Raw genomic sequence first — 57,671 nt, 5'->3', positions numbered from 1 at the left:
TGTCGAATCCTTCAGGAAGCTTGCCAGCCTTAAGACGCTCGTAAAGAGCAGCCTTATCTGGGTTTGCAGCAGCCCACTTTGCAAGAGCTTCATCCCAAGCCTTGTGAGCAGCCAAGCCGCGCTCTGCAACCTTGCGAGCATGAGCCAAAGCTTCTTCGTCGATTGGGAACGAAACTTCTGGATCGAAACCGCAAAGTTCCTTCAAGCCCTTAACAGCTTCTTCACCAAGCTTAGAGCCGTGGGAAGCTTCATTGTTGGTCTTGCCTGGGGTTGGCCAAGCAATCAAAGTGTTAACCTTAATGAAGTGAGGCTTATCGGTAACTTCCTGAGCCTTTTCAATAGCTGCAGCCAAAGCCTGAACGTCTTCCTTGTAGGAGCCGTCTGGCTGAATGAAGCTAACTTCATCGGTGTACCAACCGTATGCACGGTAACGAGCAAGAATATCCTCGGAGAAGGTGAGCTTAGTATCGCCTTCAATCTGAATGTGGTTTGCATCGAAGATTACGGTCAAATTGCCAAGCTTCTGGTTTCCAGCCAAGGAAGCAGCTTCAGAAGAAACGCCTTCCTCAACGTCGCCTTCGCCGCAGATAACCCAAACCTTGTGATCGAATGGGGAAGTGCCAGCTGGAGCTTCTGGATCAAGAAGACCACGCTCAAAACGCTGGCCATAAGCGAAACCAACAGCAGAAGCAAGACCCTGTCCAAGAGGACCAGTGGTCATTTCAATGCCTGGAGTCAAGCCATATTCTGGGTGACCTGGAGTACGCGTGTCTGCGCCGCCACGGAAATACTTGAGATCATCAAGAGTCAAGCCGTATCCAGAGAAGAACAGCTGCACATATTGCGTAAGCGAAGCGTGGCCGCCAGAAAGAATAAAACGATCGCGACCGGCCCACTTTGGGTCAGCTGGATCGTGCTTAATGAAGTGCTGGTACAAGGTGTACGCAATCGGTGCCAATGAAACAGGGGAGCCAGGATGTCCGTGTCCTGCTCGCTCAACAGCATCAGCCGAGAGAACCTTCGCCATCTTTACGGCGCGCTCGTCTAATGCAGACCAGTTGAATTCGGTCATGTGATCTACTTTCCTTCCAATAATTCGGGTTTTTTGCGCACAGCTTACGCTGGCCATCACCCTCACATTGCCATTTAATCCTATCTTTTATATCAGACGAATTTCTAACAAAGTGTGTCAAAACTTAACAAAAGTTTATATTTATAGTTAGTTGTTAAGATAACAAAAAATAGTTAATCACATATTATTCTGGAATATATAATAGTTGACAGTAAAAGTTACATTACCTAAATAAAAGGAGGATCAATGCAGTCACGTCGCATGATGATACTCCGTGCGGTTGTTGAAGATTATATTCGTTCACACGAGCCAGTTGGGTCAGCGTCTTTGGCTAAAAATCACAAATTAGGTGTTAGCTCTGCAACAATTCGCAACGATATGTCAATACTAGAAGAAGAAGGTTATTTAATTCAGCCACATACATCTGCTGGTCGAATTCCTACGGAAAAAGGATACAGATATTTCGTTGATGGAATGGCAGCGCTAATACCACTTTCTAATGCACAAAGAAGAGGAATACGCAGTTTCTTAAGTGGATCTGTAAGTTTGCAAGACACACTTCAACGTTCAGCTCGTCTTCTTGCAAGTATCACTGGGCAGGTTGCTCTTGTTGCGTCACCTGCATTATCTAGATCAAAAGTAAAAAGAATTGAGATTGTTCAAGTATCGTCATCAACTCTTCTTGTTGTAGTAATTACAGACGCTGGAGGAGTAGCGCAACATATGATTCAGGCTTCCAATGTGGATTCAGATGATTTGTTGCATTTAACAAATATGATTAATGAAGATTGCATTGGATTGTCGCTTTTGAATGCATCTAAAAAAGTGTGTGCATTGTCGGAACGTAAAGATCTAGTTTCCTCGCTACAAATAATTAAACAATTGTCTAATGCTATTGAAGATATGTACGATGGCGATCGAGCACACGAATTATACATGGCTGGAACCTCCCAGCTTGCACATAGACAAAATATTGGTGATTTTGCTGCTCTTTTTGATGCTTTAGAAGAGCAAGCTGTTATTATGCGTTTGATGACTTCGCTAAGTGAGGAGGCAAGTGATTGTGCAAGTGGAGTCAGTGTTGCAATAGGTTCAGAAACTCACACGCCTGGTCTTTTGAACGCTTCTGTTGTGACGAGTGCTTACGGATATAATTCCGATCCTGATTCCGCATTCATTGGTTCAATCGGACCTACTCATATGGATTATGCTGCAACAATGACTGCGGTTAAAGCAGTGGCTAAGTATCTTAATGCGTTTATATCCGAAAATTCATAAAAATATAACTGGCTGTGCCTTATGCAAGAATTATTTTATTAAGGTAAAAGGGGAGTTAAGTGACTGACTACTACAAAATTTTAGGTGTTGATTCTAACGCTAGCGATGATGAGATTCGTAAAGCATATAGAAAATTAAGTCGAAAGTACCATCCAGATATCGCAGGTCCTGAGTTTGAAGACAAATTCAAGGAAGTTAATGCTGCATACGACGTTTTGTCTAATCCAGAAAAACGCAAAATGGTAGATATGGGTGTTGACCCAAACAATCTATCGGCATCGGGTGCTGGTGCTGGCGCTGGCGGATATGCCAATATGAATATGGATATGGGAGATATTTTAAATCAGTTCTTCTCTGGATCATTTGGAACAAGTACGGGTTCTCCTATTCCGCGCGTGAATCGTGGTGAAGATTCACTCACAGAAGTTAAAGTTGATCTTAAAACAGTAATATTTGGTGGAAATGCTAAGGTTCATGTAGTGACTTTTGGCTTGTGTCAAGATTGTGCTGGAAAAGGCTCTGCAGATAAATCAGACCCTATAACTTGCCCGCAATGCAAGGGCGCTGGTTTTGTACAAAGGGTTACTCGAACAATGTTTGGTCAAATGATGTCATCTGAGCCATGTAGAGAATGCGAAGGTCACGGAACAATCATTAAGAATGTTTGCCCAAATTGTCATGGACATGGTCGAATTCGTACATCAAGAGAAATTGGGATTACTATTCCTGCTGGTATAAAAGACAATTCTCGATTGCGACTTGCTTCGCAAGGAGCAGTAGGAGAATGTGGTGGTCCTGCTGGTGACTTGTATGTTGATGTACATATTCGAGAAGATAAACAGTTTACTAGGAATCTAAACGATTTACATTGTTGGATTGACGTTCCAATGACTTGGGCTGTTTTGGGACATAGAGTTGATATAGATACTTTTGACGGCAAAAAGAGCGTGGAAATCCCTTCTGGTTCTCAAAGTGAAAATACTATTTCTGTACCTAATTTAGGTGTAACGGTTCTAGGCTCTAAAGAACGCGGAAATCTTGTTGTTCATATTCTTGTTAATATTCCAACAAAGCTGAGCGATGAAGAGCGTAAACTTATTGAAGAGTTTGAAAAATTGCATGATGGAAAAGATAGTGTTATTGTTCAACGTGCTATCCCAGATTCAACTACAAATCACAAAGGGTTCTTTAGCAAGTTAAAGGATGCTTTCTGCTAATTCGCTAATTCTTAGTATTTTCATGACTATTCTCGTTACTGTTCGATTGTTGAGAGTATATGATTTTTGAAGATGCTAGGAATAATGAAGATATTTTTTAAGGGGGTTTACGTATGGTGCTACCTATTTTATTTGCTGGAACACCAGAGGTTTCTGTTGCGCCATTGCGTGCTTTAGCTCAAGATAAAGAGCATTTTGATGTTCGTGCTGTTCTTACGAGACCTGATGCTCCGACAGGCAGAGGTAGGAAAATTGTTCCTAGCGCTGTTAAAAAAGCTGCGATTGAACTTGGAATTCCTGTTTTAGAGGTTAATCCCAGCAATGAGCAAGAGTGCGTGAGTGCCTTAAAGGCAACTGGCGCTAAACTTGCTGCCGTGGTTGCTTATGGAAAGATTCTTAGACAATCTGTTTTGGACGCTCTTCCTCTAGGATGGTACAACTTGCATTTCTCGCTTCTTCCACAGTGGCGAGGGGCAGCTCCTGTTCAGCGTGCAATTTGGGCTGGAGATGATATTACAGGTGCCACTGTTTTTAAGATTACGCGTGGAATGGATGAAGGACCTATTCTTGCACAAATGACTACCGAGATTGGTGCTCATGAAACAGCTGGCGACTTACTTATGAGACTAAGCAATGATGGTGCAAATCTTCTTTGCTCTGCTCTTATTGGGATGGAATCTGGTCAAATTATTCCTGTTGAGCAAGATCCTACACCTTGCCAAATCGCGCAAAAAATCACTGTTGAGGATGCTCATATTCGTTTTGATATTCCAGCATTCGCAATCGATAGACAGATTCGTGCTTGCACGCCAAATCCTGGAGCTTGGTGTAATCTTCACGCTTATTGCGAAGATTCACAAATCATTAGTTTGCATGTTCTTTCTTGTGCATTGGCAAAAGATGAAGATATTGCATTACATAATCTAAGCGAGCTTAAGCCTGGGCAGATTTTTGCAGGCAAGCGAAATGTTTGGGTTGGTTCTGCAAGTGGTGTTCTTGAGCTTTTAGAAGTTAAAGCGCAAGGTAAAAAGGCTATGAAGGCTGCAGATTGGGCAAGAGGAGCGCATTTAAGTCAAGAGTCCTATTTGGATTAAAGCGATAAGTGTAATCTTGAAAAACGCAAAGTAAAATTTGTATAAATTCAGTTAGTTAAGTTTAGTTTAGTAGATCTAAAACTAGGCTTAGGTCACGCGTATCTATGCTTTTTTTAGCTTGGGTTTTTAAAGATTGTTTTGCGCAAAATGCTATGCCTAATTCGGCTGTTTTAATCATATCTATATCGTTAGCGCCGTCTCCAATCGCAACGCTTTGACTAATGTCAATATTGTTTTTTCTCGCCCAATTAATCAATGCTTTTGCTTTATATTGACGATTTACTATAGGCTCAATAACTTTCCCACTTAGCTTAGAATCTACTACTTCTAGATTGTTTGCTACCCAAAAATCTATGTTTAGATTTGGCAGCAAATCATCTAAAACATTATTGAATCCTCCAGAAACTGCTCCTATTTTCCATCCAAAGGAATGTAATGTGTCTATAAGTTTTTTGGCTCCACTGGTTACGTGGATACTTTCAATAGCTTTTTTAAAACAAGTGCATTCGAGTCCTTTTAGCATTGAAACCCTTAGTTTTAGCGATGTGTCAAAGTCAATTTCTCCTTTCATTGCTTTAGAAGTTATATATGCTAAATTTGACCCGACTCCAGCAATATCTCCTAGTAAGTCAATCACTTCTTCTTCAATAAGAGTGGCGTCAACATCTAAAACAAGAAGTCCTGGTTTTCGCAATGAAGGAGCATTGATTAATCCTCGGTTTTTTAACTCTAGTATTTTAGTCATGTTACAATCTTCTAAGAGAGATGTTAGGTTATGAATTAATTTTAAGGCTGGTTTAAGAAATTTAAGGATTTGTTTGCTATACGTTTTGCGTTGTAAGACTTTTCTATAAAACTTATATCAAATGTGAAAGTTTATTGATTTTATTGGAATATTGCGTGTGGAAGTTTGGTTTAATTTAATTAGTTGAGTAGAATAGTTGCAGATTTTATGAGAACAAGATTAAAGAATTTGAAAACAACTGTATTAGACAGAGGGGTGAGAAGAATATGGCAGGTATGAATTTAAGGGATGTAGCTCTTGAAGTTGCTAGAATATTAGAAGATGTTGGTAAACATGCATATCAGGATCAGCTTAATCCTAGAGATATGGCAAGTATGATGGTTCTAGGTGATCCTAATCAATCTGATTCAGCTTTTGGAGATAAGCTAGTACGCTTTATTGAAAACCGTCTTACTTATATAAATACTTTTCAAGGATTCTGGAGAAATAGACCAGATGATTGCAAAACAGGTGATCGTTTTTGGTGTGTAGGCAATATTGACGGTGCTATTAACTTTAACCGCGACATGGCTGAATGGACCTTAACTGTTTCACTTTTTGAGTTTAACGATCAAGGCTCTGCTAGACCTGTTCTTGGTGTTGTTCATGCACCAGCTTTAGGGCTTACATATTTGGCTGCTAAGGGTCAGGGTGCTATTCGTATTCGTAAAACTCCTAACGGAGAGAAGCGAGAGAAAATCACGCCTTCTACAACATCAACATTGCATGGCTCTGTTGTTTGCTATGGAATGTCTTATATTCCAGGTGAATCTAAAAGAGCTTTAGACGTTGTTTCTTCGCTTGAGGAAGAATGTCCGGCAGATATTAAACGTATTGGTCCCGCTTCGCTTGACTTGTGCAAAGTGGCAGATGGTACTTACGACGCATATTTTGAGCCACATCTTCATAGGTGGGATATTCCAGGTGTTTCAGCTGGTGCCGTTGTTGTTAAAGAAGCACAGGGGCATGTTCGACAATGGAATGGTGACTCAATTCATTGGAGACGCGAAAATGACGTTATTGCTTCAAATGGTTTAATAAACAAAGAGCTTCAAAACTATTTGCGATAAATTAGAGTTAAAGATTTTAGCAATTGTTTGCATGATTTTTAATATTAAAGCTTTAATTTTGAGAAAAACATTTATGCAATCGTTATCATTAAATAGACAATATATAAGCGTGTCGCTTTAGCAATATTGTAGAATGAACATGATATCCCATTGTCCGACATTCAGAGGGGAGTGTTAACGATGATTGACACTGCACAAGCATTTGGCGTAGATATTGGTGGCTCTGGTATTAAGGCAGCACCAGTTAATTTGGAAAAAGGCGAGTTTGCAGAACCGCGATATAAGATTCTCACTCCAGCGGTTTCCACACCTCAAGCTGTTGCAGATATTGTTCGTCAGCAACTTGAGCATTTTGATGTTCCTGCAGATGTTCCTGTTGGAATCGCTTTTCCAGCTCCTATTAAGCCTGGAAAGAAGCTTGAGTTTATGGCGAATCTCGATCAGTCTTGGATTGGTGTGGATGTTACAGAAGTGTTCAGTGAAGCTTGCGGTCGTCCTGTTACCGTAGTGAATGATGCTGATGCTGCTGGTCTTGCCGAGCAACACTTTGGTGCTGCAAAAGATAAAGATGGCTTGGTTATTGCTACTACGCTAGGCACTGGAATTGGCACAGCATTGATTTATAACGGTACTCTTATTCCTAATACAGAGCTTGGTCATATTCAGCTTGAAAAGGGTAAGGGAGATGCAGAAAAGTATGCTGCTTCTTCTGTTCGCGAAAAGTTAGACATGGGTTATAAAAAGTGGGCTAAGCGTCTTACTAAGTATTATGGTTTGATGGAAAAGTACTTTAACCCAGACTTGTTCGTTGTTGGCGGCGGTGTTAGCCGTGTTAGCGAGAAGTTCTTGCCTCATATCGATATTAAGACGCCTATTGTGGTTGCGTCTTTGCATAATGAAGCTGGTATTATCGGTGCAGCTTATTATGCAATGCAGCAAAGAAACAATTAAGGATTTTTGATATTTTATTTGCGCTGGATGCTTTTGCGTTCAGCGCATTTTTTATATTTGCATATTTTTGTATTTTTATATATTTGGTTTATACAATGCGCTAGTGTAGTCGAGTGCGATTTTCTTCAAGAGTTGATGTGAGTGAGCCAAATCCAATTATTCTGGCTCAACGTGTTGCTATATCTAAAGGTATTAAACTTGCAAAACTTAACGATTCAAACCCAACAGTACATGGTCTTTCTCCAGAGTGCTTAAATGCAAAATATACTGCTGATCCTAGAGGACCTGTCGAAGTTAGGCGCATTCTTGCTAACTTTATAAATCATAGAGATAATCGCATAGATCAAAATATTGTAAATAAAAAGGGTAGTTCAGCTAAAGCTCTTAATCCAAATAATCTATACGTATTATCATCAACCTCTCAAGCATACGCATGGCTAATGATGCTAATGTGTGATTGCGGTGATTCCGTTTTAGCTCCGACTCCTGGATATCCTCTTATAGAATCGATTGCAAGACTCCAAGGCGTAAAATCTATACCTTATCCGCTTGTTTATGATGGCTCTTGGACTATTGATATTCCTAGGGTTAAAGAACTTTTAGAGAATACGGATAATCGTATTCGTGCACTTGTTTTAATAAACCCAAACAATCCAACAGGATCTTATATAAAACCTCAAGAAAGAGACGCATTATTGCAATTATGCAATAAAAATAATGTGGCAATTATAGCTGATGAAGTTTTTTATGATTATTGTCTAGAACCTTTTGATGGAAACTGTAGGTTAGCAGGTGAAGAATCTACGCTAGTTTTTGCTTTAGATGGATTCTCAAAGATGCTTGCAGCTCCGCATGCAAAAGTTGGATGGATTGAGGTTTCGGGTCCTAGTCAAGACGTACAGGATGCTATGAAACGCCTTGATGTTATTGCTGATGATTTTCTTCCAATTGGTGCAACTGTATCAGAAAGAATTCCAGAATTATTGCAATGTGCTAAAGAACAAACCGATCTTGTTCAAAACAGAGTGATGTCGAATCTTAAAACTCTTAGAACAATTCTCGCAAACTATTCAAATTGTTGTGTTAGTGCATTGCGCGCAGAAGGCGGATGGAATATTCTTATCCGTGTTCCATCATGTTTAGATGATGATGATTTAGCTTTAAGACTTATGCAAGATTATCATCTTGTCTCTCAGCCTGGCTATTACTTTGATATGCCGAATAATGGATATTTGGCATTATCTTTGCTGCCAGAAGAAAAACAATTTGTGTATGGTGTTAAAGCGTTGCTAGATACTGTTCATACAATGTTGGAAGAATTAAATTAATGAAAACAATTATATTAGTGTGAACCAGCATCTCACAGTATGCCACATTTGAGGATTAAAACGTAGTATTGAGTCTTCTCTACCTGGTACGAACCAGCTTAGAAAAGCTATTGCTATGGAGAAAAATAGAAGACCACAAATAACGAATCGCAGTAAATAGCATAATGTTTTCGTTTTCAAAGTGTCACATACTGTAATATCAGCATATTTTTGTAGCAAAGAGTTAATACCTATTATTGCGCTTAAAGCGAAAAGCCATGCAAAATCCGCAATATATCGCCATCCTATACCAGCTTTTAAGCTATCAAAAACAATAACAATTATGCCAGAAATTACAGATATTATAGCTAATCTTGCAGCGGTTTTACTCATGTTTCTAGCCATCGTGAAAACGCATATAATTCCTAGTAATGCCAGTGGAGATAATGTAAACATTCCACCAATCATCGGCTCGGCATATTGCCATTTTTCAAAAGCAATAGGCTGAATTGCTATCCAAGGGAAAGTTGATATAAAACGTATTGGCAAAGCTATATAACTTAGGATAGAAGGAATGATGTTCTGCGAAGGAAGACGCATTGTAGTCATATCTGTAATCGTAATCTGATATTCATTGCCAAAATTAAAAGGTGACCCAAATCTTAAAGCATTATATAATCCGATTGGTATTGCAACTATTATAAATGGAATAATTATGCAAAGAATTAGTTTTAATAAGTTTTTAAGATTTTCTATAGATTTTTTGTCACTAATAATCAAATTTTTAATATATGAATAAAAATGAGTATAAAATAGCGGAATTGCGAATAGAAAAGCGATTATAAAAGTTGGTCTACAACCAAGATTAAAAGCAATAAACAATGATCCTGCTGCAATATGCTTAAACGATATTATTGACGATGGTTTTAATTGTTCCACTATTTTGTGCGTTTTTGTAGTTTCTTCATCTTTAATAGACCCGAGATAAAACCATAATCCAAGTGAAGTGAAGAATAATGATGCGGCCATTGGAACTGAATAAAAGGATGTTCTAAACCACAAGTAAACGGTGTTTGAAGTAATAAAGAATAAGGTTAAACAAATTGATACACAGGCAAGAGTTGCCTGAGGATTAACGCGTTTAATTAGACGAATAACCAATAGTGAGCCAAAAATTAAAAATCCAATTAAGCATATGAAAGTGGCTATTGTTGTAGGGAGCATGGCTCCACCAGGAATCCACAAATTAGATATAATCTTATACGGTATAAAGAATAAAACAACTGGAATTACACCAAAATACGAATACCAATGACCCTTATAATACGCATGATCCCAATAAATATTGTGTACACAATCAGAAAGAAGATTATTTCTTTCAATTGGATCATACGGATTAGGTAATTTTTGCATTTGCGGTGGAACAGGTAAATCAAGATGCGTCTTACCTTTAAGTAGAGCGTCTGCTGTACGTGCGTATTGATCAAAATCGTAAGTGTAGTTTCCAGCAACATCAAAATGCATTGGAATACCGTTAAAAACATTCCAAAATATTGCAAAAATGGCAATAAAAAGGAAAGGTGTCCAGAATAAAGTGAGTAAAAGCCTTTGATTAATACTTTTTGTATTAAGTTTGATTTTCCATAATTTAGACCAAGGATTCCACAAAGAAATCAAAATTGAAACGACTATAAGAAGAAAAACGCGACCCCAATTCCAGCTAAAAGGTGCTCTAACATTTGCTTTAGCATCCTCAACGTCTACAACATCTCCTTTAGGATGTTGTATCCATAATCTAAGAGTGCTTTTAACTCCAATTGCTTGATCTGGAACTGGAAGCATAGCAAAACTAATGGCTCTAGGATTGGTGCTCAACGGCTTTCCAGCGATTTTATTAACATCAATTCGTACATGTACATCTGTTTTAACAGGATTTTTGCCAATTTTTTTCGGAGTAATTAGTGAAGGCTTAAGCTGAATATACGGTGAAGATCCGTCGGAATTAACTTCTAAATAAGATTCCGAAGGATCGGTAATTAAAAGTCCTCCAGAAGAAAGTCTTTCAATACCTGGACCAGTTGCATTGTGTGCAAACATACTATCTGTGCTGCCAGTAACACTATTCCAAAATGGAATATTCCCAACAGTGCATTCAAACAATGCTATTAACAGCAAGATTGCTAAAGGCGCGCGAAGAACATGGAAAATGTGTTGTAGCGTAAAATTAGCAAGTCTAGCTGTTGGTCTCATAGCAATCCTAAATCCTATTCTTCCGCAACCAAATCAAGATAATCATCACTCCACAAATCTTCGTCACCGTCTGGCATAAGAAGGACTCGTTCAGGGTTTAACGCAAGAACTGCTCCTTCATCGTGAGTAACCAATACAATAGCGCCTTCGTATTTTGCAATGGCTTTAAGAATTTCATCTCTAGAAGCTGGATCTAAATTGTTAGTAGGCTCATCGAGCAAAAGCACGTTTGCTTTTGAAGTTACAAGAGTTGCCAAGGCTAGACGAGTTTTTTCGCCTCCTGAAAGCACTTTAGCTGGCTTCATTGCGTCATCTCCAGAAAATAGGAAGCTTCCTAGCATAGATCTTGCTTGAGTGTCGTTTAAATCTGGAGCAACATGCTGAAGATTTTCTAATACTGTAGCATCTAAATCCAAAGTGTCGTGTTCCTGAGCAAAATAGCCAATCTTGCAGCCATGCCCATAGTTTACGCTGCCAGTATCTGCACTTTCTTCTCCGGCTAGAATACGCAAAGTGGTTGTTTTACCAGCACCGTTATATCCAAGAATAACAACTCTTGAACCTTTATCTATAGCCAAATTTATGCCAGCAAATACAATATTGGATCCATAAGCTTTTGAAATATCTTCAGCCATAATAGGTGTTCGTCCACAAGGAGCAGGTTCTGGAAAACGAATATCTGCTACTTTCTCGCGGCTTTGTGCTTCGCTTGTTTCATTCAACAGTCGTTCAGCCCTACGCATCATGTTTTGAGCTGCCACTGCTTTAGTTGCTTTTGCATGTAAACGAATACCTTGTTTCATAAGGCGTTCAGCCTTTTTTTCAGCCACTTCGCGTTCTCTGCGTCTTCGTTCTTCGTCTACAACGCGTTGATGTAAGTATGCTTTCCAACCCATTGAATACATGTCTATTTGAGCCAATTGTGCATCTAAATGCCAGACTTTATTTACAACCTCATCCAGCAATTCTGTTGAATGGGATATTACTAAGAATCCACCAGAGAATTTTTTCAAATAGTTTCTCAACCAAATTATAGAATCTGCATCTAAATGGTTAGTAGGCTCATCTAAAATCAGCGTGTCTGCATCGGAGAAAAGTATTCGTGCAAGTTCAATTCGTCTACGTTGACCGCCAGATAGAGTTCCAAGAGCTTGCTTCATAATTTCTTGTGGAAGCCCAAGGCTGTTTGCCATCGATATTGCTTCCGATTGCACAGCGTATCCACCAGCTTTTTCAAAGTCTTCAATGGCTTTGTCGTAGCGATTCATGGCTTTCGTCATAATATCTGGATCTGGATTCGTCATCTCTTTTTCTGCTTTTCGTATACGAGATACAATTGACGAAATGTCGCGAGCGCTCATGATTCTATCTAACGCGCTCTGTTCTGGATCTGCTGCATGAGTATCTTGTGGTAGATACCCCAAGCCACCACTTACTCGTACAGTTCCGCCAGCAGGGAGCATTTCTCCTGTTATTACTCGTGTAAGAGTTGTTTTTCCAGCTCCATTCCTTCCAACTAAGCCGATTTTGTCGCCTTTTGTTACGTGAAAGTCGGTAGGGTTTAATAGCGTACGCGCACCAATTTGTATAGTTAATCCTTGTGCGTCAATAGCCATTTGCACCCACTCCTTAAAATAATGCTTTAATCTGAATATCTTCAAAATGTGTTAGCCAAACTCACGATTATACAGTTAGGCTTGCATAGTTTTTACTAAAGGATTTTATCTTTTATTTTTCTATGTATTTCGACAACACGCAGAAAATTATCTACTTCGAACAAGTGTTCTATAATTAATCGTATTGTATAATTAATGCTCAATCAAGAATGGGTTTGGTGCAAAATCTTGATTCTTAAAATAGCTCTTAGGGAGGCAGAATGCAAAGCAAATCAGATTCTTCGCAAAACATGCAATTACCTTTATCCCAAGATGCAATTTTAGATAACAAAAACCGTGAATGTGCTAAAAAAGCTGACATCTTGCAATCTATGCTCGATTCTGCTCAGCCTGTAAAAAACAATGACAATTTAGTATATGATTTGTCTTCTGTTCCTTCAGATTTAAAGATAACCATACAAGGAGCTAGAGAACACAATTTAAAAAATGTTAGTTTACAATTGCCTAGAAATCGTATGATTGTTTTTACTGGATTATCAGGATCTGGTAAGTCTTCGCTTGCATTCGATACTCTTTTTGCAGAAGGTCAAAGAAGGTATGTTGAGTCATTAAGCGCATATGCTAGGCAATTCCTTGGAAGAATGGATAAACCAGATGTAGATTTTATTGAGGGATTAAGCCCAGCTGTATCTATTGATCAAAAAACTACTAATCGTAACCCTCGTTCTACTGTTGGAACAATCACAGAAGTTTATGATTATTTAAGGCTTCTTTTTGCTAGAGTTGGAATTCCTCATTGCCCTAAATGTGGTGAGCTTGTCAGTGCTCAAACACCACAACAAATGGCTAATTCTATACTTTCTTTACCAGAAAGAACAAGATTGCAGATATTAGCACCTGTTGTTAATGGCAGAAAAGGCGAATTCAAAGATACAATTACTCTTCTTAGATCAGATGGTTATTCGAGAGCACTTATAGATGGCCAGATGAAAGAACTTTCTGAAGATATTACTTTAGAAAAACAGAAGAAACATACAATCGAAGTTGTAATAGATAGATTAATTATAAAAGATGGCATACGTACTCGTTTGACTGATTCTATAGAAACGGCTCTGAAACTTTCTAAAGGAGTTGTTATAGCTGATTTTGTAGATGAATCTGTTGATTCTAAAAACAGGCGCCGAAGTTTTTCTGAGCACAGAGCTTGTCCTAACAATCACCAGCTTAATTTATCAGAAATAGAGCCTAGAACATTCTCATTCAACGCTCCTTATGGAGCGTGCCCTGATTGCTCAGGAATAGGATATAACTTAGAAATTGACCCTAATCTTGTTGTGCCGAATGTAGAAAAATCACTTAATGAAGGCGCTATAGAACCTTGGGCACTAAATAAATCTGCAGGAGAATACTATAGGCATGTGCTACAAGGGCTAAGTGTTGAACTTGGTTTTAGTATGGATACACCATGGTGTGAATTGTCGAAAGATACGCAAAATTCAATACTTTATGGGCATGATTTTGAAGTAAAAGTATCTTATAAAAATCGATGGGGAAGACAGAGGGAATATTCAACAGGATTCGAAGGCGTAGTGCGCACTCTTATGCGCAAGCATGATGAAACAGACTCAGATCAAATGCGCCAATACTACGAGTCGTACATGCGAGAAGTTCCATGCTTAACATGTAACGGTAAACGATTGCGTCCAGAAGTCTTAGCAGTAACAATAAACTCATACTCAATTGCAGATGTATGTGATATGCCAATAGAAAAAAGTCTTGAATGGATTAATTCTTTAAAACTAGAAGGATCAAGCAAGATAATTGCTAAAGAAATTGTAAAAGAAATCAAGGCAAGATTAGGATTCTTAAATGATGTTGGCTTAAATTATTTAACTCTTTCTAGAGCCGCAAAAACACTTTCAGGTGGAGAGGCACAAAGAATAAGACTGGCGACTCAAATTGGATCTGGACTAGTTGGAGTCATGTACGTTCTTGACGAGCCTTCAATAGGATTACATCAAAGAGACAATGAGAAACTCATATCAACATTGCACAATCTTCGCGACTTAGGTAACACGCTTATAGTTGTTGAACATGATGAAGATACAATTCGACAATCCGACTGGTTAGTAGATATTGGACCCGAAGCTGGAGAAAACGGTGGAGAAGTAGTATATTGCGGACCAGCAAATCACATAAAAGATGCAAAACGTTCAATAACAGGAGACTATATTGCAAAAAGAAAATGCATAGAAGTTCCTAAAAATCGTCGAAAAATAAATAAAAATCGTTTACTAACTATTGTTGGAGCAAAAGAACACAACCTTAAAAATATAGATGTACAAATACCTTTAGGCGTATTTACTTGCATAACAGGAGTATCTGGATCTGGAAAATCTAGTCTTATAAACTCGATACTCTACCCAGTTTTAGCAGATAAACTAAACGGCGCTCGCATTGTTCCAGGGCTTCATAAACGAGTTGATGGTATTGAAAATTGTGACAAGGTTGTTCACGTAGACCAAAATCCTATCGGTAGAACGCCAAGATCAAATCCTGCGACTTACACTGGTGTCTGGGACAAAATACGTACACTCTTTGCTCAAACACCAGAGGCAAAAGTTAGAGGTTATGGTCCTGGAAGATTCTCGTTTAATGTAAAAGGAGGAAGATGCGAAGCTTGCAGCGGAGACGGAACGCTGAAAATTGAAATGAATTTTTTGCCAGATGTATACGTACAATGTGAAGAATGTCATGGGAAAAGGTACAACAGAGATACTCTAGACGTAACGTATAACGGTAAAACCGTTTCAGACGTGCTGAATATGCCAATTGCTGAAGCTGCTGTATTCTTTAAAGCATATCCATCCATTTCAAGATATTTGGATACTCTTGTACAAGTTGGTCTTGGATATATTAAACTCGGACAAAGTGCTCCAACATTATCTGGTGGAGAATCACAAAGAGTAAAGCTTGCTACAGAGTTGCAAAAACGTTCAACTGGCAAAACTGTTTATATTCTTGATGAGCCTACAACTGGATTGCACTTTGAAGATGTTCGTAAACTTTTAAGCGTTCTTCAATCTTTGGTAGATAAAGGCAATACTGTAATAGTTATTGAACACAATCTTGATGTTGTAAAATGCGCGGATTGGATTATTGATTTAGGACCAGAGGGAGGAGACAAAGGCGGCGAAATAGTAATCACTGGCACTCCAGAAGAAGTTGCAAAATCGAAAGAAAGTTGGACGGGCAAATTCTTAAAGCCTATGCTCAAATCTTAAAGGAATATAGTTAAATAGTATTTTTATGAAAGGAGGTGAACAGAATGGAAATTGTGAATAATAACATAGATATCAAAGAAGATGTTATAAGCAGTCAAGGCAAATGGAAGAAAACTCACCTATCTAATTGTGATATAAGTACTACTGACATTTTGAACAATTCAGTTAAAAATAATTTTGGAGCATCACTTTTAGGCGACACGAGAGACTTATTTAGACCAAAAACTTCCGATATTCCAAATCAACCGGGAGTATACAAGTGGAGAGATGAGAAGGGGAAAGTAATATACGTTGGAAAAGCAAAAAGTTTAAGAAATAGGTTGTCTAATTATTTTCAACCGTTAAATCAGCTTCATCCTAGAACTCAGTCGATGGTTTTAACAGCTCGAAGCCTAGAATGGACCGTCGTAAACACTGAGCTTGAAGCTTTAACACTAGAATACACGTGGATTAAGGAGTTTAATCCACGTTTTAATGTCGTTTTTAAAGATGATAAAACATATCCATATCTTGCCGTATCTGTGAATGATGATTTTCCAAGAGTCTGGATCACAAGAAATAGGAATTCTAAATCAACTAGATACTTCGGTCCATATGCGAAAGTGTGGCAGCTAAGGCACAGCCTAGATTCTTTACTTAAGACTTTTCCTGTAAGAACGTGTAGACAATCCGTTTTTGTCAAAGCTCATAAAACTGGTAGACCTTGTCTTCTTGCAGCTATTGGAAAATGCTCTGCACCTTGCATTGCAAAAGTGGATCGTAAAACTCACAGACATAATGTTGAACAATTAGTAGGTGTACTAACTGGTTCTATAGGTGATTCTTACATTAACGATTTAACAAGAGAAATGAAAGAATCCAGCGATAATCTTGATTTTGAGAATGCTGCAAAAATAAGAGATAAAATAAACATTTTTAAAACTGTTATGCAACAAAATTCTGTTGTTTTTGACGAGAATGTTGAAGCAGATGTTTTTGGTTTTAGTGGAGATTCTCTAGAGGCATGCGTTCACGCATTCTTTGTTCGCGAAGGCTTATTGCGAGGAGAGAAAAATTGGCAGGTTGAAAGAAGCGAGGATATTAGCGATGCAGATATAATAGCTAATTTGCTTATGCGAGTTTATTCAGAATATGAATCAAATAATAATTTGCAATATGAAGACTCTTTGAAAATAGAGCAATCAAGAAATGCATTGCAGATTGACTTGGAGAATACCAAGAGTAAATATATTGACTCAGCGTATCGTGCAAAAACCACAAAAGAGCGTAAAAAAAGGCAGGAATCAACAGGAAGGGGAGATTTGCTAGACCCAATTACCCCAATCCCTAGAGAAATAATCATTCCTTTTGGGATATCACAGAATCAATGTGAAAATTTGGAAAATTGGTTAAGCAAATTGCGTGGATCTAAAGTTAGCATTAAGGTTCCTGAACGTGGCGATAAACGAAATCTTATGAATCAAGCAAATGATAATGCTAAACAATCATTAATGAGACTGAAATCCAGCAGAATCAGCAGTTTAGAGGCAAGAAGTAGCGCCATGAACGAGGTGGCCGATGCTCTTGGAATGAGCGAATCTCCTTTGCGTATTGAATGTTATGATATTTCCAATACGGTAAATGGAGAATATCAGGTTGCATCAATGGTTGTATTTGAAGATGGTATTGCTAAACCTAGCGAGTACAGAAGATTCTCCATAAAAGGGTCTGATGGCAACGGAAAACTTGATGATTTGAGCGCATTGTATGAAACTATTTCTAGGCGTTTTAAGCACACAAATAGTGGCGATGTAGATGATGATTACGGAGAAAATCTTGAAAAATCAAAATATAAAAAATTCGCTTATACGCCTAATCTTATAGTTGTTGACGGGGGTAGAGAACAAGCCAGAGCAGCCCAAAAAGCTATGATAGATTGTGGCATAAAAAATATAGTCATATGCGGTTTGGCTAAAAAGCTTGAAGAAGTTTGGCTTCCTGATAATGAATACCCAATTATTCTTAAACGAAGCTCCCAAGGATTATATTTGCTACAGAGAGCTAGAGACGAATCGCATCGTTTTGCTATAACTTATCATAGGCAAAAACGAAGAAGAGCCATGCTAAATTCGTTGCTAGACTCGATTCCTGGTATTGGAGAGTTTTACAAAAAACGTCTTCTTTCCGTATTTGGTAGTGTTAAGAAATTAAAAGATGCGAGTATTGACGATTTGCAAAAGGTCTCTGGCATAGGTAAAGCTAAAGCTAAATCTATTTACGAATCATTGCATAAGTAACATTGATATTCAATAGAATTATCTTATAAATTAGTTAAATAATTTTCGGCATGTTGATTCGTCATGATAAGACACTAGCCTTGTAAGTATGTCTCAGGAAATTGAAATAGGATTGGGCAAAAAAGCCCGAGTCGCTTACTCACTTGACGATATTGCTATACTACCTTCGCGTCGTTCTCGCGACCCGCAGGCTGTTTCTACGTCCTGGCAAGTCGATGCTTATAGTTTTGACGTACCAGTGATTGCTGCGCCAATGGATTCTGTTACTAGCCCAGATACGGCTATTGCAATGGGTCAGATGGGCGCCTTGGGTGTACTTGATTTGGAAGGTTTATGGACTCGTTACGATGATCCAGAACCACTTCTAAAGGAAATTTCGGAGCTTCCAAACGAAATTGCTACGAAGCGTATACAAGAAATTTATTCTGAACCAATTAAGCCTGAACTTATTGTTAAACGTTTGCGCACTATTCGTGATTCTGGAGTTACTGTTGCAGGTGCTCTTTCCCCTCAGCGCACTCAGGAATTCTACTCTACTGTGTTAGAAGCTGGAGTAGATCTTTTTGTTATCCGTGGAACAGCTGTTAGTGCAGAACATGTTTCTAAAGATCATGAACCACTTAATCTAAAGAAATTTATTTATGATCTTGATGTTCCAGTTATTGTGGGAGGCTGTGCTGATTACACTTCAGCTTTGCATTTAATGAGAACTGGTGCAGCTGGAATTCTCGTAGGTTTCGGTGGAGGTGCAGTTTCTGCAACTATGAATACTCTTGGTGTTCAAGCTCCTATGGCGACTGCAATCTCAGATGTTGCCGAAGCTCGTCGTGATTATATGGATGAATCTGGCGGAAGGTATGTTCAGATTATAGCTGATGGAGGAATGGGAACCTCTGGCAACTTTATTAAGGCTTTGGCTATGGGAGCAGATGCAGTTATGCTTGGAACTCCTTTAGCGCGAGCGACCGAGGCTCCAGGCCGCGGAATGCATTGGGGTGCAGAGGCTCGCCATCCATCTTTGCCACGCGGAATGCGTACGAATGTTGGAACTGTTGCTCCGCTGGAGAATATTTTGTTTGGTCCAAGTCATATGGCAGACGGAAAAACAAATTATGTTGGCGCGTTAAGGCGCACAATGGCATCCACTGGGTATGTTGATGTTAAGAGTTTCCAGCGTTGTAGTGTTGTATTTAACCCATTCCATCAGGATGTTCGGTAATTTTTAATATTATTTGTTTACTTCCTTGTGAGCTTAAAACTAAAAATTTAAGTGCACAAGGAAGTAAAAACTATAATGTGCATAACTTAACACTAAATAATCCTTGATTTTTCAACAAAAATCGAGGATTTAATTTTATTTATGCACACTTAGAAATAATGCTTTGAATTTTTGAAATAAGTTGTATGCTTTATTTAAACCTTTGCTAGACATTGGTTTTAAATTAAAAATACAAAAAAATAAAATAAGGAATTTAAAAATAGAAAATGGGATAAGTAACAAATTTTAACGGGAAAGAGCAGGAAAATGAATAATACTCTTGGTACCATAGTCAGCGATAACTATGACGAAAATGATGCATTCTGGGAAGTTGTAAAAAACGACTTTGCTGCAAATGATGATCATCCTACGTTCAAGTGGAATGATCGCAAGCCATTGCCAGTATACGAAGGTTCATTCCCAGTGGGTTCTTCGCATTTTATGGCAACATATCATGTATCATCATGCTTTAATAATTCGGCAGATGAGGAATTGTACTTGGACCTCGCTTTAAGAGCGTGCAAAGTAGCATGTATTGCTAGTGACATTTCTAGAGGAAGACCGATATCGTCACAAATGCGTAAGGCTCTTAGTGAGGAATGTATTTTTAAGCTTGAAAACATGTGGTATCTAATATCTCAATGTTTCTCAGACAAACACGATGAATATACAAGTTGGCAACTACGTTGCAAACCGACTATGCCAAGAATGATAAATGGAATGCTAATTAGTCCAACTCGTTTTGAGGCAGTTGTTTTATTGTCTATTGGAAGCTTAAATTATTGTGCGTCTTTGGCATTCAAATCTCAAAACGGGAGTTGGATATGTACATTAGTTGACTTGGGATGATTGGTAGAAAATGTACTAGCCTTTAAATTCCATTGTCAATTAAATAATAGTTAAATATAAAAATATGACTCTTCTGGTTTAGGTAATCATTATTAGTTTGTTTCTAATTATCTAACCAGAAGAGTTTATTTGTAAAAACCACCAATTTTAGGTTGACATTTTTGTACGACTTTCGTTTGTGTCGTGTTAGATATACCGTACAATTAAGACTATGCTGCGAGAATTTGCTGTAGAGGTCATTCACCCAACAAATGACGGTGACACAATTTATTCACTGCTTGCCAATAGGGCAATGCGAGATCCACAAGGCGTAATAGCCCAATGGCAAGACGATGATACTCGTCAATGGCATGATGTTACTGCATCGGAAATGCTATTAAAAGTTCGTGCAACAGCTAAGGGGTTGATTGCTCTTGGCGTTGAACGAGGAAGCAAAGTTGTTATTTATTCCCCAACCTGTTATGAGTGGGGTGTTACGGATTTTGCTTGCGCGTGCATTGGTGCTGTAAGCATTCCAATTTATGAAACAGATTCAGCAATTCAAGCTGCTGAAATTATTTCTGAAGTAAAGCCTGTTATAGCTTTTGCAGGTGATGATGAACATGCGCAGTGTTTAGAGCGAGTTCGCCAAGACAATAAGCGTATGTCTTTAAAGACTATTTTTAACTTTAAAGCTGCTGGAATAGACGCAGTGATTGATTTTGGAAAATCAATCAGCGACGACGAGCTTAATAGAAGCATAGGTCAAGTAAAAGCTGATGATTTAGCGACTATTGTATACACCTCTGGTTCAACTGGAAAACCAAAGGGTGCAATGCTTTCTAATAGGAATTTTACGCATATTGTGTATGCGGCTTATGACGTTTTAAATGATATGCTTTATAAGCCAAGTAGACTATTGCTGTTCCTTCCATTAGCTCATTGCTTTGCCAGATACATACAATATGTGGCAATAGGTTCTCACGGCGTTATTGGATATGTGCCAAATGCGAAGCATTTATTAGCAGATTTGCGTAGTTTTAAACCTACATATTTGCTTGGAGTTCCAAGAGTGTTTGAAAAGGTTTATAACGCTGCGTCTCAAAAAGCTGGAGCAGGTATACGCGGTAGGATTTTTGCGAAGGCTGTACAACATTTTATTGAGTGGTCTAAAGATGAAGTTGAAGGCAGAGCACATTCAATTTATGCAAAACTTCAGCATGACTTCTATATGAAAACTGTTGGATCTTCTATAAGGTCTGCTTTGGGACCTAATCTATCGTGGTTAGCTTGCGGCGGAGCTCCAATAAATGCTGAACTTGCTCATTTCTTTAACGGATTGGATGGAATAACCTTTATTCAAGGTTATGGAATGACTGAAACAGCAGCTCCTTGTGTTGTTAATTTTGAACATGCTAATCAAGTTGGTTCTGTGGGTCGCCCTGGTCCTGGAATTACTATCCGTATTGCAGATGATGGGGAAGTCCTTGTAAAAGGTCCTAACGTTTTTATCGGATATTATGATAAGCCAGATCTTACTGCGGATGTTATTGACGAAGATGGATGGCTCCATTCTGGAGATTTAGGCGAGATAGACGATGAAGGATTCTTGTCTATTACTGGTAGAAAGAAAGATATTATTATCACTGCTGGTGGAAAAAATATAAGTCCAGCGCCTTTGGAAAGTATTATCTCTAAGTGTCCTCTCGTATCTCACGCAGTAGTTGTAGGAGACGGTAAGCCATTTGTTTCCGCTTTGATTGAGGTTGAGCCAGATATGGTTCGTTCTTGGCTTAAGAGTCAGGGAATGGATGAAAATCTTTCTATGAGTGCTGTTGCGGAAAACGATGCTATTCGTTCTGTTGTACAACAGTTTATTGATCAGGCAAATAGCACTGTTTCTAGAGCTGAGTCTATTCGTAAATTTATTATTTTGGATGAAGAATTTTCACAAGATGCTGGCACTTTGACTCCAAGCATGAAAGTTGTGCGTCCTAAGGTTTTGAAGAGGTATTGTGATCTTATAGAGAATCAGCTTTATGCTCCAAAACCAAACAGTAGACCATTACCTGCTACAGTTAAGATTTTAGATAAGACAACTGAGACTGTTAAGCAAGCGCAAGAAACTGTTAAACAGGCTCAAGAAGCGGTTACTCCTAGAGTTAAACAAGCAATAGATCAGGCTGCTACTCATCTGAAACGTTTTGGTGAGGATTTGCCTACACAGGTTAATGTAAAAGATCAGCATACTGAATATGCTGATAAGAATAATAATTCTAACGACAAAGAATAGTTATTCGAAATTAAATTAGCTATAAAACGTTAAATAGGCTGATTAAAATTGCAATTTTAATTACACTAAGTCTTGTATAATTGCATTGCATTTTTAATTAGCCTTTTAGAATTTTTAAGGAAGTACTGTGACTATTAGACAGATTCGCATTGTTCCAGATCCTGTTCTTAGAACACCATGTGACCCAATTCGTGAGATTACTCCAGCAGTTAGAAGTCTCGTAGAAGATTTATTAGAAACTGTAAACGATCCAGGTAGAGCTGGGCTCAGTGCAAATCAAATAGGTATTAGCCTTAGAGCGTTTTCATACAATATTGAAGGTCATATTGGATATATTCTCAATCCTGTTATTGAAGAATTGAGTGGTGAACAATATGGGGATGAAGGTTGCTTGTCTGTTCCAAGATTATGGTATAAGACTCGCAGGGCGGATTATGCTAGGGCTAAAGGCATTGATTTAGACGGTAAAACTATTGTTCTAGAAGGCAAGGGCTTAATGGCTCGCATGATTCAGCATGAGTGTGATCATTTAGATGGACACGTTTATTTGGATCGTTTAGAGAAAGATGTTAGAAAACAAGCTTTACGCCAACTTCGTAATGGATTAGCTAAATAATATCTAAATAAGAAATATCAACAACTATAGTATTAGTTCGTAATATTTATTTAGTATTAAGCGTCTGATATGATTAATCTTTGCGTGTCCATTGAGCATGAATATTGTCGCGTTATATGATTGCTCGTTTTTTATTGTCTACTCGGATGCGCGAATACGCGCCATGTACGCGTCCGTTCGTGTCGGTCGGCTTGGATTTAGACATATGTTAGCCAAGTTGCATGCGAACAGGCATGGCCAGGCAGGAACCGACAAGAAAGGTATATAGATATGGCACAGATTACCATGAGTGAAATGCTGAAGGCAGGTTTGCACTTCGGACATCAGACTCGTCGCTGGAATCCAAAGATGAAGCAATTTATTCTAACCCAGCGCAATGGTATTCATATCATCAATTTGTTCAAGTCGCTCGACATGATCGACAAGGCTTATGACTTCATTAAGCAGACTGTTGCTCACAACGGTACTGTTTTGTTCGTGGGTACCAAGAAGCAGGCTCAAGAGGCTGTGCAGAATCAGGCTACTCGTGTGAACATGCCTTACGTGAGCGAGCGTTGGCTCGGCGGTATGCTGACGAACTTCCAGACTGTTTCCACTCGCGTAAAGCGTCTCAAGGAACTTGAGGAAATGGACTTCACTGATGTTCGTGGATCTGGTTTGACTAAGAAGGAGCTTTTGCTTCTTGAGCGCGAAAAGGACAAGCTTTCCAAGCAGCTCGGCGGTATTCGCAACATGAACCGTACTCCTTCGGCAATGTTCGTTGTTGATATTAACAAGGAAGCTTTGGCCGTTGAAGAAGCTCACAAGCTTGGTATTCCAGTTGTGGCAATCGTTGACACCAACACCGATCCAGACTCTGTTGAGTATCCAATCCCAGCAAATGATGATGCAATTCGTGGTGTCGAGCTTCTTACTAGCTTGATGGCTGACGCTGTTGCAGAAGGTTTGCTTGAACGTGCTGGAAAGGGCGCAAAGTCTGAAGGCTCTGACGCTCAGCCAATGGCAGCATGGGAAAAGGAACTACTCACTAAGGAAACTGAACAGTCTGAAGACGAAGCCAAGGCTGAATAAGTCTGTTGGCGGTTAATGAGGAGAACAAAATGGCAGCAATTACTGCAGCGTTGATTAAGCAGGTGCGCGAAGAAACTGGCGCTGGCATGATGGACGTTAAGAAGGCTCTTACCGAAGCCGAAGGCGATGTAGCTCGCGCTAAGGAAATTATCCGTGCTAAAGGCATTCAGGCCGCTGGCAAGCGTGAAGGTCGCAAGGCTCAGGAAGGAACCGTTGCTTCTAAGGTTGTTAAAACTGCAGAAGGTGAAACTGGCTATGCAGTTGAATTGAATTCCGAAACCGACTTTGTTGCTAAGACTCCAAAGTTCGTTGAATTCTCTGAAACCGTGTTAAGCAATGCTATTGAAGCTGACGCTTCCAGCGCAGAAGAGCTTCTTGCCGCTAAGGCTGGAGATGCTACTGTTAAGGAAGAAGTAGAAGAAGCAGCAGCTTTGTTTGGTGAGCACGTTAAGGTTGGTCAGATTGCCAAGATCAGCGGTCCTCATGTAGAGATTTATGCTCACAAGAAGTCCGTTGAATTGCCTCCAAGCATTGTTTCTATGATTGCTACTGATGAGGCTGGTGCTAAGGTCGCTCATGAAGCTGCTTTGCAGATTTCCGCTATGGGCGCTCAGTGGCTTCGCCGCGAAGACGTTCCAGCTGATGTATTGGAGTCTGAGCGTCGCGTTGCTACAGAGAAGTCTTTGGCTGAAGGCAAGCCAGAGAAGATTGTTCCAAAGATTGTTGAAGGTCGTTTGAATGCCTTCTTCAAGGAAACCGTTCTCCTTGAGCAGTCCTACGTCAAGGATCCATCTAAGACTATTGGAGATTTGTTCAAGGAAGTCGGCGGTTCTGCTTTGGCTTTCGCTCGTGTTGAGGTTGGCAAAGGCTCTGCTGAATGATTTTTAAGCGAAAGCTTATTAAAAATTCATAAAACAAGAATGGGTTTGCGTGATAAGTCATGCAAGCCCATTCTTTTAATTTATACATTATAAAATCGTGTTTTGCTGTGTCGTCATTGAAAGATATCATGGCAAAGATATGCTTGCGTTCGCCGTTATGACTGGAGGAAAGTTTTATGACTATCGCACAAGCGGGGGAAAGCAAGTCTCGTAGAGTTTTATTGAAGCTCTCGGGAGAAGCATTTGGCGGTGGCGCCGTTGGTATTGATACTCATGTTATTCGTAGAATTGCTGGAGAAATTGTAAAAGCAGTGCATGAAGGCGTGCAAGTTGCAATTGTTGTTGGCGGTGGTAATTTCTTCCGCGGAGCAGAGCTTCAGCAGGCTGGAATTGATCGTAGTCGTGGTGACTATATGGGTATGCTCGGTACTGTTATGAATTGCTTGGCTCTGCAAGATTTTCTTGAACAAGCTGGTCAGGCAACTCGTGTACAAACTGCTATAACAATGGGCCAAGTTGCAGAACCTTATATTCCACTTAAAGCAATTCGACACCTTGAAAAGGGTCGTGTAGTTATTTTTGGCGCTGGTGCTGGAATGCCATATTTTTCAACTGACACTGTATCTATTCAGCGATCTTTGGAAATACATTGCGATGAGGTTTTGATGGGCAAGAATGGTGTAGATGGTGTTTATAGCGCTGATCCACGGAAAGATAAGAACGCGAAGAAATTTGTAACGTTAAATTATCAACGTGCTCTTGTCGATGGTCTTGCTGTTATGGATGCTTCTGCACTATCTATGGCTAGAGACAACAAGCAGAAGATTCGCGTATTCGGATTAGAGGGCGAAGGAAACGTCACTAGAGCACTGGTTGGTGAGGAAATCGGAACTTTAGTTTCGGATGCTGAGCCTGCATTTGCTTAAATATGCGAATATTCATAATTTGAATATTTAAAATTGAATAAACATGAAAATAGTTAAATAATAAATTTTAAAATTGGCACATACCGATAAAGGAGATTACATGCCAGCGATTATCGATCAGGCTCTTGAACAGATGAACAAGTCTGTGGAAGCTACTAAAGAGAATTTCATGGGCATTAGAACTGGACGTGCTAATCCTGCTCTTCTTAATGGCATTATGGTTGACTATTATGGTGCTCCAACACCTATTAAGGCTGTTGCTTCTATTGGTGTTCCAGAGCCTCGCACTCTTTCTGTAACTCCTTTTGATGCTTCGCAAGCTAATGCTGTAGAAAAGGCTATTCGCGACTCAGATTTAGGAGTAAGCCCTAATAGAGATGGCAATGTAATTCGTGTTACAATGCCAGAACTTACAGAAGATCGTCGTAAAGAATACGTAAAGCTTGCTAAGACAAAAGCTGAAGAAGGTAAGGTTGCTGTTAGAAATATTCGCCGTAAAACCAAGGAGAATATTGATAAGTCTGTAAAAGATGGTGAAATCGGCGAAGATGAAGGAGAGCGTTTACAGAAAGAGCTTGATAAAGTTACGAAGCAAGTAACTGATTCCTTAGACGCTTTGCTTGATGGCAAGCAGAAGGAAATAATGGAGGTCTGATTCTTCAGAAACTTTTAGGCTGAATGGGTGTCGTATGAATCAAGAAAATCTTGAAGAATTGTCTAACAAAGCTGATTTGTTAACTAATAACAATTTACTCGGTAATAATAAGTCAGCAAAATCTGATTCTTCACATGAAAAGACTATTAACGGCACCCATGATGCTTTAGGCGATATAAATCGTCGTACTGGCAGAAATATGCCTCAAGCTATAGCAACTGCAGTTTTATTGGTTGCTGTGATTATCGCTTGTCTTGTAATTAGCATCGATGCTTTTGTTATTCTTTTAACTATTTTTATGGTCCTCGCGTTGTGGGAGTTGCATGTAGATTTTGCTACCGCAGGTTTTAGGATCCCATTTCTGGTATTGTCTATTTGTTCTGTAATCACTATTCTTTCTGCTTTTTATGCAAGATGGCATGCTGTTGCTATGGCAAGTGGCATAACAGCGTCATTGCTTTTAACTGTTGTTTTTGCTACATTGAATAGCACTGTTTCTCAAAGGACTTTGCGCGCTGTAGAAAAAAAGCTTCAGCATCCTACATTATCTAAAAGTGCAAAGGCAAATACTTTCACTAATACGGCAGTCTCATTATTTGTTGTATTGTATATTCCTTTGCTTGCCTCGTGCATTGTTTTGTCTTTAACAAATACTAAGTATGCTATAGCGCATGCGTTGCTGCTTGTGTTTCTACCAGCTTTAAGCGACACTGGTGGTTTGTTTGCTGGTGCGTGGCTTGGTAAGCATAAGCTCTCTCCCCGTATTTCTCCTAAGAAATCAATAGAGGGTCTTTTAGGGTCAATGCTTTTTGCTTTGATAGGTGCTTACGCTATCATATCCGGCTTCTATGGATCTTCTTGGATAAAATTCTGGTGGATGCCAGCAATAATGGGTGTTGCATCAGGCATGGTCGGTACCTTTGGTGATTTATGTGCTTCAATGCTTAAAAGGGATATTGGTATTAAGGATATGGGGCATTTGCTTAAAGGTCACGGTGGCGTTTTAGATAGAGTGGATTCTATTTTGCTTTGTGCGCCTGTTCTTATGGCGTTGATTAAGGTTGTAGGGTTCTAATTTATAGGTAATATTTTAGATATTAATCGTTTGTTTTGTCATAAAACCATTACAAGTAACCGTCATGGTTTTCTACTAACATGAGGATTTATGACGATTTGTTCTATTCCTAGTCCTAGTATTTCTCAGATTACATTAGGACCTATCACGTTAAGATTTTATGCTTTATCAATTCTTGCAGGTGCACTTGTTGCAATGTGGATTACCACTCGCAGATGGAAAAGAGAAGGCGGAGATTTTAATCAGATATTAGATGTTGCACTGGTTAGTCTTCCGTCAGGAATAGTTGGAGCACGTCTTTATCATGTTATTACCACTCCCGAAAAGTTCTTTGGACCTAAGGGAGATTTGTTGGAGATATTTAGGATTTGGAATGGTGGCTTAGGAATCTGGGGAGGAGTAATCCTAGGATCTATTGCTGCAAGCGCACTGTGCGCCTATAAAAAATATCCAATAAGCTTGCTTGCAGATGCCGCTGCACCTAGCTTGCTTATTGCACAAGGTATAGGGCGGTTAGGTAATTGGTTTAACCAAGAGCTTTATGGTGCTCCAACTACTTTGCCATGGGGCCTAAAACTTAATTATTCTGCTGCAAATGCTATAGGACACAGTGAAAGTTGCTACGATGGTCTCACATGTCCAGAGGGTACTCTGTTTCACCCTACTTTCTTATATGAAATGATTTGGAATTTTGTTGGAGCAGCCTTGCTTATTTCTTTCGGCAAAGTTCTTAAGCAAAAACTTAAATCTGGATCTGAGTTTGTTCTTTACGTAATGTGGTATACAGCAGGAAGAATGTGGATTGAGTCTTTAAGGATCGATTTTTCACATACTTTCCTTGGAGTAAGAATTAACGTATGGGTTTCTATAGTTATATTTATTATTTCAATTATTGTTTTTATGATTTTGCAGAATAGCCACAGGTCAAGAACAGATCTTGTGAATCGTCTTATTGATATAACTGCAGATGAACGTGAGCGCGAATCTCAATCTAATTCAAATATTAAAACAAAAAGATTATCCTAAAATATTCTTAAATATATAGTTATTTTGTTTTTCTAGTCGCTTGCTTTTCTTAGAATGGAACACATGAATATACAAATAGCACCTAGCATTCTTTCTGCAGATTTTTGCAATCTTGAAAGAGATCTTGTAGCAATTTCAAATGCTGATCTTGTTCACGTTGATGTTATGGATCATCATTTTGTACCGAATTTAACTTTAGGGGAGCCTATTGTTAAACGTATTTGCGAGGTAACCGATCTTCCTGTAGATGTTCATTTGATGATTGAAGATCCTGATCGTTGGGCTCCAGAGTATGCAAAACTTGGTGCTGATTCTGTGAGCTTCCATATGGGTGCCACTCATGCGCCTGTTCGTCTTGCTCGTCAGCTTCGAGACATGGGTTGCAAAGCTTGTTTTGCAGTTCGCCCAGCTGAGCCAGTTGAACCTATTTTCGATATTCTTGATGAATTCGATATGGTTCTTATTATGACTGTTGAGCCTGGTTTTGGTGGACAGAAGTTCTTGAGCAATCAAATGGGTAAGGTTCGTCGTTTACGTGATGAAATTACTCGTCGTGGATTGGATACTCATATTCAGGTTGATGGTGGAGTAAGCCCTTCTACAGCTGCTATAGTCGCAGAAGCTGGTGCTGATGTGCTGGTTGCAGGATCTGCTGTTTATGGTGCTGAAAATCCATCAGCAGCTATTGATTCTATTCGTAATATTGCGCAAGAGGCTTGGCGAGCATGAAACTTTTATTGGGGCATTTTAGAATAATGCCCCAATATTTTATTTATGCAAAATAGAATACAATTAGTAAATCTTTTAAATTGTTTTAAGGAAATTGGTATGGTTAAGTTCGTTTCTAATCAGGAGTACAGTCCTGAAGCACTTGATCGAGTTTTTACTGTACCTAATGTGATTAGTTTTCTGCGTATATGTTCAATACCATATCTTGCCATTTTAATTGCGCAAAATAAAATGTGGTTTGCTCTAATTATTCTTGCTATATCTGCTTTTTCAGATTGCGTTGATGGTTATATTGCTAGAACTTTTAATCAGGTTAGTAAATTAGGGCAGATTTTAGATCCTGTTGCGGATAGGCTTTTAATAGCATGCAGCATTTTAGCTTTAGCGTTTGCCAAGATTATACCTTGGTGGGCGTTGGCTCTTGTTGTTTTGCGAGACATAATAATGGCTATTTTGATTGTTATTCTTGCGCAATATGATTATGGACCTTTACCAGTGAACTTCATGGGTAAAACTGGAACAGCATTATTGATGGTTACTATCGTATTATTTATGATTGTTTATGCTGTTGCGACTGAACCAATGCTTATTTTGTATGCTGCAGCAATAGCTTGTGCAATTTGGGGAATAACGCTTTACTGGTTTGCTGGAGTGTTGTATTGCATTCAAGCTTATAAGTTATTAATAAAAAAGTTTAAATAAGGATTGTACGTATTATAAACTGGTTTGAATAACGGACATATTTATGGTGCAAAAGACTTCTAATCTAAATCATGATGTGAATAACACTGATCATAGTGTTATTCCAGAGTCTTTTCCTGCTCCAACCGTTATCTTATTTTCAAAACGCAGAGCAGTTTTTTCCAAATCAGTGTTTGCTCTTGGTCCTCATCATGTGACTACTTCAAGTTATAACTTTTCTAACCACAATGAAAAAAGACGTCGTATTGAAGACTATTCATTACGCTTAATCGATGATTTGAGCAATAGACCAGTGGATCCTCTTTTTATGGATTCCCGTCTTAATAAGCAGAATGTTAGTAAGATTAATATTTGGATTACTAGAATAATTGTTTTTATTATTTGTGTTGCTCTTGGCACTGTGGGAAGTCAATTTGTGCAAAAATTGCATACGGATTCTCGTAAAGCCATACGTTTATCGCTAGCTAACGAGCTTACTTCTCGCACGAGTCGTTTTGACAATCTTGTTAAAGATGTGACTAGATTGCGTACGAGTGTAGATCGTGAGTCAAAAAGGATTAATACTCCTTATGAAAATCAAGTTGATAAATCTGACAATATGACGAATGGCACACATGGCGTTATAGGGTCTGGAATTGTTTTAACTATTGCTAATCCTATTTCTACAAACAATGACGTTTCTAGCGGTAATATTCCTAGAGAAATGGCTAAGGGAGCAAGAATTAGGGTTGTTACCGATAGAGATATTCAGATTTTTGTTTCTATTCTTTGGGATGCAGGTGCAGAAGCAATATCAATAAACGGTCATAGAATTGGCGCTCAAACGTCGATCCGTACTGCTGGGTCAACTATTCTTATAGGTGTTAATCAGACTCAAAGCCCTTATACGATTGAGGCTATTGGAGATAGTTCTAGTCTTATCGAAAAGTTAAATTCTCAAAAGCGCTCTCCGTGGTTTGTTTCTCTTAGCGATGCAGGTATTAATCCGCAAATTTCTAAGTCAAATGCGCTTAGACTTTCCGCTGCTGGAACTGGTGAAATTAATTTTGCAAAAGAATTATTGAGTAGGAGATAGGAAAATAGGTTATGACAGCTGTTCTTGGATTGATTTTAGGTGCTCTTATTGGGATTGTTGTACATCCTGATATTCCAGTAGTTATTCAACCTTATCTGCCGATTATGGTTCTTGCAGCTTTGGACGCTCTGCTTGGAGCTGCAAGAGCTTATTTTGAGCGTAGTTTCTCTGATAAGGTGTTTGTTATTTCATTCTTTTCGAATGTTATTGCTGCTACTCTTTTAGTTTTACTCGGAAATCAACTTGGAGTTGGAGCACAATTGCAAACTGCTGTTATTGTTGTATTAGGAATACGAATCTTCTCTAACGTTTCTGCAATACGTCGTTTTATATTTAGAGGTTGATATGCGTCATCCATTTTCTAATGCATCAAAAAATAGCATAAAGAACGACAATTTAGACGATACTTTTGATAAAAATGTTGACAAAAATATTGATAAAAATATTGACAATATCGTCAGAAAATTGCATCGTCAGCATGCTAAAGATCGCGAAAGTGACCGTACACAAACAGGTTCTTTCCCGATTGTTAAACGAAAAAATAAGCCTTCATTGCAAGGTCATATTACGCGTACGCGTATTTTAACTGGCTTACTTGTTATGCTTCTTTGCGCATTGCTTGGATTTGCTTATATGATTCAAGTTAATAGAAGTACACTTGTGTATCAGACGATGAGTGAGGATGAGCTTACTCGTTTAATTACAGAAACTAATTCGCAAATACAAAATCTAGAGCAGCGAAAGTTTGAGTTAACTAGCCAGCTTAATTCTTTAAAAGCGTCTGTTAACAAACAGGAGGAAGCTGCTAGAATTGCTAAGCAGAATTCTCAGACGAGTGGTTTAATATCTGGTCGTCTTCCAGCTGTTGGTAAGGGAGTAATTATTCACATTACTGCTGGAGAAAAAGAGCGTGTGGATGCTGCTACAATGTTTCAACTGCTCGAAGAGCTTCGTAATGCTGGAGTTGAGGTTATGTCTGTTAACGACATACGTATAGTGACTTCTAGCTATATTTCTGACACTAAGCATGGGTTATTGTGTGATGCAATTGAGATTAATCCTCCATACGTTGTTAAAGCTATTGGCGAACCACAGAACTTGCAAAACGCCGTAAACATTGCTGGGGGAGTTGGATCTAGATTAAAAGTTAAATTCGGTGCTTCCGTATATGTTTCAACGCCTGAAGAGGTCGAAATTCGCTCGACACGCGAACCAAAACAGTATCAATATGCAAAACCAGTCGAATAAGAAGGTAAAATAGCAATTATGACTGAACCGATTCCTACTGCTGGCGAAACAACCATTATTGGTATGCCAGCTATTACCATTCCAATAAACTCTAATGCAGATCGTCCTCTTAGGCAGGATGATTTAGATACTATAGCAAAGCTGCTTCCTGGTACTGCCTTGCTTATTTCTACACGTGGAGCAGTTTCTGGATCGCGTTATTTACTAGATGAGGACGTCGTGTCTGTTGGACGAGATTCTAGAGCTGATATTATGCTAGACGATTCTACTGTTTCTAGAGCTCATGCTGTTTTTCGTAGAAATGGTACTGTTTTTAGCATTGCTGATGCTGGAAGTCTAAATGGAACGTATGTTAATCGTAACCGTGTTGATGAAGCTATTCTTCATAATGGTGACGAAATTATGATTGGCAAGTTCCGATTAATGTTCTTTACGTGTGACGCTGTTACTAAACGATAATGACTTTTGAAAACTCTCCTGAAGATAGTGCGTTGGCTGATTCTTTAAAACATGATCATCAACCAACGCAGGGGGAGCTGTTTTCATTTTCGGATGATGAAGAGTATTCCACAGGATACCGTGGAAGTGTTGCTATGAATATCGCTGGTATTACATATAGGCAACTTGATTATTGGGCGCGTAAACACATAATTGAACCTTCTATTAATCCGTCTCATGGTTCTGGATCTCGTCGTTTATATTCCTTTAAAGACATTGCAATTATGGCTGTTTCTAAGCGACTTTTAGACGCTGGAGTAAATCTTACTAATGTGACTACTGCTATAGTGTTTTTAAATTGTTTTAGCGTAAAGCATCTCGAAAATATGACTATAATTTGCGATGGCCAATCTGTTGTTGAATGCGATAGTAATCAGGAAAATATGCGAGATATGCTTGAATGTGGTACAGCTGTTTTTGCTATCGCTGTTGGTCGTATTGTTAAACAGGTTAAAGCTGATTTAAACTCTGAATTATCTAAATAAATTTCTTAATATATTTGTATCTTTTATTCCTAAAATATATCTAATCTGACATAACGTACATTATCGGGTAAATACTCATATATGTTCTAGCAAGAAAAAACAAATAATATTTCAAAATTATTCAAAATACTCGTTAATGACATTATTCAAATCAGAAACACTGTCGATAATACGATAAGCTCCGTGAGCTTTAAGCTCACCAGGCTCGGCATAACCCCAAGAGCAACCCAAACAATCAATATTGCATGCTAAAGCGCCATCAACGTCCGTCCAACGGTCGCCAACCATTAAAGCACGGTCTCGTAAAGGATCGAATCCAATATTTTCAAAAACATAGCTAATAACTTGATCTTTATTAATCCTAGACATATCTTTGCTAGCACCATAAATACCATCAATCAAGTTTGTCAATCCAAAATGATCACAAATTGGTTTAACTTGATATTCTGGCTTGCAAGATGCAGTAGCAAGATAATAACCAGACTTTCGTAGCAACTTTAGCTGCTCAGGAATGCCATCATAAACTTTGTTCAAAAAATTCCCAGTAATCATATCACCATTTGGATTATCAGGATCTATAAAAGTTGCAACTTCGGAATAATATTTCCTGTACAATTTAACGCCTTCAGATTGCAATTCTTTAGGCATATGATTCCTCTGAAAAGATTCAAGTATAGACGGTCCAACAAAACGCAACATTTCAGTATCATCAGGTATTTGCATACCAAGATCAGACATCGCTTTTTTAGCGCACGCAATAATACCAGCATGCGATTGTGTTAAAGTACCATCTAAATCAAGAAGAACAACTTTCATGACAGCTTATTTCCCTTAGAAGTGTTTTGTTTGTAAAAATAATTCTCACTCGTAATCAGGAATCCAACCCTCATGATGCATCTTTAAACGCTTATCAAGTAAAGCTTTAAGCTCTTCTTCACTTCTACGCTCTAAAAGCATATCCCAATGCGTACGTGCTGGCTTATTAAAATCATCATCTGGCCTGTCTGCATCGCCTTCCTTATGCGCTAATGCACCACAACGGCATTCCCACTCTTCAGGAATTTCAGCACCTTGAGCAAATGGAAGAATCGTTCTGTGACCTTTAGGACACACATATGCAACATCGTTACGAGCAGCGAAATCAACATTATCGTCGGATTCCAATGATTTAGCTCCAATGCTCATTCCACGTAAACTGCGCTCTGCCATAATATATTATTCTCCTTTTTGTTTTCATTATAAAGCTAGCGAATTGCACGGACGATACACAAATGTATACCATGATATATCAATAACATATCAAACATCACAATAAGCAACTACCCCGCGATTAATAAGTTTAGCTGCTTCATAAGCATTGTGAGCTAAAGAATCATCTACGTTAGGCAATATTTTCAAATATTCGCTAGCAACAGCAAGTTGATTAAGTAAGTCAATAAGTCTTTTTGCAAATCTGACAAAATCACCACCAGTTATGTCAGTATTCTGCAATATGTCAAGTAAATCAGCACCCTGAGCCCAATCATAAATCATATCAATTGCACCAAAATCAAGAGGTCTTAAAGCATCAAGATGATTATTCAAGCACATATCACTTATACGAATAAATAATTCTTTCATCCTTAAAACTGTATTGAATACAGGCGCATTTAATCCTCCAGGATACCTACGCGGCTCTCCCCCAACAGGACCTCTAGACTCGTACACTAATGCAGATAAACAAGACAATAATTGAATAGGTGTTAGATTATTAAAAATTCCTTCACAAATTGATTGAGCAAAAACAACATCAAGCTCGTTGTAAAGTCTACGAAGCAACTGACCCTTGTCTGTTAACACTAAAGCATCGTTCGTATTTTTTAAATAGTCTAATCTACAAAGGACTTCACAAATACTATCGAAACATCTTGCAACTGAGCCAGTGCGAGAATTATAGCGATCCTTAACCTGATTTAGTTCACGCATTTCTCGAGCCCAATAATAACCCCAGTGTAAATGACCTTGAATATCTGGGCATCCTGCACAAGGATGGTTACGCTCCTCGTTGCGTAAAGTATCGATAGTTTTATCTAATTCTTTAAAAGCTTTAGTACGCTCAGTTTCACTAGCAAATATTGTATGCTTAAGTTTTCTACGCTGATCATGCTGAGCATCTTTAAGACGCATTCTAAGAGTCATAAACTCAGCAAAATCACCTTGAGTGCAATGAAATGCTTGTTCGTAACCGCTAATAGCTTCTTTAAGATCCTCAATACGACTTAAAAGCCTTTGAGCAGAAGCATTGGCTTCCCATTGAGCAAAAGAACTACTTAGAGTTATGCGAGCAGTTTTAACATCACTATTATTTAGGAGATTAACAGCCATGTTGAATGTAGGAACAAAGCTAGAATGAAGAGGATACACACGTTTACTAGACAATGATGCAGCCTTAGAAGGATCAAAATCAGGATTGTCAATTAACACTGCATGACCAATATCATCTATGCCACGTCTGCCAGCGCGACCAGTAAGTTGTGTAAATTCACCAGGAGTTAATGGAACGTGACCTGTACCATCAAATTTAACGAGTTTTTCAACAACAACACTTCTCGCAGGCATATTTAAACCTAAAGCAAGAGTTTCTGTAGCAAAAATAACTTTAATAAGACCGCGTTCAAAAAGCGTTTCGACAATATGACGAAAAATAGCAATCATACCAGCGTGATGAGCTGCAAAACCTTGTTCAAGAGCATACCTAAAACGCTCAAATCTAAGTGCCTTTAAATCGCTTTTGCTTAGCTTATTTTCCGCAATCATAGAATCAACTATTCTGCGGATTTCATACATTTCTTCATCGCTAGTAAGAGATAATCCAGCGTTTAAACATTGTTGAACAGCCTGATCGCATCCAGAACGAGAAAAAATAAAATATATTCCTGGGAGCATATCAAGGTAATCAAGCTCATCTATAACAGCCCACCTTTTAGGTGTGTGTCTAACAGCAACTTCTCCCCTATTACTTTTAGATGAATTATCATATTTGTTAGAAAACTTGCCTTTTCTAAAACGTTTATTCGTATTACGATAAGATGCTTTACGGCGTAAAGAAGCATTCTCCCATTGAGTGATTTTTCTTGTTAAGGCAAGATTCACATGATTAGTACTATTACCGTTTTTATCAACATCATATAAGTTAAGTAGTTCAGGCTCTGTGCGTCCATCCTTTTGGATAATAACATGTCTTTCGAGTGGAACAGGACGATGCTCATCTACAACCAAATGCGTTTCTCCGCGCACAGAAGAAATCCATGCACTAAAATCTTCCACATTAGAAACGGTTGCAGAAAGACCAATAATCTTAACGCTCTGAGGAAGATGAATAATAACTTCTTCCCACACAGCACCCCTGAATTTATCTGCAAGATAATGAACCTCATCTAAAACAACAAATCCAAGAGATTTAAGAGTAATTGAACGTTCGTAAAGCATATTGCGTAAAACTTCTGTAGTCATAACAACAATATCAGCTTCTGGATTAACCGAAGTATCTCCAGTTAAAAGTCCAACTCTATCTATTCCATAAACTTCACAGAAATCATGATACTTTTGATTACTTAAAGCCTTAATAGGAGTTGTGTAAAATGTTTTAACTCCACGATTTACGCCTAGGAAAACGGCAAAATCAGCAACAACAGTTTTACCTGCTCCAGTAGGAGCTGCCACAAGAACATTATCTCCATTTTCAAGAGCATCAATGGCTTCAACTTGAAAATCATCTAAATCAAAACTTAAAGATTGTTCAAATTTTGCAGCCATAGATCGAGAGTGCTTAATAGTTTTCTTAAATGAATTAAAGCGCTCAGCTGGAGATAAAGGAATTTCAGAATCATTCTTGCAATCGTTTGAATCAACAAGAATATCATTTTTCTTTTTCTTGCGATATGACGTCTTAGACATAAAAAAGTTTAGTTCTTTCTTCTTAAATCAGAATAATTTTAAGTTCGCAATTCACTAAGATTCTTTTGACTCTTTAAAAATAGGATTATCAATATCTTCTTGACGCAACGACTTTGTATTCCAATTTTGCCAAATGGACTTATGCGTTTCTCTTATACGATTATGACGCTCATTAACCTTAATTCGAGTATGCTCGTATCTACGCGCTGCATCCTTTATAGGACGAGTGAATAGCGGACTTGTATCATTAGCTAAAGAATCATTATTGTCTTGAAGTCTTTCAAAGCAAGAAGAAACTTTTTCAAGAAAACTTGAAGAATTCTCAAAAATACTAAAAGCATTTCTAATAGCGAAAACAGTTCCGCAAGCAATCATACAAAGCATGAAAAGCGTAATAATAATCCAAATCCACCACGGCATTTTAATTCTCCACAATAGGAGAATCGCTATGATCAACACTCAATTCACGTTGAGCACGAGCAATAATCATAGTCCGCAAAGTTTCTGGAGAAACGGCTTTGATATGACGGGCATGAGCAATACAGAAAGCAACAAACCAAGAATCTGAGCAAACAGTCAAATGAACTTTAACGCCACTCCCACAAGGCTCAACCGTAGCACCCGAAAGACTCTTTAAGAAGTTTAAATCAGGTTCATCAGTGATAAAGCATGTTTGCGTACCATTGTCAAAACTCCACTTACGAAGTTCGCTAATAGGAACATCCGGAATTTCTACAGGGCAAACAGGCGTAATTACCTCTGCGTGCTCAATGCGAGCAACGCGAAGGACTTGCCAAATTCTAGGCAAACCATTTGCCTTATTGATAGAAGTATCCTTCGCAACGAGACTACGTTTATCTTCTGGAGCCTGATTTTCGACATCAGTCCAAACTGCAACGTAATAGACACCTTCATCAACAAAAATCTTAGAAGGTGCAACAACTTTCCTACGAGTTCTGCCCGCTCCGTCTGTATACTCCATGTCAATTAGAGCACCAGCATTAATAGCGCTACGAACTATAGAACAGTTTCTAGGCTCTACTTCATAACCAGTAAGGCTCAGCCAAGGAGTTTCACCTGGACGCACATGCCTACGCAAACGCATATACAAAGCCTTAGCCTGGTCTCTCTGTTCAACAGGAAGAAGCGGTGAATGAGCAAGATAATTAACTGATGCGGTCAACATGCTCATATACTGCTGAGAAACGCCAGCCAATCGCTCAAGCCCTAATGAATTTGTTGCAGAAACAATTCCTTCAGCTTCTAGCAAAGACCAATCAATATCGAAGAACTGACTACCAGCCATCTCTCCATCATCGGATACAGTCGTAAGAGTGTTGATATCTTTGTGCAAAATAGCAACAAATCTACGAAGTTCATCTTCACTCTTTGGCTTGCCTATAAATCTAACAGCAAGCTCATCCAATGGGAACTCTTCACCAAGATGCGCAGAAAGGAAGAGCATTAATCGAAGTCTGCGATCAACCTCACTTCCAGTTTGGAAAGATGCTTTCTTTTGGCGTGATTTGTCTGGCTCAGAGTCAGACAAATCTTGATTATCGTCAGAGCTATTTTGCGATAAATCGTCTTGCTCAACATAATCTTCATCGCAAGACACAAATTCCGTTGCAGCATTAAGTCTACGATGGAATGCATCTACTGCTTCTTGTGGGCTTACAACACAAGAACCTGGATGTTCAAGCACAAACATCGCTAAATCATCCGAATCGGTATAAGCAACATTCAAATGCTCGCCATCAACATCAACTGTTGCAGCAAATCTACGCGAATCAATAACCTTAACTAACGCATCTGGGATTGTCTGAGTGCCTAGACCCGGAGCAATAGAATCAAGACCTAATCCAGGTATAGGAGTTTGAGGAACCCTCGGAGCTGTACGAGATGCAGAAGAATGCTGTTGCTCAACTTTACGAGATTCAGAAGAAGAAATAGACATAGACCTAGCCAAATAATTGGCAGCAGCCAAAACAGGAAGTTCTTCTTGCTCGAAACGTATACGAACTCTTGGCTCATCGCCGAGCTGCAATCTATAAGATGCGAAATCTTGCCCTTCGGATTTGGAAGAATATTCTGGCTGTCTTGACTCAATTGCAATTCCCATAGCCGCAAGTTTTGCACGATCCCTTTGGAACTGCTTAGCAAAAGCTGCCTTAGCAGCCTGATCTGCAAGTTCCCCATATGAATCAGCATAAGCTTTAACTCGTTGTGCAATCTGACGCGAAGTCAGCCATTGTGGAAATGCGGAAGACAACACCGCGAGCACGTCTAGCTCATGTTTGCCCCACTTATCGGAAAAACGACGTCTTCCGTTACTTCCTTCTGCCATTGGTCCTCACGTATCGTTTCTTTTGTAGTTTCCTTCCATGCATAGAGAATCTGCGATTAATGTAAGACGCTAAATCCTCCACACACACTTTATCTATTTTAATGGTGTTTTGCTATACGTGTGGACATTTTTAAAAAAACTCATGATTTTTCTTATTTTATTATTATGAAGGGTAAGAAAACCCTTGAAAACAAGCCATTTCACACGCGACACGCCATAAATATTTTTTAATTCCCAAATTTCACACGCTATTTACACCCATTCATCTGGTTCAATACCCTGAGGTCCAACAAATTCCCCATTTGGAACGTAGCTCGGCTCTCCGGTATCTTCTAAAACAGCATCAGAGAACATAGAAACCTGATTTCCAAATGTCCAATCACCACGAATAGTAACTGACTTTGCAGCAGCTAAAGCAGGTACTGAGTAAGGGAATCTTTCATTGAAATCATTGATATTTCGATAATAACGAGGATCAAGATCAATATCTGGGAATATGTAGTTGCCATCCTCCATCTCATAAGAATCGGTAAGATGGAATCTGTCTGAACGCATTATAAACAAATCATTGGTTGTCTTAACGGGTAAGAATCTCATTCTATCTACTTCTACACAAATAGCATCATTAAAAAGCGAGATTGCAGCGCCCATCGCAGTTTCCAGCTGAATAACTTTCTCGCTGTTTTCATTTGTAGGATCAATAGTTTTTCTATTGCAAATCACAGGAAGAGGAAGAACTCCATTGTATTCTTCCAACTTTTTTTGCAATGCGTCAACGCGAACCCAAATATTATTTGTATTAAAATAGGGATGTTTTTTAATACTTTGAGCACTTCTTCGATCTTCTGGATGAACTTGAGTCATTTCTCGAAGCATCATTCTTCCGGTTTCGAGATCTCTAACAATATGACCACCCTTACGATCTGCTTGAGTACGCTTAGCAACCTCAATCATTATTGAAGCACCAGTGTTTTCAAAATGCTGCGCAAGAGTACGAGAAGGTCTAGCGCCTAAATTATCCGAATTTGAAATAAATAAATACTCAATACCATTTTTCTTCAAAACGTTTAACAATCCTGATTCCCAAATTGTTGAGAAAATATCTCCATGACCTGGAGGACACCACTCTAACTCAGGATCTTCTGGATAAGAAACTGGCTCACAAGTTTCCTCTAGTAATTTGGGTTCTTGATGCTGAATAATTTCAACAGGAATATTTTTTTGAGAAAATTTACGATTACGCTTCAGCACTTGTAATGTATCTTTAGATGTGCGGAAAGAGTTCATAAAAATAAGAGGTAAATCAACACCTAAGCGTTGACGTGCTGTAAGAACCTGACCGATTATTATATCTATAAATCGCATTTGTCGAGCTTTGTGCCTACGGACAGGTAACAAAGATTTTGCGCATGACAATCCCATAGACGTTCCCAAACCACCATTAAGCTTAATAAACGCTGTTTTTGCGAAGGCGTTTACAGCCTTATCGTGATCAATAGTCTCATAAATTTCGTGAAAATTAGGAACACTCTTAATAGGCTCTACAGTATTTTCGCGAATAAATTCACCAGACTTATCATTAATCCACGAGTCATAAAGATGCGCAAATTGATTAATCGCAATCTCACTCATACCTTGTTCGCGCATCTTTGCAGCGGACAATTCAAAAGTGTCGCCCATTTAAGACAGCCTCCTTGTATGCATTATGTTTAATAGTTTATCTATTCAATCTATATGTTGCAAACAAGGTGAATTGATTTTATTACTAAACATTATTACTAAACATCAAAAAAATAGCGCAACAGGCGGAATCAAACCCATTGCGCTATTACTCATAATTAATCTAAAAATTAGGATTAATCATGCTTTTTATTATTTTTATCTTGGTTAGTATTTTGACTATCATCTAAATTCTCGTCACCAGTTTCTAGATGATGCTCATCATAGCCTTGCAAGTAACGAGTACGACGCCAATGGTGAATAGAAGCGTTTGTACCGCGATGATGCACGTGGTACTTTCTAGGAGTTCCACCGTACGGAAGCTCTTTAACTTCCTTAGCAACAGCAATCTGATTCACGTTAGAAGGATCCATAATTGCGATTGGCGCAACAGGTTCTGGCTCAGTCGGAGCTGCCGTTCTGCCACTAAGCTTTGATGGGAGCCATTCAGCAAACCAAGAAAGCGCCCAGCAAATCAAGAAGTACACAACTGCAGCAACAGTCAAAGTTTGCAAAATATTAAAGTACATTGATCCAAGTCGTCTAGATTCTTGGAGCAAATCAGTGTACATAATGATGGAACCTAATGCAGTATCTTTTAACACAACAACAAGCTGAGTCACAGCTGCTGGGAGCATTGCGATGATAGCTTGTGGCATTTCGATTTGTGTTAAAGACTGATATTGAGATAGTCCAAGTGCCAAAGACGCTTCACGTTGACCGTTAGGAAGATTTCCAACGCCAGATCGAACTAGCTCTGCAACAACGGAACCGTTGTACAAGATCAAAGACAAAACAACAGCCCAATAAGACGCGCCATTTATTCCTGCAAACGCAAATCCTCGCCAAAGGAAGATCATAAGCAAAAGCACTGGCACAGCGCGGCAAAACTCAACAACAACGGCAGAAATGCTGCGAAGAAACAGGTTAGGCAATAGTCTTAAAAGACCAAATAAAAGTCCAAAAACTATCGATCCCACAACGGCAAGAAGAGAAGCTTTAAGAGTCATCCACAATCCTGGAAGATAAAAATCAGTCCATGCCTCTGCTTCTACAGCAGGATTCCACAAAAACCACGAAAGCTGGTTTTCACCTTCTGGAGGATTGCTAAGTCTTAAAAGCAAAGCAATAACAATAAGCGCAAACACAGCGCACGCGACAATATTTGCAATGCGAATCTTCTTTAAAGCCTTAGGTCCAGGCGCATCAAATAACAGAGATTTTTCTTGTTTTTTTGCCATTTTTATCACCTTCTAACCGCAAGCTTATTAGACAAATAAGTTGTGAAAATACCGATTGGAATAATCAACACAATATATCCGCACGCAAAAATCAAAAAGATTGGAACAATCAAATCTGCGTGCCTTTCAATCATCTCACTCATAAGAGTAGATGTTTCAGTTGCTACGGATGCAGCTGCGGCAACAGTAGAATTTTTAAGCAACGCAATAAAAGTGTTTCCAAGAGGTGCTACAGATCCGCAAAATGTTTGAGGCAAAATCACATTAAAAGCTGATTGGAAGAAGTTAAGTCCAAGCGCTCTACATGCTTCTGCCTGACCCAAAGGTACAGTATTTAAGCCAGATCTTAAAGATTCACAAACAAATGCTGCAGTATAGAAACTCAAACCAGCTATAGCAAGCCAGAAGAAGTTTATGCTGAAAACAGTTGAGAAACCGAGCTTTAATTGTGCATACACGCCAAGAACCATAAACACCATGATTATAGTTAGAGGCATATTCTTAAAGAACTCAACATATGCGCTTGCAATAATGCGAAGCGAATGAATTGGACAAATCCTCATCATAACTAAAATCACACCAAGAATCGTGGAAAATAGCACACTCCATAATGTGATTTCAATATTTACCAAGAATGCTCCTGGAATATTGTACGAAGTAAATAATTGCACAAAGTCTTGCATTTTACTCCTCCCCCTCATTTGGTACTGGCGGATTATACTTTGCGTTTGGCTTAAAACCAGTTCCGCGCATGTTATCGTCTAAAGCCCTTTTCCATGAACCATTTTTAATCATGTCTTTAAGAGCATTATTAATGCGCTTAGCTAGCTTCGTGTTTCCTTTTTTAATGCCAATGCCGTAGTGTTCTTCAGTAAATGGCTTACTAACAAGTTTTAGTCTGCCTCTAGAAGCTGTAGCAAGACCGGCAAGAATAATATCGTCTGTTGTAACAGCGTCTACGATTCCAGAGAATAATGCCGTTGCACACTCCGCATAGCCAGGCTGTTGCATAAGTTGTACTTTTGAAGAGTATTTCTCTTTAATAACTATTGCAGACGTAGAACCAGTTACTGAGCATAAACGCTTTCCGTCTAAATCATCTGGACCGCTTACTTTATGCTCATCTTTACGAACTAATAAATCTTGACCTGCAACAAAATATGGTCCAGCAAAAGAAACAGTGTTTTTTCTAGCATCTGTTATGGAATATGTTGCAACAATCATATCAACATCGCCATTTTGAAGCATTGCTTCGCGCTGTTTTGAAGGCGATTCCTTCCAAACAATCCTATCTTCGGAGTAACCCAACTTTTTGGCAACGTACTTTGCAACGTCTACATCAAAGCCAACGTAGGTTCCAGACTTTTTAAAGCCAAGACCAGGCTGATCAAACTTAATGCCAATTCGTATTACATCGTTGCGACTATTTCTACTGCAAGCAGTAAGAGGGAAAATGCAGCACATTACGCAAAGCATAGATAAAATTACACGATACGTGTGCCTTAATCCCAGTCTGCAACGCTTACACTTAAGCGCAATATTGTGTAAATATTTCATAACTACCTCTTAAAGATTTAAAAAATCGATACTAATGATTTAAATTAATGAGTCAAAATCTTTGAAAGGAAGTCTTTTGCTCTGTCTGTCTTTGGATTTTCAAAGAACTCTTCTGGCGTATTTTGTTCAAGAATTCGACCATCTGCCATAAACACGATTTTATCTGCTGCTTTACGAGCAAAGCCCATTTCGTGAGTAACGCAAATCATTGTCATGCCTTCTTTTGCAAGCTCAACCATAACATCAAGAACTTCGTTAACCATTTCTGGATCAAGTGCAGATGTAGGTTCGTCGAAAAGCATCACCTTTGGGTGCATTGCAAGTGCGCGCGCAATTGCAACTCGCTGCTGCTGACCACCAGAAAGCTGAGAAGGCATTTTGTTAGCTTGATTATCAACGCCAACTCTAGCAAGAAGATCCATTGCCAAACTTTCTGCTTCTTGCTGCTCCATATGACGAACCTTAATAGGAGCAAGAGTAACATTTTCTAGAATCGTCTTGTTTGCAAAAAGATTAAAAGACTGGAACACCATTCCTACTTCTGCACGCAATGCAGCAAGCTCTTTTCCTTCTTGAGGAAGAGGCTTACCATCAATGCGAATATCTCCAGAGTCAATAGTTTCAAGACGATTAATCGTCCTGCACATTGTTGACTTGCCAGAGCCAGACGGTCCAATAATTACAAGCACTTCGCCTTTATTAACTGTCAAGTTAATATCTTTTAAAACGTGAAGCTTACCATAGTGTTTTTCAACGTGGCTAAGTTCCACCAACGGCTGTGCTAATTTTTTTGTGTTGTTTAATTTAGTATCCATAGAAAGGATTCTAATGTTCTTGTGTTACATGCGTTTATCGTAATAGTTACTTTTAAACGCTTATAAAGTTACGAAAAACAATAAAAATGATACAAAAATGTTAATTTTAGTTTAAAAATGCCGTTAAGTGCGGATTTCCTAATACAATCACACAACTTAACGGCATTATTAGCAATATTTAAATTGTAAATTATTGCATTCTATTATATTTACGATTACTCGTCTTCTTCTGGATCGTAATCAACGCCAGTTTCAGCACGCTGTTCGTCAGAAATTGGAGCAGGAGCGCCAGTTAGAGGGTCGCGTCCGCCGCCAGCCTTAGGGAAGGCGATTACGTCGCGAATCGAGCTTGCGCCTGCAAGAATTGCAGCAGTACGATCCCAGCCCAAAGCAATACCAGCGTGAGGTGGAGCACCATACTTAAATGCTTCGAGCAAGAAGCCGAACTTTTCGTCAGCTTCAGCCTTATCGATTCCAAGAACGTTAAGAACGCGATCCTGAATATCGTCGCGGTGAATACGAACGGAGCCACCGCCCATTTCGTTACCGTTGCACACGATATCATAAGAATCGCTCATAGCATGCTCTGGATCTTTATCGAACTTATCAATCCAATCAGCAGATGGCATTGTAAACGGATGGTGCATAGAAGTCCACTTGGAGTGGCCGACTGCAACATCGTCATCGTCTGGATCATCCGTGCGCTTGAACAGTGGGAAGTCAACAACCCAAGTGAAAGCAAACTCATCTGGGTGAAGCAATCCTGCGCGGCTAGCAAGTTCTACACGAACAGCACCGAGCAAAAGCTGCGAAGACTCGCGGCTTCCTGCAGCGAAGAACACTGCATCGCCATCTTGCGCTCCAACAGCTTCCTTAAGACCTGCACGCTCTTCTTCACTAAGATTCTTAGCAACAGGGCCCTTCAACTCGCCATCTTCACCAAATACAACGTAAGCCAATCCTTTAGCTCCACGCTGCTTAGCCCAATCCTGCCAAGCGTCAAACTGACGACGAGGAGTTTCAGCACCGCCCTTAAATAGCACAGCACCAACGTAAGTAGCTTGGAACACGCGGAATGGAGTGTTCTTAAAGAAGTCAGTCAACTCAATAAGTGGGTTTCCAAAACGCAAATCTGGCTTGTCGGAACCATACTTATCCATAGCTTCCTGCCAAGTAATACGAGGCAAAGGAAGAGTGATTTCGTGACCTGCTTCCTTCCAAATAGCAGCAATAACGCGCTCTGCCATAGCCATAACATCTTCTTGGCTTGCAAAGCTCATTTCCATATCGAGCTGAGTAAACTCAGGCTGACGGTCTGCACGGAAGTCTTCATCGCGATAGCAGCGAGCAAGCTGATAGTAGCGTTCAACGCCAGAAACCATAAGCAACTGCTTTAAAAGCTGAGGAGACTGTGGAAGCGCGTACCAAGATCCTGGAACCAAACGTGCCGGAACAACAAAGTCGCGCGCGCCTTCTGGAGTGGACTTAATAAATGTTGGTGTTTCAACTTCCGTAAAGTCCATATCTTCCAAAGCGTGACGAGCAGCTTTAGCCATATCAGAGCGAAGCTTCAAATTGCGCTGCATTGATGGGCGGCGCAAATCAAGATAACGATACTTCAAACGAACATCTTCGCTTGGAAGCTTGTTTTCGGACTCGTTTTCCAAAGCTGTAGAAACCTGGAATGGCAACGCGTCGGACTTAGCGAGAATTGTTACTTTATTTGCAACAATTTCGATTTTTCCTGTTGCTAAATGATCATTTTCATTTCCATCTGGACGCAGGCGAACCTCACCAGTAACCTGAACAACAAATTCACTACGCAATGGTCGCGCAGTTTCCTCATCGTAAATAACAACCTGCACTAAGCCTGTGTTGTCACGAACATCTACGAAAGCGACGCCACCGTGATCACGGCGACGATCAACCCAACCAGCAATGGTTACGTTCTGTCCGACCAAGGTCTCAGTCACTTCAACGGCATGGTGTGTGCGATACGCCGTCTGGCTCATAAGTCCACTTCCTTGTTTAAATAATTTTGTTAATTTTTGTTTTGACTTTAATAGTTTACCGCATGAATCGCGCGTTCAAATATTGCAAAATATATTCTTAAAATATAAAGCAAATTATTGAGCGCAAGAAACAGTCTGCCGGGCATAAACAGTATCTGGTTGCCAAGACGTGACGTCTGCAGAAACTTGTTCCCCAGTAATAATATTCTTCACTTCATCATGGATAGATTCAGAATCTGCACTATCAGCTGGGAACCACACATAAGGAATACCTAACTTATCTGCATATTTGATCTGCTTACCAAGTTTTGCTGCACTTGGAGAAACATCAGCAGCAATTCCTCTAGAACGAAGCTTTCGAGCAATCTCGTTACAAGCAGACCTATCTTCCTCATTCCAAACTGCCACCAATACTGCAGCAGGAGAAACACGGGAAACAGTGGCACCAGCTGTGTGAAGCATATAAGAAAGTAAACGCGAAAGTCCTATAGAAAGACCTACGCCTGGATACTTTTTATTACCTTGAGAAACAAGATTGTCGTAGCGTCCGCCAGAGCAGATTGATCCAAGGGATTCAGCACCATTTAAGAATGTTTCATACACGGAACCTGTGTAATAATCCAATCCTCGCGCAATCTTCAAATCTGCCACAACAGCACCTGGACGAATTTTTGCTGCGTCATCCACAATCATTGCAAGAGTTTCAACACCCTGTGAAGCTAAAGTGTACGACTCGTTATCTTCACTGCGAGAAATATCATGCTTATCGCATAATTCGTCGAAACGAGACTTCAACTCATCTCCTGTTTCGGCAGTAAGTTCAGCCAATTCTAAACATGCAGCAGCTTGAGATTCAGTAGCTCCGCACTCTTTTACCAAAAGCTTAGCAACTTCTTCAGCGCCAATTTTGTCGAGTTTGTCGATTTCTCGAAGAACTCCCTCAATATCGCTTAAACCAATACCGCGATAAAAACCTTCAGAAAGCTTACGATTATTGGCATGAACAGTGGCTTTAGGTAATCCGAATTCGCGCAAACGCTCAAGTGCTTCTACCATAACAAGAGGAAGCTCTACTTCGTAGTGAGACGGCAAATCACCATTTCCCACAACATCAATATCTGCTTGAACAAATTCACGGAAGCGTCCTTCTTGCGGACGTTCGCCGCGCCAAACCTTTTGCATCTGCCAGCGCTTAAAAGGAAAAGCTAAATCGCCAGTGTGTTCAACAACATAACGACTAAGAGGAACTGTTAAATCAAAATGCAAACCTATTCGATTTTCAACAGGAGTGTCGCTTTCATGCCCCACCTCTTGCAATCTAGACAAAAGATAGATTTCTTTGCTAGTTTCGCCTTTTTTTAACAGACTTGAACCCTGCTCAACAGCACGAGTTTCAATGCCTATAAAACCATTTAATTCAAATACTTCCCGCAATGTGTCCATAACACGCTGTTCAACAGCGCGCTCACTAGGAAGCCACTCTGGAAAACCAGATATTGATGAGCCTTGTACCATGTCCACTATAATAGGTTATGTTGCGGAAAAATCATGGCTTACCGTCATACTTATTCGTAACACTGTTACCGTGCATTTGCTGTAAGGAGTCGACCCGTGACCGAACAGACTAAACCTGAAGAAACTACTAAACAAACTACCCCAAAGCCGCATGCGCCGTCGCCTGCAAACTTTGCTAACAAGGCTCGCGTTGTTGCTGCAGTTCCAACTATCTCGTATAGCGACGAAGATGTTAAAACCGCTAAAACCTTTGGGCGAGTTGATGAAAATGGAAACGTTTATGTTCGTGAAGGAGCTGACGAACGCGAAGTAGGTCAGTATTCTACTGGTACTCCAGAAGATGCTTTGACTTTCTACGTACATCGTTATCTTGACTTAAAAATCAAGCTTGATCTTTTCGAAAAAAGACTTGAGTCGTCTAATGTGAGACCTAAGGAAATTGATGAGACTTTAGCTACTTTAGAGGCAGATCTTAAAGAGCCATCGGTAGTTGGAGACATCGCTGCTTTGAATGCTCGACACGCCGAATTGCAGGCTAAGGCTGCATCTAAAAAAGAAGAACTTGCAAAAGCTCGCAAAGATGAATTAGATAAAGCTCTTAAAGAACGTACTGCTATTGTTGAACAAGCAGAAACATTAGTTGCTCAAATAGGTGATTCTACAAATTGGCGTTCGCTTTCAGATAAGCTTCGTTCCCTGTTTGACAAGTGGCAGCAACATCAGCGCACTACTATCCATCTCAATAAGGCGGATGCTGACGCTTTGTGGCAGCGATTTTCTAAAGCTCGTTCTGCTTTCACTCAAGCACGCAACGCTTGGGTTAAGGAACGTGATACTGAAAGAAATACTGCTAAAGAAATTAAGGAAGCCATTATTGCTGAAGCTGAAAGCTTAAAGGAATCAACTAAATGGCGTGAAACTTCTATGAAGTTTAATGCTTTGATGGATCGCTGGAAGAAGGCTGGAAATGCTGGTCGTCAGCACGACGATGAGTTATGGGCTAAGTTCCGCGAAGCTGCAGACGCATTCTATCATGCTCGTCAAGAAGATAGAGAAAAGATGAATGCTGGTGAAAAAGAAAATCTTTCCAAGAAGGAAGCTTTGCTTGTTAAGGCAGAAGCTCTTCTTCCTGTTAAAGATGAAGAAGCAGCAAAAGCAGCTCGCAAAGCATTGTCTGAGATTCAAGAAGAATGGGACAAGATTGGTTTTGTTCCACGCGAAGATATGCGCAGAATTGAATCCCGCTTAAATGATGTGGATAAGAAGATTAAGGCTGTTGAAGATGCTGCTTGGAAAGATGCTGACCCAGAGGCAGATGCTCGTAAGTCTAGTTTTGCTACACAATTGAAGGCTCAGCTCGAGGAGCTTGATTCTAAGATTGCAAGCGAAAAAGATGCAAAGCGTAAGGCTAAGCTTCAGGCTGAAAAAGCTACAAAAGAACAATGGTTGAATGCTATTAAGTAATTAATCGTTAATCATTTAAATATGGGGTTACTTAGAAATTAAGTGACCCCATATTTAATAGTTTTATTTAACAGTTTCCATTAAAGCCTTTGCAAGTTGAATAAAGGTGTTAGCTAATTGTGAATTTGCTAGACTTCCGTCCTCTTTAAGAACTGCAGGTCTGCCAGACTCTCCAATTTCTCTAATACTCGTATCTAACGGAATTTGTGCTAAAAGAGGCACATTCTTACCAAGAGCTTTACAAAGCTGGTCACTAACGCGTTTTCCGCCACCTGAACCAAAAATTTCCAAGCGCGCTCCATTATTTTCAAACCAACTCATATTTTCTACAACTCCACGCACATTAACTGGAATTTGCAACGCCATAAGCCCTGCTCTAACGGCAACATCTGAAGCACTAGGCTGAGGAGTTGTAACGACCACAAGCTCCACATTAGGCAATGATTGAGCAACAGCCAAAGCCATATCTCCAGTTCCAGGCGCCAAATCTAAAAGAAGAACATCTGGGTCTGCCCACCAAACGTCGCAAAGAAACTGTTCAAGAGAACGTTGCAAACGAGGACCACGCCACAAAATCGCACGATCTGTTCCAGCAAACATTCCAATAGAAATCAGTTTAACTCCCCAAGCTTCTACTGGCATAAGCATGCCATTCAAATTAGTAGGCTGACTTGTAACACCAAACATACGCGGTAGAGAAAATCCATAAACGTCTGCATCTATTGCTGCTGTTTTGTATCCAAGAGCCGCGAAAGTGGCTGCTAAATTGGCAGTTATGGAAGATTTTCCAACTCCCCCTTTTCCAGATGCTATAGCAAAAATTCTTGTTTTAACGCCATTTTTATTAAAAGGATTTTCTTTACGTTCCTCTTTCAAATCCGAAACAAGTTTTGCAAGCTTATCCTTACTCATAGCGCTTATATTTACGTGAGAAACGAGATTTGCATTAGGATATTTTTTTACAGCTGATTGAATTCTCTGTGTAATTACTTGTGCTAGAGGACAATCTGGAACAGTAAGTTCTATGCTTATAGTCACATCATAAGTTGGATAAGAATTATCAAAATCGCATACACCAGTGACATTTTGTTTTTCACTTACGTGTATGCCAGTTACCATATTTAGTTCAGTAACTGAACGACCTAATTCTGGATCAATAACACTTCCTAATAGATCGTAAATGCGAGTTTCGAGTTCAATAGTGCTGCTCATTTTTAACTTTTACGATTCGCTCTTAAAATCAAGTTCGTATTTGCTATCTAGAGCAGATTCAATACTGCCAGTATTAAGCAAAATCTTAAATTGATTCTCATCTAGCATAGGTATACCAAGTTCTTCTGCTTTAGTAGCTTTAGAACCAGCATTTTCTCCGACAATAACGCAATACGTCTTTTTGCTAACAGAAGAAGCTGCTTTTCCTCCCCTAGAAGAAATAGCTTCTTTAGCTGAATCTCTGGTAAAACCTTCTAATGATCCCGTAACAACAACCGTTTTGCCACTAAGAGTCTGTTCGACACTGTCCGCATTAGAAGAGTCAGAAGATCCAACTACTCCAGCTTCATTCCATTTACGTAAAACTTCACTACGCCAATCTTGAGGATTCTTCGATTTTTCAAACCAATCGTATACTGCTTGGGCAATTTCTGGACCAACTCCATCAATTTGTGTTAAATCTTCAACAGATGCTTTAGAAATATTCTCAATTGAACCAAATCTTGCCGCTATTAGTCGTGCTGTAGGCGGACCAAGTCTACGAATAGACAAAGCCACTAGCACACGCCAAAGTGTTGCAGACTTACCCTTTTGAGCTATTTCTTCTAACATTGCTCTTGTTGTTTCACTTGGACGAGTGTATTCAGGAACACTCACTGTTTGAAGAACATTATTTTTACGAATTTTCTTTTCAACTAACCTTATTACATAAGCGTCAGAAGGAACTTCAAACATTGGGTAATCTGGATTTAAAGATTCCTTAAGCTCATCACTGTTGGAATCATCATTGGATTTTCTTTTTGTAGCTTCTAAGGGTCTAGTCCAGAATGCAGAAACCTGTCTCCACAATCCAGATCCGCCTATTTTTTTAGTTCTTTTCTTTAATTTTCCGTCTTTTCCTAATTCTTTCCATTCTTCAACAAGAGGTATTTCCTTCCAAACTTTAATATTTCGCAAATCGTCTGCAGTAATGTTAAAAATATCCGCTTCGCTTCTTATAACAGGTTCTTGAGATTTTGGAAGATCAAACACGGATTCTGGAATAGTTGGTTGCAAAGAAGAACCGCGCTGAACTACTATTTTGTCAATATCAGGATGATAGACCTCTGCAGTTGTCGGTCTAGAATCTTCTGGATTTGTTAAAGCTAGTGCAGAAGATTCTCCAAGATTTTCAATATCGAATGCGTGCCTCGATGCAAGATTAATTATTCTCTCTGTTAATTGTGCTGGGCAGTTTTCTACATTTGGACAACGAATATCCTTGTCTCCCTCTTTAGCAGGTGCAAGCTTAGATCCGCATGATGGGCAATACTCTGGCATAACAAATTTGCGTAATTTGCTTTCATTCCCATCCCTATACTTTAGTACTGGACCAACTAATTCTGGTATAACATCGCCAGCTTTACGAACAATAACAGTATCGCCTATAAGAACACCTTTATGCTCAACTTCGTAAGGATTATGCAATGTTGTGCGCGATATTGTAGATCCTGCAACGGTTACTGGATCCAAAACAGCAACAGGAGTGACTCTACCTGTTCTTCCTACTTGAACAACAATGTCTTTGAGAACAGTATTTACTTCTTCTGGAGGATACTTGTACGCAATTGCCCATCTTGGTGCTCTAGATGTAGACCCTAGTTCTCTTTGCAAAGCACGATCGTCTACTTTAACTACAATTCCGTCTAAGGCATGAATAATAGAGTTTCTATGTTCTCCATAGTATTCAATCATATCTTCTATTTGTTCAAAAGACGTGACTTTGCGAGTATAAGGAGATACTGGTATTCCCCATTTTTTATACAGCTCGTATGCGTCTGACTGATTAAACGATGTTTGCGTATGTGATTGATGCTCGGAATCTTTTTTTACTGAATCTTTCCACTTTAAATCGCCTAATCCATGCGCTATAAAGCTTAATCTTCTTGTTGCAGTGATTCTAGGATCCTTTTGTCTTAAAGACCCTGCAGCAGCATTTCTTGGATTAGCAAAAGCAGGCTTTCCTAAATCTTCTTGCTCAATATTCAGCTTTCTAAAATCCGCCCATTTCATAAAAACTTCACCACGAATTTCCACAAATTCCGGAATATCGTCTGAATTTTCGCATTTAAGCTGAGTCGGTATTTCTTCGATTGTTCTTACATTCAGAGATATGTCTTCTCCAGTAACGCCATCTCCTCGAGTTAGACCTTGTTCCAAAGTTCCATTTCTGTATATGAGATTTAACGCAAGTCCATCGATTTTTACTTCACATGTCATTGGCAATGGCTTATTTTGAGGCCATTTTAAATCGCGAATAATGCTATCGTACCAAGATTTTAGCTCTTCTAATGAGAACACATCATCCAAACTCATCATTCTTGATGGATGTTTAACTGACGCAAAATCGTTCGAAAAAGTTCCGCCAACTCTATGTGTTGGTGATTGAGGCGTATCTAATATTGGGAATGTAGATTCTAGTGAGCTTAAAACTCGCATTCTTGTGTCATAAGCAGCGTCAGAACTACTTGGTGAATCATCAACATAATAAGCTATCTGGTCTGATTGAGCCCAGGCAGCTAATTTTGCCCATAATCTAGCAGCCTGCTCACTTGTTAAAAGCGAAGGTTCTAGCTTAGATAATGCAATAGCGTCTACATCTGTTGGCTCTAATTTAGAGATCCAATCATTAAAATCTGTAGTTGAACTAAACTCGTGTGATGTGCTAGATGTGCTAGATGTATTATTCTCGCTTGGCTCATGAACATTTTGGTTTTGATTATCGACTTTGTTAATGCTTGAAGATAATGAATCGTTGTTAACACTTGATTTATCATTATTTAGCGAATCATCAAAATCGTCGAAAAGAGATAATTGTTCTCCAACTGCGTGTGACGACTTATCGCTATTAGACGCAATCATAAGCTTTCCCTTCAAAACCTTTTAACTATCCTATCTACCAGACAGGCGTCAATAACTGATTATAATTACTGTTTAATAAGAGTTGTTTATGAGTTAAGCGAGCGCAAAAACTGCATTTGAACAACGTTATCTGATGAATTGTTGCTGAACAGCATTCTTGCTCTTGCAACGGAAAGCGTTCGTGCAATAACAAACATTCCCTCGTTTACTGTTATTTTTGCAGCTTCATCGATAATCTCATAAGCTTCAACATCTGGCCATTTTGGAACATTGTTTATTTTTAAAACTTCTTCTACTTGAGACATATCATTAGGAGCTGGAATGCACTGTGACTGCATGCGGCTCAGTAATTCATCAAGCTCTATTTCAATAGACTCAATTTTTCCAGAAGATAAATTGTCTGCCATTTTATATGCTGCTACAGCAAGAGGGAAATTATCTTGCATCCATTCTGCGTAAGCAAGTCTGTAGTATATAAAAGCGGCGTCTTCTCTATCAAAGCATACTGGTAATGCGTTTAGACACACTGCTTCTACAGAAGTCCAATCTTCTTTCTCTGTAAGTTGTGAAGCTAACTTGAGATGAGAAATAACATATGTTGGAGCGTATGAAACCATTGTGTTTAAGTGTTTTAGTGCATCCTCATGCCTGTTGAGTTGAGTTAGTAAATCTGCTAACTCCATATGTGCGTAAAAAAGACCATCTGGTATAAGTATCATACGTTCATTTTGGGTCGCAAATATTCGATTGTAGACAACTCGCTCTGCGTAGGAATTAAAGTATCTTGGTACAACATCGTTGAAAGAAAACATGGAATCGAAATGTTTTACTGCATTTTCGTATTCTTCGATGGCATTTTCCAAGTCTCCACTCATAAATTGTTCATGAGCATGAAGTCTCATATTATAAATATCTTTTGAAACTTTAAAAGATATTTCTGGTATTTCTTTTTCGTCTATTAAAGCGCTTGTTATAAGATTGGCTTTCTCATTTAATTCTGGATCGTCAATACTTTCCACAATATCCATTGCCATACGAGCTTTTTCTGCATTAGATATCATTACTTCTGACGATATGTGATGAAAATCTGCAACAGCCTGTTGTAATAAATCTTCTCTTTGAATTGAAAGACCTTTAGAGTTGGTAGTACCTAATGCTTTTTGAGATTTAATGTCAAAAATTACATCTGAAAACTCAGGTTCTTCCTGTGCTCCATGAGGAGAAAAACAACTATCTCTCAGATCAAAGCTTGGTTCAATCGGGTTTAATGCGCCTTCTCCATCTATTTTCATATTTGCGTTAAATTTCTTGTATGCGTCAAGAGGATTATTCAACCCATTTGCACGAATATGTTTTATAAAAGATCCGCGATTGAATGTGACTGTCAATAAAGACTTTACAGTTGGATATTTGCTAAAAGCATCCATAGGATCAGGTTCAATAGAGTCCGATTCAATATCGTTCGTATTGCTATTACTAATCTCAGTATCACTGTAGCTATCACTAGAGTTTATCGATTTGCCAGCAGTGGCTTTATTGCTACTATCAGACACAGTCACTTCATCTTCGTGAAGAATAGGATGATTAGTAAAGTTTTGTAAATCTTGAACATTCGCTAATCCGTTATTAACATCTCCATGAATATCTCCATCTTTAGGATCGCCTTTAGAACGAGCTGCCTCACGATTCATATTATTCAAAGCATTAATTGTTTGATTTAGGATTTTACTCATAGCATCATCTTGAGCAGCAACCATTTCTTCTAAGCCTATTGAATCTAATCTTATAGATACATTCTGTACTTCTTCACTTGCTCCAAATGCAAGGGTTGCCATGATTATTCCAAGTCGAAGATTGTAATCAGTTGTCATACGAGACTTATCTGCATTAGTTAAAGTAATCCATTTTTGGTTAGCAGAATCAAATCTTCTAGTTGGCATCATCGAATTGCCAGTTGCCATAAATGCTAATGCAACATTACCGTCTTCTAGATTAGAGCGAAAATCAGTATCAAATCTAAATGGTAAATAAAGACTTCTAATTAATCCAGATAATCTTTGCCTATAAGACCATTCACAATTAGAAGATCCATCTGACTTGTAAATATACAGGTCGTTAGATTTTTTTGCCGTATTCCACAAGTGCATTAATGGGCGAATATTGTCGTCTTGTAAAGGATTACCAAAACTATTCATATCCAATTCGCCGTTAGCGCAAAACGCTGGATCTTCTATAAACGATAAATCTATTTCAGATATTTGACCAAAGTTTACAGAATTTTCCGTTAAATTACCACCATTAGCACAATTTTCTTCTAAACAACTACTAATGGACTGGAAACGGTTAATGGCACCTTCTATTCGCAATACTTTCAACGCAGCTTTTGCTTCTAAAGAATCATCCCATACTAGGAAATTAGCGTCTGAAACTTGCGACTTTTGCAGATGCAAGCGTTCTGCCCCATGAACAGCTTCAAGAGGACCACTATGTTCTAAAGCGCCAGAATCTAACATAAGGTAAGCAAAATATTTTTCCATTGACGAAACACGCAAACCTGCTTTTTCCGCCACTTTTGAATCCATAATGCTTCTTCTAATAGCTCCAAGAGGGGCTTCCTTTGTAAGACGCCTAAAAATATTGCCAGATCCAAAACCGCTAAACGCTCTCGTTATATCTGGAATAAAGAACGATGCAAAGAAAGATGTTGAAATAGCATCGCAGTATGAAAGATTGCAACGGAGTCTGTCAGGAAGCAAAACTCTAGTTTCTTCAAGAGTATATGCTTCTTTTTTGTCATTAACTTTACGAATCCAAGATGATACCCATTGCATGCCTTCATCTTGTGATAGTTGAACAACTACATCTCCTCTTATCACAACTAAATCAGATTCACGATTATTTTTATTGATTGAATTTACTTTTTTACGCGCATGACTCGCGTGAGTAATCTTCTTATCATCAACACCGTAGAAACGTAACGAATCTTTAAGAGTCATAGAATTTTGTTCTACAAAAGATAACTCTGGTATTCTTTCTATCGTATCCTCAATAGAAATGTCATGTCCTGTATAAACACGACCTTCAAAATCTGCAACAGCAAGCTGACGAAAACGCTTGCAATCATCATTGAATAGTCCAATAGCTATACCATGTTTTTTCCCAGAAAGTTTAATCCAACCTAACTTTACGTTTTTTGGCATCATTGGAAAATCTTTAAAAATATGTTTTATAGAAAATAGCCTAACTGGAATAGATTCTCTATTCTCCCACAATGTTTTAATGGTTTCCTGCACAATCTGCATACTATCATCTGCAATATCTGAGCGATTTTCCTCATTACTTTCGGCAGAATCTATTTTCTTGCTAGATTGCACTTCGTCTTGCATA

45 protein-coding genes (1 of these 45 running past the window's edge) are annotated in these 57,671 nt (G+C 39.1%); 26 read left to right on the top strand and 19 right to left on the bottom strand.

Features of this window, described 5'->3' with window-relative positions:
• Window positions 1–1,072, bottom strand: the 5' portion of a protein-coding gene (tkt, locus tag ACJV45_RS03195) for a transketolase (RefSeq protein WP_004117899.1). Its footprint begins 1,028 nt before the window's first position; 1,072 of the gene's 2,100 nt are visible here — the first part of the coding sequence; its start codon is at window positions 1,070–1,072; its stop codon lies off the left edge, out of view.
• A 261-nt stretch (window positions 1,073–1,333) separates the two neighbouring features.
• Here tkt and hrcA point away from each other — a divergent pair, with 261 nt between their 5' ends.
• The 3 genes from hrcA (at window position 1,334) to fmt (ending at window position 4,661) form a co-directional block, all read left to right on the top strand.
• Window positions 1,334–2,350, top strand: a complete 1,017-nt coding sequence (hrcA, locus tag ACJV45_RS03190; protein ID WP_016810515.1) for a heat-inducible transcriptional repressor HrcA — start codon at window positions 1,334–1,336, stop codon at window positions 2,348–2,350.
• A gap of 59 nt (window positions 2,351–2,409) precedes the next feature.
• Window positions 2,410–3,567, top strand: coding sequence for a DnaJ C-terminal domain-containing protein (locus tag ACJV45_RS03185; protein ID WP_419397634.1), 1,158 nt, complete (start codon window positions 2,410–2,412; stop codon window positions 3,565–3,567).
• Between the two features lie 113 nt (window positions 3,568–3,680).
• A complete protein-coding gene (gene fmt, locus ACJV45_RS03180) occupies window positions 3,681–4,661 on the top strand; it encodes a methionyl-tRNA formyltransferase (protein ID WP_419397633.1) in 981 nt (326 codons plus the stop codon).
• 61 nt (window positions 4,662–4,722) lie between these two features.
• Here the strand turns inward: fmt and serB are convergent, their stop codons facing one another.
• The gene (gene serB, locus ACJV45_RS03175; RefSeq protein ID WP_415684108.1) at window positions 4,723–5,406 is read right to left on the bottom strand and encodes a phosphoserine phosphatase SerB; all 684 of its coding nucleotides are present in this window, start codon (window positions 5,404–5,406) and stop codon (window positions 4,723–4,725) included.
• Between the two features lie 266 nt (window positions 5,407–5,672).
• On the opposite strand from serB, the gene ACJV45_RS03170 reads away from it, so the two are divergent.
• The 3 genes from ACJV45_RS03170 (at window position 5,673) to ACJV45_RS03160 (ending at window position 8,794) form a co-directional block, all read left to right on the top strand.
• Entirely contained in the window at window positions 5,673–6,515 is an 843-nt protein-coding gene (locus tag ACJV45_RS03170) for an inositol monophosphatase family protein (protein WP_004111680.1), read from the top strand.
• Between the two features lie 180 nt (window positions 6,516–6,695).
• Window positions 6,696–7,466 (top strand): polyphosphate--glucose phosphotransferase, encoded by a 771-nt coding sequence (gene ppgK / locus ACJV45_RS03165; RefSeq protein WP_004111678.1) that lies wholly within the window; start codon window positions 6,696–6,698, stop codon window positions 7,464–7,466.
• Between the two features lie 113 nt (window positions 7,467–7,579).
• Window positions 7,580–8,794 (top strand): pyridoxal phosphate-dependent aminotransferase, encoded by a 1,215-nt coding sequence (locus ACJV45_RS03160; RefSeq protein ID WP_004120603.1) that lies wholly within the window; start codon window positions 7,580–7,582, stop codon window positions 8,792–8,794.
• 9 nt (window positions 8,795–8,803) lie between these two features.
• Here the strand turns inward: ACJV45_RS03160 and ACJV45_RS03155 are convergent, their stop codons facing one another.
• The gene (locus ACJV45_RS03155) at window positions 8,804–11,023 is read right to left on the bottom strand and encodes a beta-carotene 15,15'-monooxygenase (protein WP_419397632.1); all 2,220 of its coding nucleotides are present in this window, start codon (window positions 11,021–11,023) and stop codon (window positions 8,804–8,806) included.
• Between the two features lie 14 nt (window positions 11,024–11,037).
• A complete protein-coding gene (locus ACJV45_RS03150) occupies window positions 11,038–12,639 on the bottom strand; it encodes an ABC-F family ATP-binding cassette domain-containing protein (protein WP_004125849.1) in 1,602 nt (533 codons plus the stop codon).
• A 260-nt stretch (window positions 12,640–12,899) separates the two neighbouring features.
• Here ACJV45_RS03150 and uvrA point away from each other — a divergent pair, with 260 nt between their 5' ends.
• The 19 genes from uvrA (at window position 12,900) to ACJV45_RS03055 (ending at window position 33,565) form a co-directional block, all read left to right on the top strand.
• Window positions 12,900–15,923 (top strand): excinuclease ABC subunit UvrA, encoded by a 3,024-nt coding sequence (gene uvrA / locus ACJV45_RS03145; protein ID WP_419397631.1) that lies wholly within the window; start codon window positions 12,900–12,902, stop codon window positions 15,921–15,923.
• A 44-nt stretch (window positions 15,924–15,967) separates the two neighbouring features.
• The gene (gene uvrC, locus ACJV45_RS03140; protein WP_419397630.1) at window positions 15,968–18,199 is read left to right on the top strand and encodes an excinuclease ABC subunit UvrC; all 2,232 of its coding nucleotides are present in this window, start codon (window positions 15,968–15,970) and stop codon (window positions 18,197–18,199) included.
• Between the two features lie 88 nt (window positions 18,200–18,287).
• A complete protein-coding gene (locus ACJV45_RS03135; RefSeq protein WP_415684114.1) occupies window positions 18,288–19,418 on the top strand; it encodes a GuaB3 family IMP dehydrogenase-related protein in 1,131 nt (376 codons plus the stop codon).
• Window positions 19,419–19,724: 306 nt separating this feature from the next.
• A complete protein-coding gene (locus ACJV45_RS03130; protein WP_004120610.1) occupies window positions 19,725–20,306 on the top strand; it encodes a hypothetical protein in 582 nt (193 codons plus the stop codon).
• 211 nt (window positions 20,307–20,517) lie between these two features.
• Entirely contained in the window at window positions 20,518–22,578 is a 2,061-nt protein-coding gene (locus ACJV45_RS03125; protein ID WP_004120613.1) for an AMP-dependent synthetase/ligase, read from the top strand.
• Window positions 22,579–22,705: 127 nt separating this feature from the next.
• Window positions 22,706–23,194, top strand: a complete 489-nt coding sequence (gene def, locus ACJV45_RS03120; RefSeq protein WP_004120615.1) for a peptide deformylase — start codon at window positions 22,706–22,708, stop codon at window positions 23,192–23,194.
• A 270-nt stretch (window positions 23,195–23,464) separates the two neighbouring features.
• Complete coding sequence (gene rpsB, locus ACJV45_RS03115) at window positions 23,465–24,265, top strand: 30S ribosomal protein S2 (protein ID WP_004111661.1); 801 nt, start codon at window positions 23,465–23,467, stop codon at window positions 24,263–24,265.
• Window positions 24,266–24,294: 29 nt separating this feature from the next.
• Window positions 24,295–25,146, top strand: coding sequence for a translation elongation factor Ts (gene tsf, locus ACJV45_RS03110; protein ID WP_004120617.1), 852 nt, complete (start codon window positions 24,295–24,297; stop codon window positions 25,144–25,146).
• 176 nt (window positions 25,147–25,322) lie between these two features.
• The gene (gene pyrH / locus ACJV45_RS03105; RefSeq protein ID WP_004120619.1) at window positions 25,323–26,072 is read left to right on the top strand and encodes a UMP kinase; all 750 of its coding nucleotides are present in this window, start codon (window positions 25,323–25,325) and stop codon (window positions 26,070–26,072) included.
• 100 nt (window positions 26,073–26,172) lie between these two features.
• The gene (frr, locus tag ACJV45_RS03100) at window positions 26,173–26,727 is read left to right on the top strand and encodes a ribosome recycling factor (RefSeq protein ID WP_004111654.1); all 555 of its coding nucleotides are present in this window, start codon (window positions 26,173–26,175) and stop codon (window positions 26,725–26,727) included.
• 34 nt (window positions 26,728–26,761) lie between these two features.
• A complete protein-coding gene (locus ACJV45_RS03095) occupies window positions 26,762–27,802 on the top strand; it encodes a phosphatidate cytidylyltransferase (RefSeq protein WP_116772878.1) in 1,041 nt (346 codons plus the stop codon).
• A 90-nt stretch (window positions 27,803–27,892) separates the two neighbouring features.
• Window positions 27,893–28,828 carry a prolipoprotein diacylglyceryl transferase gene (gene lgt / locus ACJV45_RS03090; RefSeq protein WP_004120623.1) on the top strand — a complete coding sequence of 312 codons (936 nt, stop codon included), beginning with the start codon at window positions 27,893–27,895 and terminating at the stop codon, window positions 28,826–28,828.
• 63 nt (window positions 28,829–28,891) lie between these two features.
• The gene (gene rpe / locus ACJV45_RS03085; protein ID WP_019261676.1) at window positions 28,892–29,557 is read left to right on the top strand and encodes a ribulose-phosphate 3-epimerase; all 666 of its coding nucleotides are present in this window, start codon (window positions 28,892–28,894) and stop codon (window positions 29,555–29,557) included.
• A 99-nt stretch (window positions 29,558–29,656) separates the two neighbouring features.
• A complete protein-coding gene (locus ACJV45_RS03080) occupies window positions 29,657–30,259 on the top strand; it encodes a CDP-alcohol phosphatidyltransferase family protein (protein WP_004125866.1) in 603 nt (200 codons plus the stop codon).
• A 43-nt stretch (window positions 30,260–30,302) separates the two neighbouring features.
• Window positions 30,303–31,334, top strand: a complete 1,032-nt coding sequence (locus ACJV45_RS03075; protein WP_004120635.1) for a DUF881 domain-containing protein — start codon at window positions 30,303–30,305, stop codon at window positions 31,332–31,334.
• Window positions 31,335–31,345: 11 nt separating this feature from the next.
• Entirely contained in the window at window positions 31,346–31,678 is a 333-nt protein-coding gene (locus ACJV45_RS03070) for a small basic family protein (RefSeq protein WP_004111642.1), read from the top strand.
• Between the two features lies 1 nt (window position 31,679).
• Entirely contained in the window at window positions 31,680–32,582 is a 903-nt protein-coding gene (locus ACJV45_RS03065) for a DUF881 domain-containing protein (protein WP_004120636.1), read from the top strand.
• 18 nt (window positions 32,583–32,600) lie between these two features.
• The gene (locus ACJV45_RS03060) at window positions 32,601–33,041 is read left to right on the top strand and encodes an FHA domain-containing protein (protein WP_004111634.1); all 441 of its coding nucleotides are present in this window, start codon (window positions 32,601–32,603) and stop codon (window positions 33,039–33,041) included.
• Window positions 33,041–33,565, top strand: coding sequence for a MerR family transcriptional regulator (locus ACJV45_RS03055; protein WP_004120637.1), 525 nt, complete (start codon window positions 33,041–33,043; stop codon window positions 33,563–33,565). Before ACJV45_RS03060 ends, ACJV45_RS03055 begins: the two co-directional genes overlap by 1 nt.
• A gap of 117 nt (window positions 33,566–33,682) precedes the next feature.
• On the opposite strand, the gene ACJV45_RS03050 is transcribed toward ACJV45_RS03055, so the two are convergent.
• The 12 genes from ACJV45_RS03050 to hisS form a co-directional block, all read right to left on the bottom strand.
• On the bottom strand, window positions 33,683–34,381 hold the full coding sequence (locus ACJV45_RS03050; RefSeq protein ID WP_419397629.1) for an HAD hydrolase-like protein: 699 nt from the start codon (window positions 34,379–34,381) through the stop codon (window positions 33,683–33,685).
• Window positions 34,382–34,426: 45 nt separating this feature from the next.
• Window positions 34,427–34,774 carry an RNA polymerase-binding protein RbpA gene (locus ACJV45_RS03045; RefSeq protein WP_004111625.1) on the bottom strand — a complete coding sequence of 116 codons (348 nt, stop codon included), beginning with the start codon at window positions 34,772–34,774 and terminating at the stop codon, window positions 34,427–34,429.
• Between the two features lie 90 nt (window positions 34,775–34,864).
• The gene (locus tag ACJV45_RS03040; RefSeq protein ID WP_410312485.1) at window positions 34,865–37,501 is read right to left on the bottom strand and encodes a DEAD/DEAH box helicase; all 2,637 of its coding nucleotides are present in this window, start codon (window positions 37,499–37,501) and stop codon (window positions 34,865–34,867) included.
• A 54-nt stretch (window positions 37,502–37,555) separates the two neighbouring features.
• Window positions 37,556–37,921: a hypothetical protein gene (locus tag ACJV45_RS03035; protein WP_004120640.1), complete on the bottom strand. Its 366-nt coding sequence runs from the start codon at window positions 37,919–37,921 to the stop codon at window positions 37,556–37,558.
• A gap of 1 nt (window position 37,922) precedes the next feature.
• On the bottom strand, window positions 37,923–39,848 hold the full coding sequence (locus ACJV45_RS03030) for a helix-turn-helix transcriptional regulator (RefSeq protein WP_004115086.1): 1,926 nt from the start codon (window positions 39,846–39,848) through the stop codon (window positions 37,923–37,925).
• 252 nt (window positions 39,849–40,100) lie between these two features.
• Complete coding sequence (locus ACJV45_RS03025) at window positions 40,101–41,528, bottom strand: UTP--glucose-1-phosphate uridylyltransferase (RefSeq protein ID WP_004125881.1); 1,428 nt, start codon at window positions 41,526–41,528, stop codon at window positions 40,101–40,103.
• A 176-nt stretch (window positions 41,529–41,704) separates the two neighbouring features.
• Window positions 41,705–42,808 (bottom strand): amino acid ABC transporter permease, encoded by a 1,104-nt coding sequence (locus ACJV45_RS03020; protein WP_419397628.1) that lies wholly within the window; start codon window positions 42,806–42,808, stop codon window positions 41,705–41,707.
• Between the two features lie 5 nt (window positions 42,809–42,813).
• Complete coding sequence (locus ACJV45_RS03015) at window positions 42,814–43,491, bottom strand: ABC transporter permease subunit (protein WP_016810532.1); 678 nt, start codon at window positions 43,489–43,491, stop codon at window positions 42,814–42,816.
• A 1-nt stretch (window position 43,492) separates the two neighbouring features.
• The gene (locus tag ACJV45_RS03010; RefSeq protein WP_419397627.1) at window positions 43,493–44,365 is read right to left on the bottom strand and encodes a glutamate ABC transporter substrate-binding protein; all 873 of its coding nucleotides are present in this window, start codon (window positions 44,363–44,365) and stop codon (window positions 43,493–43,495) included.
• A 44-nt stretch (window positions 44,366–44,409) separates the two neighbouring features.
• Window positions 44,410–45,180, bottom strand: coding sequence for an amino acid ABC transporter ATP-binding protein (locus tag ACJV45_RS03005; RefSeq protein ID WP_016810534.1), 771 nt, complete (start codon window positions 45,178–45,180; stop codon window positions 44,410–44,412).
• A 215-nt stretch (window positions 45,181–45,395) separates the two neighbouring features.
• Window positions 45,396–47,192: an aspartate--tRNA ligase gene (aspS, locus tag ACJV45_RS03000; protein ID WP_419397626.1), complete on the bottom strand. Its 1,797-nt coding sequence runs from the start codon at window positions 47,190–47,192 to the stop codon at window positions 45,396–45,398.
• A 114-nt stretch (window positions 47,193–47,306) separates the two neighbouring features.
• Complete coding sequence (hisS, locus tag ACJV45_RS02995; protein ID WP_353582775.1) at window positions 47,307–48,707, bottom strand: histidine--tRNA ligase; 1,401 nt, start codon at window positions 48,705–48,707, stop codon at window positions 47,307–47,309.
• Between the two features lie 96 nt (window positions 48,708–48,803).
• Between hisS and ACJV45_RS02990 the strand changes: the two genes are divergently transcribed.
• Entirely contained in the window at window positions 48,804–50,171 is a 1,368-nt protein-coding gene (locus ACJV45_RS02990; RefSeq protein ID WP_419397625.1) for a DUF349 domain-containing protein, read from the top strand.
• 63 nt (window positions 50,172–50,234) lie between these two features.
• Here ACJV45_RS02990 and ACJV45_RS02985 read toward each other — a convergent pair whose 3' ends face one another.
• The 3 genes from ACJV45_RS02985 to ACJV45_RS02975 all read right to left on the bottom strand — a co-directional run bounded on the left by ACJV45_RS02985 (window position 50,235) and on the right by ACJV45_RS02975 (window position 57,670).
• On the bottom strand, window positions 50,235–51,383 hold the full coding sequence (locus tag ACJV45_RS02985) for an Mrp/NBP35 family ATP-binding protein (protein ID WP_419397624.1): 1,149 nt from the start codon (window positions 51,381–51,383) through the stop codon (window positions 50,235–50,237).
• Window positions 51,384–51,392: 9 nt separating this feature from the next.
• On the bottom strand, window positions 51,393–54,284 hold the full coding sequence (ligA, locus tag ACJV45_RS02980) for an NAD-dependent DNA ligase LigA (protein ID WP_419397623.1): 2,892 nt from the start codon (window positions 54,282–54,284) through the stop codon (window positions 51,393–51,395).
• Window positions 54,285–54,370: 86 nt separating this feature from the next.
• Window positions 54,371–57,670 (bottom strand): tetratricopeptide repeat protein, encoded by a 3,300-nt coding sequence (locus ACJV45_RS02975; RefSeq protein ID WP_419397622.1) that lies wholly within the window; start codon window positions 57,668–57,670, stop codon window positions 54,371–54,373.
• Window position 57,671: the final 1 nt, after the last annotated feature.

Origin of the sequence: Gardnerella lacydonensis, assembly GCF_048545055.1 — a bacterium.
In the GTDB taxonomy this organism is placed as follows: domain Bacteria; phylum Actinomycetota; class Actinomycetes; order Actinomycetales; family Bifidobacteriaceae; genus Bifidobacterium; species Bifidobacterium vaginale_C.
The sequence above is the reverse complement of the archived record's forward strand: the minus strand, read 5'-3'. Positions and strand labels throughout refer to the sequence as shown.

Bases quoted from the DNA above. Each gene is read 5' to 3' on its own strand.
- hrcA (WP_016810515.1), top strand. From the start codon at position 1,334: ATGATGATACTCCGTGCGGTTGTTGAAGATTATATTCGTTCACACGAG.
- fmt (WP_419397633.1), top strand. From the start codon at position 3,681: ATGGTGCTACCTATTTTATTTGCTGGAACACCAGAGGTTTCTGTTGCG.
- serB (WP_415684108.1), bottom strand. From the start codon at position 5,406: ATGACTAAAATACTAGAGTTAAAAAACCGAGGATTAATCAATGCTCCT.
- ACJV45_RS03170 (WP_004111680.1), top strand. From the start codon at position 5,673: ATGGCAGGTATGAATTTAAGGGATGTAGCTCTTGAAGTTGCTAGAATA.
- ppgK (WP_004111678.1), top strand. From the start codon at position 6,696: ATGATTGACACTGCACAAGCATTTGGCGTAGATATTGGTGGCTCTGGT.
- ACJV45_RS03155 (WP_419397632.1), bottom strand. From the start codon at position 11,023: ATGAGACCAACAGCTAGACTTGCTAATTTTACGCTACAACACATTTTC.
- ACJV45_RS03150 (WP_004125849.1), bottom strand. From the start codon at position 12,639: ATGGCTATTGACGCACAAGGATTAACTATACAAATTGGTGCGCGTACG.
- uvrA (WP_419397631.1), top strand. From the start codon at position 12,900: ATGCAAAGCAAATCAGATTCTTCGCAAAACATGCAATTACCTTTATCC.
- uvrC (WP_419397630.1), top strand. From the start codon at position 15,968: ATGGAAATTGTGAATAATAACATAGATATCAAAGAAGATGTTATAAGC.
- ACJV45_RS03135 (WP_415684114.1), top strand. From the start codon at position 18,288: ATGTCTCAGGAAATTGAAATAGGATTGGGCAAAAAAGCCCGAGTCGCT.
- ACJV45_RS03130 (WP_004120610.1), top strand. From the start codon at position 19,725: ATGAATAATACTCTTGGTACCATAGTCAGCGATAACTATGACGAAAAT.
- ACJV45_RS03125 (WP_004120613.1), top strand. From the start codon at position 20,518: ATGCTGCGAGAATTTGCTGTAGAGGTCATTCACCCAACAAATGACGGT.
- rpsB (WP_004111661.1), top strand. From the start codon at position 23,465: ATGGCACAGATTACCATGAGTGAAATGCTGAAGGCAGGTTTGCACTTC.
- tsf (WP_004120617.1), top strand. From the start codon at position 24,295: ATGGCAGCAATTACTGCAGCGTTGATTAAGCAGGTGCGCGAAGAAACT.
- pyrH (WP_004120619.1), top strand. From the start codon at position 25,323: ATGACTATCGCACAAGCGGGGGAAAGCAAGTCTCGTAGAGTTTTATTG.
- frr (WP_004111654.1), top strand. From the start codon at position 26,173: ATGCCAGCGATTATCGATCAGGCTCTTGAACAGATGAACAAGTCTGTG.
- ACJV45_RS03095 (WP_116772878.1), top strand. From the start codon at position 26,762: ATGAATCAAGAAAATCTTGAAGAATTGTCTAACAAAGCTGATTTGTTA.
- lgt (WP_004120623.1), top strand. From the start codon at position 27,893: ATGACGATTTGTTCTATTCCTAGTCCTAGTATTTCTCAGATTACATTA.
- rpe (WP_019261676.1), top strand. From the start codon at position 28,892: ATGAATATACAAATAGCACCTAGCATTCTTTCTGCAGATTTTTGCAAT.
- ACJV45_RS03080 (WP_004125866.1), top strand. From the start codon at position 29,657: ATGGTTAAGTTCGTTTCTAATCAGGAGTACAGTCCTGAAGCACTTGAT.
- ACJV45_RS03075 (WP_004120635.1), top strand. From the start codon at position 30,303: ATGGTGCAAAAGACTTCTAATCTAAATCATGATGTGAATAACACTGAT.
- ACJV45_RS03070 (WP_004111642.1), top strand. From the start codon at position 31,346: ATGACAGCTGTTCTTGGATTGATTTTAGGTGCTCTTATTGGGATTGTT.
- ACJV45_RS03065 (WP_004120636.1), top strand. From the start codon at position 31,680: ATGCGTCATCCATTTTCTAATGCATCAAAAAATAGCATAAAGAACGAC.
- ACJV45_RS03060 (WP_004111634.1), top strand. From the start codon at position 32,601: ATGACTGAACCGATTCCTACTGCTGGCGAAACAACCATTATTGGTATG.
- ACJV45_RS03055 (WP_004120637.1), top strand. From the start codon at position 33,041: ATGACTTTTGAAAACTCTCCTGAAGATAGTGCGTTGGCTGATTCTTTA.
- ACJV45_RS03050 (WP_419397629.1), bottom strand. From the start codon at position 34,381: ATGAAAGTTGTTCTTCTTGATTTAGATGGTACTTTAACACAATCGCAT.
- ACJV45_RS03045 (WP_004111625.1), bottom strand. From the start codon at position 34,774: ATGGCAGAGCGCAGTTTACGTGGAATGAGCATTGGAGCTAAATCATTG.
- ACJV45_RS03040 (WP_410312485.1), bottom strand. From the start codon at position 37,501: ATGTCTAAGACGTCATATCGCAAGAAAAAGAAAAATGATATTCTTGTT.
- ACJV45_RS03035 (WP_004120640.1), bottom strand. From the start codon at position 37,921: ATGCCGTGGTGGATTTGGATTATTATTACGCTTTTCATGCTTTGTATG.
- ACJV45_RS03030 (WP_004115086.1), bottom strand. From the start codon at position 39,848: ATGGCAGAAGGAAGTAACGGAAGACGTCGTTTTTCCGATAAGTGGGGC.
- ACJV45_RS03025 (WP_004125881.1), bottom strand. From the start codon at position 41,528: ATGGGCGACACTTTTGAATTGTCCGCTGCAAAGATGCGCGAACAAGGT.
- ACJV45_RS03020 (WP_419397628.1), bottom strand. From the start codon at position 42,808: ATGGCAAAAAAACAAGAAAAATCTCTGTTATTTGATGCGCCTGGACCT.
- ACJV45_RS03015 (WP_016810532.1), bottom strand. From the start codon at position 43,491: ATGCAAGACTTTGTGCAATTATTTACTTCGTACAATATTCCAGGAGCA.
- ACJV45_RS03010 (WP_419397627.1), bottom strand. From the start codon at position 44,365: ATGAAATATTTACACAATATTGCGCTTAAGTGTAAGCGTTGCAGACTG.
- ACJV45_RS03005 (WP_016810534.1), bottom strand. From the start codon at position 45,180: ATGGATACTAAATTAAACAACACAAAAAAATTAGCACAGCCGTTGGTG.
- aspS (WP_419397626.1), bottom strand. From the start codon at position 47,192: ATGAGCCAGACGGCGTATCGCACACACCATGCCGTTGAAGTGACTGAG.
- hisS (WP_353582775.1), bottom strand. From the start codon at position 48,707: ATGGTACAAGGCTCATCAATATCTGGTTTTCCAGAGTGGCTTCCTAGT.
- ACJV45_RS02985 (WP_419397624.1), bottom strand. From the start codon at position 51,383: ATGAGCAGCACTATTGAACTCGAAACTCGCATTTACGATCTATTAGGA.
- ligA (WP_419397623.1), bottom strand. From the start codon at position 54,284: ATGATTGCGTCTAATAGCGATAAGTCGTCACACGCAGTTGGAGAACAA.
- ACJV45_RS02975 (WP_419397622.1), bottom strand. From the start codon at position 57,670: ATGCAAGACGAAGTGCAATCTAGCAAGAAAATAGATTCTGCCGAAAGT.